This window comes from Bacillus sp. SD127 (assembly GCF_058566445.1).
Map to the genome: position 1 here is coordinate 1,441,075 of NZ_CP191226.1, position 57,671 is coordinate 1,498,745.

The 57,671-nt window shown below is 44.3% G+C and carries 56 protein-coding genes, 1 other RNA gene and 1 other annotated feature (2 of these 58 only partly in view); of the genes, 46 read left to right on the plus strand and 11 right to left on the minus strand.

Annotated elements, in window-relative coordinates:
* From comN to dtd, 8 genes are all read left to right on the plus strand, one after another.
* Positions 1-115: the 3' portion of a post-transcriptional regulator ComN gene (comN, locus tag ACQVGS_RS07370; RefSeq protein WP_010335127.1), read on the plus strand. Its footprint begins 182 nt before the window's first position; the window shows 115 of its 297 coding nt (coding positions 183-297); its start codon lies off the left edge, out of view; it ends in the stop codon at positions 113-115.
* 37 nt (positions 116-152) lie between these two features.
* Positions 153-2,366, plus strand: a complete 2,214-nt coding sequence (gene secDF / locus ACQVGS_RS07375) for a protein translocase subunit SecDF (protein WP_024122320.1) — start codon at positions 153-155, stop codon at positions 2,364-2,366.
* Positions 2,367-2,525: 159 nt separating this feature from the next.
* Positions 2,526-3,023 carry a cation:proton antiporter regulatory subunit gene (locus tag ACQVGS_RS07380; RefSeq protein ID WP_024122319.1) on the plus strand — a complete coding sequence of 166 codons (498 nt, stop codon included), beginning with the start codon at positions 2,526-2,528 and terminating at the stop codon, positions 3,021-3,023.
* Positions 3,024-3,098: 75 nt separating this feature from the next.
* Entirely contained in the window at positions 3,099-3,434 is a 336-nt protein-coding gene (locus ACQVGS_RS07385; RefSeq protein WP_024122318.1) for a LapA family protein, read from the plus strand.
* A gap of 66 nt (positions 3,435-3,500) precedes the next feature.
* Positions 3,501-5,861 (plus strand): single-stranded-DNA-specific exonuclease RecJ, encoded by a 2,361-nt coding sequence (recJ, locus tag ACQVGS_RS07390; protein ID WP_254517804.1) that lies wholly within the window; start codon positions 3,501-3,503, stop codon positions 5,859-5,861.
* A 5-nt stretch (positions 5,862-5,866) separates the two neighbouring features.
* Entirely contained in the window at positions 5,867-6,379 is a 513-nt protein-coding gene (locus ACQVGS_RS07395) for an adenine phosphoribosyltransferase (RefSeq protein ID WP_010335123.1), read from the plus strand.
* Between the two features lie 167 nt (positions 6,380-6,546).
* Positions 6,547-8,751: a GTP diphosphokinase gene (gene relA, locus ACQVGS_RS07400; RefSeq protein WP_010335122.1), complete on the plus strand. Its 2,205-nt coding sequence runs from the start codon at positions 6,547-6,549 to the stop codon at positions 8,749-8,751.
* 12 nt (positions 8,752-8,763) lie between these two features.
* Complete coding sequence (dtd, locus tag ACQVGS_RS07405; protein ID WP_106022203.1) at positions 8,764-9,204, plus strand: D-aminoacyl-tRNA deacylase; 441 nt, start codon at positions 8,764-8,766, stop codon at positions 9,202-9,204.
* 24 nt (positions 9,205-9,228) lie between these two features.
* On the opposite strand, the gene ACQVGS_RS07410 is transcribed toward dtd, so the two are convergent.
* Positions 9,229-10,770, minus strand: a complete 1,542-nt coding sequence (locus ACQVGS_RS07410; RefSeq protein ID WP_151174398.1) for an N-acetylmuramoyl-L-alanine amidase family protein — start codon at positions 10,768-10,770, stop codon at positions 9,229-9,231.
* Positions 10,771-10,903: 133 nt separating this feature from the next.
* Here ACQVGS_RS07410 and ACQVGS_RS07415 point away from each other — a divergent pair, with 133 nt between their 5' ends.
* From ACQVGS_RS07415 to ACQVGS_RS07435, 5 genes are all read left to right on the plus strand, one after another.
* The gene (locus tag ACQVGS_RS07415) at positions 10,904-11,074 is read left to right on the plus strand and encodes a YrzK family protein (RefSeq protein WP_010335119.1); all 171 of its coding nucleotides are present in this window, start codon (positions 10,904-10,906) and stop codon (positions 11,072-11,074) included.
* 59 nt (positions 11,075-11,133) lie between these two features.
* Positions 11,134-11,364, plus strand: a binding site (T-box leader).
* Positions 11,365-11,454: 90 nt separating this feature from the next.
* Positions 11,455-12,729: a histidine--tRNA ligase gene (hisS, locus tag ACQVGS_RS07420; RefSeq protein ID WP_024122316.1), complete on the plus strand. Its 1,275-nt coding sequence runs from the start codon at positions 11,455-11,457 to the stop codon at positions 12,727-12,729.
* Between the two features lie 13 nt (positions 12,730-12,742).
* A complete protein-coding gene (gene aspS, locus ACQVGS_RS07425; RefSeq protein WP_024122315.1) occupies positions 12,743-14,521 on the plus strand; it encodes an aspartate--tRNA ligase in 1,779 nt (592 codons plus the stop codon).
* 60 nt (positions 14,522-14,581) lie between these two features.
* Positions 14,582-14,774: non-coding RNA, 6S RNA (gene ssrS, locus ACQVGS_RS07430), on the plus strand.
* A gap of 83 nt (positions 14,775-14,857) precedes the next feature.
* Positions 14,858-15,622, plus strand: coding sequence for a tRNA threonylcarbamoyladenosine dehydratase (locus ACQVGS_RS07435; protein WP_059293512.1), 765 nt, complete (start codon positions 14,858-14,860; stop codon positions 15,620-15,622).
* A gap of 41 nt (positions 15,623-15,663) precedes the next feature.
* On the opposite strand, the gene ACQVGS_RS07440 is transcribed toward ACQVGS_RS07435, so the two are convergent.
* Positions 15,664-16,929, minus strand: coding sequence for a replication-associated recombination protein A (locus ACQVGS_RS07440; protein ID WP_103672583.1), 1,266 nt, complete (start codon positions 16,927-16,929; stop codon positions 15,664-15,666).
* Between the two features lie 201 nt (positions 16,930-17,130).
* Here ACQVGS_RS07440 and cymR point away from each other — a divergent pair, with 201 nt between their 5' ends.
* From cymR to ACQVGS_RS07480, 8 genes are all read left to right on the plus strand, one after another.
* Complete coding sequence (gene cymR, locus ACQVGS_RS07445; RefSeq protein ID WP_003225879.1) at positions 17,131-17,547, plus strand: cysteine metabolism transcriptional regulator CymR; 417 nt, start codon at positions 17,131-17,133, stop codon at positions 17,545-17,547.
* A gap of 19 nt (positions 17,548-17,566) precedes the next feature.
* Positions 17,567-18,709: a cysteine desulfurase family protein gene (locus ACQVGS_RS07450; protein ID WP_151174397.1), complete on the plus strand. Its 1,143-nt coding sequence runs from the start codon at positions 17,567-17,569 to the stop codon at positions 18,707-18,709.
* Between the two features lie 28 nt (positions 18,710-18,737).
* Entirely contained in the window at positions 18,738-19,853 is a 1,116-nt protein-coding gene (gene mnmA, locus ACQVGS_RS07455) for a tRNA 2-thiouridine(34) synthase MnmA (RefSeq protein WP_004398509.1), read from the plus strand.
* A gap of 84 nt (positions 19,854-19,937) precedes the next feature.
* Complete coding sequence (locus tag ACQVGS_RS07460) at positions 19,938-20,558, plus strand: tetratricopeptide repeat protein (RefSeq protein ID WP_106020347.1); 621 nt, start codon at positions 19,938-19,940, stop codon at positions 20,556-20,558.
* Between the two features lie 24 nt (positions 20,559-20,582).
* Positions 20,583-22,979, plus strand: coding sequence for an SF1B family DNA helicase RecD2 (gene recD2 / locus ACQVGS_RS07465; protein ID WP_059293517.1), 2,397 nt, complete (start codon positions 20,583-20,585; stop codon positions 22,977-22,979).
* A 58-nt stretch (positions 22,980-23,037) separates the two neighbouring features.
* Positions 23,038-23,562, plus strand: coding sequence for a PRC-barrel domain-containing protein (locus ACQVGS_RS07470; RefSeq protein WP_151174396.1), 525 nt, complete (start codon positions 23,038-23,040; stop codon positions 23,560-23,562).
* A gap of 11 nt (positions 23,563-23,573) precedes the next feature.
* Positions 23,574-23,765, plus strand: a complete 192-nt coding sequence (locus tag ACQVGS_RS07475) for a YrzR-like zinc ribbon domain (RefSeq protein ID WP_010335110.1) — start codon at positions 23,574-23,576, stop codon at positions 23,763-23,765.
* A gap of 21 nt (positions 23,766-23,786) precedes the next feature.
* Entirely contained in the window at positions 23,787-23,918 is a 132-nt protein-coding gene (locus ACQVGS_RS07480) for a YrzQ family protein (RefSeq protein ID WP_024122308.1), read from the plus strand.
* A gap of 33 nt (positions 23,919-23,951) precedes the next feature.
* Here ACQVGS_RS07480 and ACQVGS_RS07485 read toward each other — a convergent pair whose 3' ends face one another.
* The 4 genes from ACQVGS_RS07485 to ACQVGS_RS07500 form a co-directional block, all read right to left on the minus strand.
* Positions 23,952-24,608, minus strand: a complete 657-nt coding sequence (locus ACQVGS_RS07485; protein ID WP_106020184.1) for an amino acid ABC transporter permease — start codon at positions 24,606-24,608, stop codon at positions 23,952-23,954.
* 16 nt (positions 24,609-24,624) lie between these two features.
* Complete coding sequence (locus tag ACQVGS_RS07490) at positions 24,625-25,275, minus strand: amino acid ABC transporter permease (RefSeq protein WP_106020183.1); 651 nt, start codon at positions 25,273-25,275, stop codon at positions 24,625-24,627.
* A 63-nt stretch (positions 25,276-25,338) separates the two neighbouring features.
* Positions 25,339-26,160, minus strand: coding sequence for a transporter substrate-binding domain-containing protein (locus tag ACQVGS_RS07495; protein ID WP_024122305.1), 822 nt, complete (start codon positions 26,158-26,160; stop codon positions 25,339-25,341).
* Between the two features lie 22 nt (positions 26,161-26,182).
* On the minus strand, positions 26,183-26,911 hold the full coding sequence (locus ACQVGS_RS07500) for an amino acid ABC transporter ATP-binding protein (RefSeq protein ID WP_024122304.1): 729 nt from the start codon (positions 26,909-26,911) through the stop codon (positions 26,183-26,185).
* A gap of 223 nt (positions 26,912-27,134) precedes the next feature.
* Here ACQVGS_RS07500 and ACQVGS_RS07505 point away from each other — a divergent pair, with 223 nt between their 5' ends.
* From ACQVGS_RS07505 to ACQVGS_RS07565, 13 genes are all read left to right on the plus strand, one after another.
* Positions 27,135-28,196, plus strand: coding sequence for an AI-2E family transporter (locus ACQVGS_RS07505; protein ID WP_024122303.1), 1,062 nt, complete (start codon positions 27,135-27,137; stop codon positions 28,194-28,196).
* A gap of 332 nt (positions 28,197-28,528) precedes the next feature.
* Positions 28,529-31,165, plus strand: coding sequence for an alanine--tRNA ligase (alaS, locus tag ACQVGS_RS07510; RefSeq protein WP_151174395.1), 2,637 nt, complete (start codon positions 28,529-28,531; stop codon positions 31,163-31,165).
* Positions 31,166-31,249: 84 nt separating this feature from the next.
* Positions 31,250-31,516 carry an IreB family regulatory phosphoprotein gene (locus ACQVGS_RS07515; RefSeq protein WP_003225903.1) on the plus strand — a complete coding sequence of 89 codons (267 nt, stop codon included), beginning with the start codon at positions 31,250-31,252 and terminating at the stop codon, positions 31,514-31,516.
* A gap of 7 nt (positions 31,517-31,523) precedes the next feature.
* Complete coding sequence (gene ruvX, locus ACQVGS_RS07520; RefSeq protein WP_024122301.1) at positions 31,524-31,940, plus strand: Holliday junction resolvase RuvX; 417 nt, start codon at positions 31,524-31,526, stop codon at positions 31,938-31,940.
* 17 nt (positions 31,941-31,957) lie between these two features.
* Positions 31,958-32,239 carry a DUF1292 domain-containing protein gene (locus tag ACQVGS_RS07525; protein WP_010335105.1) on the plus strand — a complete coding sequence of 94 codons (282 nt, stop codon included), beginning with the start codon at positions 31,958-31,960 and terminating at the stop codon, positions 32,237-32,239.
* Positions 32,240-32,366: 127 nt separating this feature from the next.
* Positions 32,367-33,449: an endolytic transglycosylase MltG gene (gene mltG, locus ACQVGS_RS07530; RefSeq protein ID WP_151174394.1), complete on the plus strand. Its 1,083-nt coding sequence runs from the start codon at positions 32,367-32,369 to the stop codon at positions 33,447-33,449.
* Positions 33,450-33,600: 151 nt separating this feature from the next.
* A complete protein-coding gene (locus tag ACQVGS_RS07535) occupies positions 33,601-34,254 on the plus strand; it encodes an O-methyltransferase (protein WP_024122299.1) in 654 nt (217 codons plus the stop codon).
* A 5-nt stretch (positions 34,255-34,259) separates the two neighbouring features.
* Positions 34,260-35,189: a peptidase U32 family protein gene (locus ACQVGS_RS07540; protein ID WP_095714640.1), complete on the plus strand. Its 930-nt coding sequence runs from the start codon at positions 34,260-34,262 to the stop codon at positions 35,187-35,189.
* 18 nt (positions 35,190-35,207) lie between these two features.
* Entirely contained in the window at positions 35,208-36,476 is a 1,269-nt protein-coding gene (locus tag ACQVGS_RS07545) for a peptidase U32 family protein (RefSeq protein WP_044154332.1), read from the plus strand.
* A 6-nt stretch (positions 36,477-36,482) separates the two neighbouring features.
* On the plus strand, positions 36,483-37,118 hold the full coding sequence (udk, locus tag ACQVGS_RS07550) for a uridine kinase (RefSeq protein WP_010335100.1): 636 nt from the start codon (positions 36,483-36,485) through the stop codon (positions 37,116-37,118).
* A 248-nt stretch (positions 37,119-37,366) separates the two neighbouring features.
* Positions 37,367-37,840 (plus strand): transcription elongation factor GreA, encoded by a 474-nt coding sequence (greA, locus tag ACQVGS_RS07555; protein ID WP_491831311.1) that lies wholly within the window; start codon positions 37,367-37,369, stop codon positions 37,838-37,840.
* 53 nt (positions 37,841-37,893) lie between these two features.
* Positions 37,894-39,648 carry a peptidoglycan D,D-transpeptidase FtsI family protein gene (locus ACQVGS_RS07560; RefSeq protein ID WP_491831313.1) on the plus strand — a complete coding sequence of 585 codons (1,755 nt, stop codon included), beginning with the start codon at positions 37,894-37,896 and terminating at the stop codon, positions 39,646-39,648.
* 64 nt (positions 39,649-39,712) lie between these two features.
* Positions 39,713-40,414, plus strand: coding sequence for a YrrS family protein (locus tag ACQVGS_RS07565; protein ID WP_106020180.1), 702 nt, complete (start codon positions 39,713-39,715; stop codon positions 40,412-40,414).
* A 34-nt stretch (positions 40,415-40,448) separates the two neighbouring features.
* On the opposite strand, the gene ACQVGS_RS07570 is transcribed toward ACQVGS_RS07565, so the two are convergent.
* Complete coding sequence (locus tag ACQVGS_RS07570; RefSeq protein ID WP_024122294.1) at positions 40,449-40,652, minus strand: YrzA family protein; 204 nt, start codon at positions 40,650-40,652, stop codon at positions 40,449-40,451.
* A gap of 192 nt (positions 40,653-40,844) precedes the next feature.
* Between ACQVGS_RS07570 and ACQVGS_RS07575 the strand changes: the two genes are divergently transcribed.
* From ACQVGS_RS07575 to ACQVGS_RS07595, 5 genes are all read left to right on the plus strand, one after another.
* Positions 40,845-41,486 carry a class I SAM-dependent methyltransferase gene (locus ACQVGS_RS07575; RefSeq protein WP_024122293.1) on the plus strand — a complete coding sequence of 214 codons (642 nt, stop codon included), beginning with the start codon at positions 40,845-40,847 and terminating at the stop codon, positions 41,484-41,486.
* Between the two features lie 20 nt (positions 41,487-41,506).
* Entirely contained in the window at positions 41,507-42,202 is a 696-nt protein-coding gene (gene mtnN / locus ACQVGS_RS07580; RefSeq protein ID WP_024122292.1) for a 5'-methylthioadenosine/S-adenosylhomocysteine nucleosidase, read from the plus strand.
* A gap of 61 nt (positions 42,203-42,263) precedes the next feature.
* Positions 42,264-43,187, plus strand: coding sequence for an O-acetylserine dependent cystathionine beta-synthase (locus ACQVGS_RS07585; RefSeq protein WP_101864608.1), 924 nt, complete (start codon positions 42,264-42,266; stop codon positions 43,185-43,187).
* A gap of 1 nt (position 43,188) precedes the next feature.
* On the plus strand, positions 43,189-44,328 hold the full coding sequence (locus ACQVGS_RS07590) for a bifunctional cystathionine gamma-lyase/homocysteine desulfhydrase (protein WP_491831317.1): 1,140 nt from the start codon (positions 43,189-43,191) through the stop codon (positions 44,326-44,328).
* Positions 44,329-44,412: 84 nt separating this feature from the next.
* Positions 44,413-44,643, plus strand: coding sequence for a YrhC family protein (locus ACQVGS_RS07595; protein ID WP_010335091.1), 231 nt, complete (start codon positions 44,413-44,415; stop codon positions 44,641-44,643).
* Between the two features lie 33 nt (positions 44,644-44,676).
* Here ACQVGS_RS07595 and ACQVGS_RS07600 read toward each other — a convergent pair whose 3' ends face one another.
* Together ACQVGS_RS07600 and fdhF are read right to left on the minus strand one after the other, a co-directional pair.
* Entirely contained in the window at positions 44,677-45,159 is a 483-nt protein-coding gene (locus ACQVGS_RS07600) for a helical membrane plugin domain-containing protein (RefSeq protein ID WP_010335090.1), read from the minus strand.
* 19 nt (positions 45,160-45,178) lie between these two features.
* On the minus strand, positions 45,179-48,121 hold the full coding sequence (gene fdhF, locus ACQVGS_RS07605) for a formate dehydrogenase subunit alpha (protein WP_305934510.1): 2,943 nt from the start codon (positions 48,119-48,121) through the stop codon (positions 45,179-45,181).
* Positions 48,122-48,436: 315 nt separating this feature from the next.
* On the opposite strand from fdhF, the gene ACQVGS_RS07610 reads away from it, so the two are divergent.
* The 7 genes from ACQVGS_RS07610 to cypB all read left to right on the plus strand — a co-directional run bounded on the left by ACQVGS_RS07610 (position 48,437) and on the right by cypB (position 55,472).
* Complete coding sequence (locus ACQVGS_RS07610; protein WP_024122287.1) at positions 48,437-48,805, plus strand: Na-translocating system protein MpsC family protein; 369 nt, start codon at positions 48,437-48,439, stop codon at positions 48,803-48,805.
* Positions 48,806-49,069: 264 nt separating this feature from the next.
* Positions 49,070-49,870, plus strand: coding sequence for a formate/nitrite transporter family protein (locus tag ACQVGS_RS07615; protein WP_255003663.1), 801 nt, complete (start codon positions 49,070-49,072; stop codon positions 49,868-49,870).
* A 396-nt stretch (positions 49,871-50,266) separates the two neighbouring features.
* A complete protein-coding gene (locus ACQVGS_RS07620; RefSeq protein ID WP_003237348.1) occupies positions 50,267-50,416 on the plus strand; it encodes a YrzI family small protein in 150 nt (49 codons plus the stop codon).
* A gap of 166 nt (positions 50,417-50,582) precedes the next feature.
* Positions 50,583-50,741, plus strand: a complete 159-nt coding sequence (locus ACQVGS_RS07625; protein WP_125825436.1) for a hypothetical protein — start codon at positions 50,583-50,585, stop codon at positions 50,739-50,741.
* A gap of 188 nt (positions 50,742-50,929) precedes the next feature.
* Entirely contained in the window at positions 50,930-51,478 is a 549-nt protein-coding gene (locus tag ACQVGS_RS07630; protein WP_024122282.1) for a class I SAM-dependent methyltransferase, read from the plus strand.
* Positions 51,479-51,700: 222 nt separating this feature from the next.
* Positions 51,701-52,291 carry a transcriptional regulator FatR gene (fatR, locus tag ACQVGS_RS07635; RefSeq protein ID WP_024122281.1) on the plus strand — a complete coding sequence of 197 codons (591 nt, stop codon included), beginning with the start codon at positions 51,701-51,703 and terminating at the stop codon, positions 52,289-52,291.
* 16 nt (positions 52,292-52,307) lie between these two features.
* Positions 52,308-55,472 carry a bifunctional cytochrome P450/NADPH--P450 reductase CypB gene (gene cypB, locus ACQVGS_RS07640; RefSeq protein ID WP_283912473.1) on the plus strand — a complete coding sequence of 1,055 codons (3,165 nt, stop codon included), beginning with the start codon at positions 52,308-52,310 and terminating at the stop codon, positions 55,470-55,472.
* A 329-nt stretch (positions 55,473-55,801) separates the two neighbouring features.
* Here the strand turns inward: cypB and ACQVGS_RS07645 are convergent, their stop codons facing one another.
* Positions 55,802-56,065: a YrhK family protein gene (locus ACQVGS_RS07645; protein ID WP_373271173.1), complete on the minus strand. Its 264-nt coding sequence runs from the start codon at positions 56,063-56,065 to the stop codon at positions 55,802-55,804.
* Between the two features lie 466 nt (positions 56,066-56,531).
* Positions 56,532-57,671: the 3' portion of an acyltransferase family protein gene (locus ACQVGS_RS07650; RefSeq protein WP_491831323.1), read on the minus strand. The gene runs 759 nt beyond the window's last position; 1,140 of the gene's 1,899 nt are visible here — the last part of the coding sequence; its start codon lies beyond the right edge, outside the window — the gene reads right to left on this strand; the stop codon is at positions 56,532-56,534.

Consider the following 57,671-nt stretch of genomic DNA (forward strand, 5'->3'; position numbering starts at 1 on the left):
TTTATCAGTGAAAATTGGAGAATTTATGAACTATGCAACTGTTGAGTCATTTAAAACGTCTAATTGGCTGGGCAGTGAAGAAGGTCAGGAAGCATTGGAAGAACTACTGAGGTAGCAGTTGATCTGCATAGGTTTAAGGGAGGATATACATAATGAAAAAAGGACGCTTGATTGCGTTTTTCCTTTTCGTTCTATTGATTGGCACGGGGCTGGGCTACTTTACAAAGCCTGCTGCAAACAATATTACGTTAGGATTGGATTTGCAAGGCGGATTTGAGGTGCTGTATGACGTACAGCCCGTAAAAAAAGGTGACAAAATCACAAAAGACGTTCTGGTCAGCACAGTAGAGGCTTTGAACCGCAGGGCGAATGTCCTCGGTGTCAGTGAACCGAACATCCAAATTGAAGGAAATAACCGGATTCGTGTTCAGCTCGCTGGTGTGACAAACCAAAACAGAGCGCGGGAAATTTTGGCGACTGAGGCTCAGCTTTCTTTTAGAGATACAAATGACAAAGAATTGCTGAACGGTTCTGATCTCGTTGAAAACGGGGCAAAACAAACATACGACGCCAAAACAAATGAACCGATTGTCAGTATTAAACTGAAAGATGCTGATAAATTCGGTGAAGTGACGAAAAAGGTCATGAAAATGGCGCCAAACAACCAGCTTGTCATTTGGATGGATTACGAAAAAGGAGACTCTTTTAAGAAAGAAGTTCAAAAAGAGCACCCTAAGTATGTTTCCGCTCCGAATGTAAGCCAGGAATTAAACACAAAAGACGTTACAATTGAAGGGCATTTTAAAGTCCAGGAAGCGAAAGATTTAGCCAGCATTTTAAATGCCGGGGCGCTGCCTGTTAAACTGACTGAAAAATACTCAACATCAGTAGGCGCACAATTTGGACAGCAGGCGCTGCACGATACGGTGTTTGCAGGTATTGTCGGAATAGCTATTATTTTCCTATTCATGCTTTTCTATTACCGCCTGCCAGGATTGATTGCGGTGATTACGCTATCAGTTTATGTATACATTACGCTCCAGATTTTTGACTGGATGAACGCTGTTCTCACTCTTCCGGGAATAGCCGCACTCATTTTAGGGGTCGGGATGGCTGTAGATGCCAACATCATCACCTATGAGCGGATTAAGGAAGAGCTTAAGCTAGGAAAATCCGTCCGTTCTGCCTTCCGCTCAGGAAACAGACGGTCATTTGCGACGATTTTTGACGCGAATATTACAACCATTATTGCAGCGGTTGTGCTCTTTGTCTTTGGGACAAGCTCTGTTAAAGGGTTTGCGACAATGCTGATTCTGTCGATTCTGACAAGCTTTATTACCGCAGTCTTCTTATCAAGATTTCTGCTCTCGCTTCTTGTGGAAAGCAGATGGTTAGACCGGAAAAAAGGCTGGTTTGGCGTCAAAAAGAAACATATTGTGGACATCCAGGACACAGATGAAAATACAGAACCGTATACGCCGTTCCAAAAATGGGATTTTACGAGCAAGCGAAACTTTTTCTTTATTTTCTCAAGTGCAGTTACCGTTGCCGGGATTATTATTCTGCTTGTATTTAAACTGAATCTGGGCATTGACTTTGCGAGCGGCGCACGGATTGAAGTGCAAAGTGACCATAAGCTCACGACAGAGCAGGTGGAGAAGGACTTTGCATCACTTGGCATGGAACCTGACACGGTTGTCTTGTCAGGCGAAAAGAGCAATATTGGTGTTGCCCGCTTTGTAGGAGTGCCTGATAAAGAAACCATTGCAAAAGTGAAAGATTACTTTAAAGACAAGTACGGATCCGAGCCGAATGTCAGCACGGTGTCACCTACTGTTGGTAAAGAACTGGCGAGAAATGCATTGTACGCAGTAGCCATTGCTTCAATCGGAATCATTATTTACGTTTCCATCCGATTCGAGTACAAAATGGCGATTGCTGCGATTGTTTCACTGCTTTATGATGCTTTCTTTATCGTCACATTTTTCAGCATTACAAGGCTGGAGGTAGATGTTACCTTTATTGCGGCCGTCCTGACGATTGTCGGTTATTCGATTAACGATACAATCGTTACATTTGACAGGGTTCGCGAGCATATGAAAAAGCGCAAGCCGAAAACGTTTGCCGATTTGAGCCATATCGTAAACCTAAGCTTGCAGCAAACCTTTACAAGATCCATTAATACTGTATTAACTGTAGTGATTGTTGTCATAACACTGCTGATCTTTGGGGCATCTTCTATTACAAACTTCTCAATCGCTCTATTGGTTGGGCTGTTAACAGGTGTTTATTCATCTCTCTACATTGCCGCGCAAATTTGGCTTGTTTGGAAAGGGAAAGAATTAAAAAAAGGTACGGAACAATAGAGTAACTGTCAGGCTGTCCATTATGGGCAGCCTGATTTTTTGGCGTTTGATTGATCTTAAAATAGACATTTGCTATAATGACATACGCTTACAATTAAACATATAAATGGTGTGAAGAGGATTTGTGACAGGTTTTCATTTATGTGGGAGGGTTTGGGTATGAAGGTTCGCGAGTCGGAGCTGCCGGGTATCGGGCAAAAAGTTGAGATTGTCACCAGAAACCAAGATAAAATATCAATTATCATTCATGACGACGGCAGAAGAGAGCTGTATTATTTTGACGAAAATGATCATGAAGAATGTGTGACATCCGTACAGTTTGATGATGCGGAAGCGAGACAGATTTCTGCGATTCTGGGCGGGATGGCATATAAACCGAAAGCGTTAGAAACCGTGGAAGTGGCTCTTGACGATTTGATCATAGAATGGTTTAAAGCAGAAGCAGGAGCACCAGCCGTTCACAAGACAATCGGTGATTTGGACGTGCGGCAGGAATATCAAGCGACAGTCATCGCTATATTAAAGAAGAATCAGAAAAAGCAATTGAATCCAGGGTCTGAAACAGTGATAGAAGAAGGAGATACACTCGTCATCTCTGGAGAGAGAGACGGACTGAAGAGGCTGATCCGTGAAAAATTAACCGCACTGGGGGCTTGACTCGCGTCAAGCCATGTTTAAAACCAATGTGAATAGGGAAACTAACCTCAATAAGTGAAGTTTGGGGGTAATCGAATGAACAAACAATGGACGATTATATTTGCACTTATTTTTACGTTGCTTGTCGCTGTTTTCGCAGTCATTAATGTAAGATCCGTAGAAGTTGATTACCTGTTTGGCAGATCAGAGTGGCCGCTTATTCTAGTCATTTTAGGTTCAGTACTGATGGGGGCGCTGATCGTTTTTTCTGCCGGAATTTTTCAAGTCATGAAATTAAAGAGAGAAATAAAAGCGTTGCGGAAAGAAACCAAAACCGCACAGGATGTGATACATAACCAAGAGGATGCTCATTTGAATGATGTTCAAGCCGACACACAGGATGCATCCGCCATTATTGAGAAAAAAGACTAGTTTTCGAATTATATTTGAAACCCCTCAGCATGCTCTAGTATAATAGGGTGGTTGAGGGGTGAATTTATGTTAGCGTCAAAAATGCGATGGGAAATCCAGCGACCAGATCAGGAAAAGGTCAAATCACTCACAGAACAATTGGACATAACACCTCTTGTTGCGTCGCTGCTTGTAAAAAGAGGCTTTGATACGGCAGAAAACGCGAGGCTGTTTTTACATACAAAGGATACCGAATTCTATGATCCCTATGAGATGAAGGGGATGAAAGAAGCGGTAGAACGAATAAAACAGGCGATTTCACAACAAGAACAGATTATGATATATGGCGATTATGACGCCGATGGAGTTACCAGTACGTCAGTGATGCTGCACACTTTGCAAAAGCTGTCGGCGCAAGTTGATTTTTATATACCTGACCGGTTTAAAGAAGGCTACGGCCCTAATGAACAGGCATTTCGCTCGATTAAAGAACGAGGCTTCTCACTCATTATTACGGTTGATACGGGGATTGCCGCTGTCCATGAAGCGAAGGTAGCAAAGGAACTTGGCTTAGATGTCATCATTACCGACCACCATGAGCCTGGACCGGAGCTTCCGGATGTCCATGCGATCGTTCACCCGAAGCAGCCTGGCTGCACCTATCCTTTTAAGGAGCTTGCAGGAGTGGGCGTGGCGTTTAAGCTTGCCCACGCATTATTGGGCGAATTGCCAGATGAACTTCTTGACCTGGCGGCAATCGGCACCATTGCCGATCTAGTTCCGTTGCATGATGAAAACAGATTAATTGCAACATTAGGTCTCGAAAAGCTCCGGCGGACGAACCGGCTTGGCTTAAAAGAACTGATTAAGCTCTCAGGCGGAGAAATCGGAGAAGCGAACGAAGAAACCGTCGGATTTCAGCTCGCACCGAGACTGAATGCAGTCGGAAGAATTGAACAGGCCGATCCTGCTGTTCATTTGCTGATGTCAGAGGACCCATTTGAAGCGGAAGAGCTTGCCGCTGAAATCGATCAGCTTAATAAAGAACGGCAAAAGATGGTCAGCAAAATGACGGATGAAGCGATTGAAATGGTTGAACAAGAAGGGCTTAATCAAACTGCGATTGTCGTGGCAAAAGCAGGGTGGAATCCCGGAGTCGTCGGAATTGTAGCTTCAAAGCTTGTAGACCGTTTTTACCGCCCGGCCATTGTCCTTGGAATTGATGAAGAAAAAGGGATCGCCAAAGGTTCGGCACGAAGCATCAGGGAATTTAATTTGTTTGAAAGCCTTTCTGAATGCAGAGATATTCTTCCGCACTTTGGAGGCCATCCAATGGCGGCTGGCATGACGCTGAATGCCGAAGATGTGCCGGAATTGCGGAACAGGCTGAATGAGATAGCTGACAATACGCTTACAGAAGAAGATTTTATTCCTGTACAGGAAGTAGACCTCGTATGCAGCGTGGAGGACATTACGGTTGAAAGCATCACAGAGATGAATCTGCTTTCCCCCTTCGGCATGCTGAATCCGAAACCGCATGTGATGGTAGAAAACGCAGTGCTGGAAGATGTCCGCAAAATCGGGGCGAATAAAAATCATGTCAAAATGACGATTAGAAACGATTCCTCCCAGCTTGACTGCGTCGGTTTCAATAAAGGCGAGCTTGAGGAAAATATTGTGCCCGGTTCAAAAATTTCGATTGTTGGTGAAATGTCGATCAACGAATGGAATAACAGAAAAAAACCGCAGCTGATGATCAAGGATGCGGCTGTTGCTGAATGGCAGCTGTTTGACTTAAGAGGAAAACGCACGTGGAAAGATACGGTTTCCGCCCTTCCGTCTGATAAACGAGTCATTGTCTCCTTCAAAGAAGAAACCAAAGTGCTTCTTCAGTCTGAAGATTTTCGCCATGACGTGCACGTTATCAGTTCTGAAGACCAAGCGAAGGCATGTGAATTTGACAATGCATATATTGTATTACTGGATTCTCCGCCTTCGCTGGACATGCTCGCACGTTTGCTGGAAGGCAAAGCGCCTGAGCGGATTTACTTCATCTTTCTCAATCATGAGGAACACTTTTTATCATCTTTTCCGGCAAGAGACCACTTTAAATGGTATTATGCATTCTTGCTGAAAAGAGGCACTTTTGACTTGAATAAACACGGCTCAGAGCTTGCGAGGCATAAAGGCTGGTCCGTTGAAACAATCAATTTCATGACAAAGGTGTTTTTTGATCTCGGTTTTGTTAAAATAGAGAATGGTGTGCTGTCTGTAATAAGCGGAGCGAAAAAACGCGATTTAACAGACTCGCAAACATATCAAGCAAAACAGCAGCTGATGGAGCTGGATCAAAAGCTGAATTATTCTGCGGCTGAAGAGCTGAAGGAATGGCTGAATAAGCTGATGAAACAAGATTCAGAGGCTTATGAAAGTACGAGGAGGACATAAAACAGATGGATTTAAAACAATACGTAACAATTGTACCCGATTACCCGAAAGAGGGCGTGCAATTTAAAGATATTACGACACTGATGGATAAAGGCGATGTCTATCGCTATGCAACAGATCAAATTGTGGAATATGCGAAAGAAAAACAAATTGATTTGGTTGTCGGCCCAGAGGCGCGCGGCTTTATTATCGGCTGTCCGGTTGCCTACGCGCTTGGCGTCGGATTTGCACCGGTGCGCAAAGAAGGCAAATTGCCGCGCGAGGTCATCAAAGTGGATTACGGTTTGGAGTATGGCAAAGACGTATTAACGATCCACAAAGATGCAATTTTGCCAGGCCAGCGTGTGCTTATTACAGATGACCTGCTTGCAACAGGCGGCACAATTGAAGCAACAATCAAACTTGTTGAGGAGCTTGGCGGCATTGTAGCTGGTATCGCTTTCTTAATCGAGCTTTCTTACCTTGATGGCAGAAATAAACTTGATAATTATGACATCTTAACATTAATGAAATACTAAAGATAACCTCATAAAGGAAAAAGCACTCGATACAGGGTGCTTTTTTCCTATTGTTTTGCATTTATTTGATATATTATTTGGTGATTTGAACTTCTGCTCTTTACATCTATCGTTTTTTTCTTGATAATAAACTACAATACAGTTTACATTTTAAAAAAGGTGATTCCATGGCGAACGAACAAGTATTGACTGCCGAGCAAGTTATTGATAAAGCGCGCAGTTATCTATCCGATGAGCATATCGCATTTGTCGAAAAAGCATACCTGTACGCTGAAGATGCTCATCGCGAGCAATACCGCAAATCAGGTGAGCCTTACATCATTCATCCGATTCAGGTTGCGGGAATTCTCGTTGATCTTGAAATGGATCCATCCACAATCGCGGGCGGATTTCTGCATGATGTAGTGGAGGATACTGATGTGACGCTTGATGACCTGAAGGAAGCATTCTCCGAAGAAGTGGCAATGCTTGTGGACGGTGTAACGAAGCTCGGTAAAATTAAATATAAATCTCAAGAGGAACAGCAGGCGGAAAATCATCGCAAAATGTTTGTCGCTATGGCTCAAGATATCCGGGTCATACTGATCAAGCTGGCGGATCGTCTTCACAATATGCGGACGCTGAAACATCTTCCCCAAGAAAAACAGCGTAGAATTTCTAATGAAACGCTGGAAATTTTTGCTCCTTTGGCTCATCGCCTCGGGATTTCAAAGATTAAATGGGAACTGGAAGATACGGCGCTCCGTTATTTGAATCCTCAGCAATATTACAGAATTGTCAACCTCATGAAGAAAAAACGCGCAGAACGCGAGCTTTATGTCGACGAGGTTGTCAATGAGGTGAAAAAACGTGTCGAAGAAGTCAACATCAAGGCTGACTTCTCAGGCCGGCCGAAACATATTTACAGTATCTATAGAAAAATGGTGCTGCAAAATAAGCAATTCAATGAAATTTATGATCTGCTTGCTGTCCGGATTCTCGTGAACAGCATAAAGGACTGCTACGCGGTGCTCGGCATTATTCATACCTGCTGGAAGCCGATGCCCGGCAGGTTCAAAGATTATATCGCAATGCCGAAGCCGAACATGTATCAATCGCTTCATACAACAGTTATAGGGCCTAAAGGCGACCCGCTGGAAGTGCAGATCCGCACCTTCGAAATGCATGAAATCGCGGAATACGGGGTTGCGGCTCACTGGGCTTATAAAGAAGGAAAAGCAGCGAGTGAAAGCGCAACATTTGAGAAAAAGCTTTCATGGTTCCGCGAAATTTTGGAGTTCCAAAATGAATCAACAGATGCCGAAGAATTTATGGAATCGCTCAAAATCGATTTGTTCTCGGATATGGTGTACGTCTTTACGCCAAAAGGAGATGTCATCGAGCTTCCGTCCGGTTCTGTCCCGATTGATTTCTCTTACCGGATTCACTCTGAAATCGGCAATAAAACAATCGGTGCGAAGGTCAACGGAAAAATGGTGACCCTTGACCATAAGCTCCGGACAGGTGATATCGTTGAAATTCTCACCTCCAAGCATTCCTATGGTCCGAGTCAGGATTGGGTGAAGCTTGCTCAAACCTCTCAGGCGAAGCATAAGATCCGTCAATTCTTTAAGAAACAGCGGCGCGAAGAAAATGTCGAAAAAGGCCGTGAATTGGTTGAAAAAGAAATTAAAAATCTGGACTTTGAAGTGAAGGACGTCCTGACACCGGAGAACATCCAAAAAGTTGCAGATAAATTTAATTTCTCAAATGAAGAAGACATGTACGCAGCGGTCGGCTACAATGGCATCACAGCCCTGCAGGTGGCGAACCGGCTGACGGAAAAAGAAAGAAAACAGCGCGATCAGGAAGAACAAGAAAAAATTGTTCAGGATGTCACTGCGGAGCCTAAACCGTATCCGCAAGGAAGAAAGCGGGAAGCTGGCGTTCGCGTCAAGGGGATCGACAATCTCCTTGTGCGTTTATCGAAATGCTGCAATCCTGTGCCTGGTGACCATATTGTCGGTTTCATTACAAAAGGCAGAGGGGTTTCCGTCCATCGCGACGACTGCCCGAATGTCAAAACGAATGAAGCGCAGGAGCGGCTGATCCCCGTAGAATGGGAACATGAGTCACAGGTGCAAAAACGCAAGGAATACAATGTTGAGATCGAGATTCTTGGGTATGACCGCCGCGGATTGCTTAACGAGGTGCTTCAGGCAGTGAATGAAACGAAAACAAATATTTCTTCTGTCTCTGGCAAATCGGATCGCAACAAAGTGGCAACCATTCATATGGCTATTTTTATCCAGAACATCAATCATCTGCATAAAGTCGTCGAGCGCATTAAGCAAATAAGGGATATATATTCTGTGCGCCGCGTCATGAATTAAAGGAGTCAGAAAATGAAATTAGTCGTTCAGCGAGTAACAGAAGCAAGCGTAACCGTTGATGGAGATGTGATCGGCCAAATTGGACAAGGCATTATGGTCCTGGTCGGCATCACTCACGATGATACAGAAGAGGACGCCGCTTACTTAGCGGATAAAGTGGTGAATCTTCGCATTTTCGATGACAGCGATGGAAAAATGAATTTGTCGCTTCTGGACACAGGCGGAGAGATTTTGTCTGTTTCACAGTTTACGCTTTACGGAGATACGAGAAAAGGACGGCGCCCGAACTACATGAACGCCGCAAAACCTGATAAGGCTTTGGGGCTTTATGAAAAATGGAATGACCTGCTTCGTGAAAAAGGAATCAAAGTAGAAACCGGTAAATTCGGCGCCATGATGGATGTAAAGCTCACAAACTCCGGACCGGTCACATTGATTATGGATTCAAAATAAAAAGCTGCCAAAAGGCAGCTTTTTTTATTGAAAATATTTCTCCAATCCGCTCTCAATTCCGTCTGTTACTTTTTCTTGATATGAATTGCTATGTACAATGGCTTCTTCCTGCGGATGGCTTACATATCCTAGCTCGTACAGCATAGCGGGCTGTTTGTTTTCACGGAGCACATAATAATCTCCGAACAGTACGCCGCGGTCAGGAATTGAAGATCGCTTAACCACTTCAGAGTGTACATCTGATGCCAGTTCCTGATCCTTTGCAGGACTGTAGTAATAAGCTGTGCTTCCCCTTGTAGAAGTATCCGCAAAGCTGTCGTAATGAATGCTGATGAAGGCGTCTGCATTGCGGTAGTGAGACGTCGAGACTCGTGACTGTAAGCTGACAAATGTATCATCCTGCCGTGTCACATACACGTCTGCTCCTGCTGATCTAAGTTTGCTGGCCAGCAGTTTCGCCGTTTTGATCGTCAGTTTTTTCTCGAATTGGCCTGAATAGCCGATTGTTCCGCTGTCTTTTCCTCCATGCCCCGGATCGACAACAATCGCTTTGTTTTTCAGCGACCCGCTTCCGGAAGCGGAATCAGCGACAGGCGGCTCTCCGGATTCTTCAGCGCTTTTAGACGTCTGTACCACCCAGTTGGCGACATAAGCGGTCTGCCCATTGTCAAGTTTTACTTCATACCAGCTGCCCTTTGATCCGGTAATGGAGTACGCATCGCCTTTGGCTGCGCGTTTAACGATAGAAGCTGATGTTGAGGCATCGCTTCTTAAATTCGTTCCTCCGTATACGATATAGGCTTTTTTTGTACTGTCTGAACTGCTGACTTCAGCTGGGTCAGAACTGGTCACAATGTAATGGCTTGCGACCCAGCCTTTTAGCCCATTCACTTCAATATGGAGCCAGCCGTTTTTCTCTTCGAGGATTGTAAGTTTCGTTCCTCGCGAGAGTTTTGTTATAATCGCTGCATCATGTGAGGCGGACCCTCTGACATTCAGTGAAGAAACGCCAACCGTGCCCGTTGTTGAACCAGATGATTCTGTCTGATCATTTTCCTCAGACGCTGAACTGCCGCTGCCTGAAGTGACGTATTCGGAAGATACCCATCCGGTGGAATTTCGATATGATATTTTGATCCAGCCGGAATCCTTGTCAATCACTGAGGCTTGGCTGCCCTGCGGGAATTTGCCGATGACTTCGTATGAAGTACCAGGGCCTGTTCTCATCCGTAAATCGGGATCTGTTGATGTTACAGTTTCACTGCTGTCTGTAGAGCTTGTGCCTGACTGTTTTTCCTTAGTAATAAGCCAGGAGACAACCCACCCTTTATCTCCGGAACCAAGCTGTATTTGCACCCAGTCTCCGTCTTCTTTCAAGATGGGGTAGCGTTCTCCTTTTTTCACCTCCGCCATGATGCCGTAGCTAAGCCCCGGACCGCTTCTGACGTTCATTTCATCTGTTGCGATGACCGCTTCTCCCTGAGCGGCTGTAACGGCAGAAAAAGGCGGGAAAAGCGCCCCGGCGACGATAATACATACAATAAGGACAAAGTGTTTCTTGCTCATTGTGTCCTCCTTTCTAATGATCATAAAAAAAAGCATTCTTTCTTAATATCGTAAAGTCCTTTCTGATTTTTAAATAAAAATAAAATGATTTGTTTATACTAGGCATAAATCCAATGAAAAAGGTGTGCAAATCATGAAATATCATCCAAAAATGGGACGTGCATTTCACGACGGCGAAGGAAACCTGCATTTCAGTGATCATGCCGATCCTGATACAATCGGTTATCTCACTGAAACGGCAACGGAATTTGGTCTTATGTCCAAAGAAGCATCACAGCAGAAAAACAACCGGAATAAAGCTTGACAGAGTACAGCAATGCCATTATTATAATAGAAATCGAGTACATAATAAATAATAATTAAACTGAACCAATAATGGAGAAGAGTAGGTCAGATTGCATGGCTAGAGAGGAACCGCCCCAGGCTGAAAGCGGCTCCCATTGCGTCTTTCTCGAAACAACACTCCGGAGGTTTCCTGCTGAACGCGTGATACCGTCATTAGGCAGTGAACGTGAACCTGCGTTAAAGGATCGAGCGGGAATACGAAAATATTCCAACTAGGGTGGCACCACGGGTATAACTCTCGTCCCTACTATATGTGTATAGTAGGGGCGGGAGTTTTTTTATTTTTCATCATTGACGATAAATGTATATTTTATAAGGGATACATAAGGAGGTCTACACATGGGATATAACATTCCAAGAGGAACACAAGATATTCTGCCCGGAGAATCAGAGCGCTGGCAGTATGTTGAACAAATCATGAGAGACACTTGCCGAACTTATCAATATAAAGAAATCCGCACGCCGATTTTTGAGCATACAGAACTGTTCGCCAGAGGCGTCGGGGAGTCTACGGATATTGTACAAAAAGAAATGTACACCTTCCAGGACCGCAAAGGCAGAAGCCTGACGCTTCGCCCCGAGGGAACTGCTGCAGCAGTTCGCGCTTTTAATGAAAATAAATTATTTGCGAATCCTGTTCAGCCGACAAAGCTGTATTATGTCGGCCCTATGTTCCGTTACGAACGTCCGCAGACAGGCCGTTACCGCCAGTTTTATCAGTTTGGAATCGAAGCGATTGGTTCGAAAGACCCTGCAATAGATGCTGAAGTAATGGCGCTGGCAATGGGTATTTATCAGAAGGCCGGCTTGAAAAACGTCAAGCTTGTGATAAACAGTCTTGGCGATCGGGACAGCCGCAAAAGCTACAGAGAAGCGCTCGTGAAACACTTTGAGCCGCGCATCGAGGAATTTTGTTCAGACTGTCAGTCACGTCTGCACACCAATCCGCTCAGAATTTTGGATTGCAAAAAGGACCGGGATCATGAGCTGATGAAATCGGCACCTTCTATTCTTACCTACTTAAATGAAGAATCAGCCGCTTATTTTGAAAAAGTGAAGCAATATTTAAACGATCTCGGCATTTCTTATGAAATTGATCCTAACCTTGTGAGAGGGCTGGATTATTATAATCATACCGCATTCGAAATCATGAGCAATGCGGAAGGCTTTGGCGCGATTACAACGCTTGCCGGCGGCGGCCGCTATGACGGATTGGTCGAGCAAATCGGCGGACCAGAAGCGCCCGGCATCGGATTTGCGATGAGCATTGAACGCCTGCTTGCCGCAATTGATGCTGAAAAAAGAGAACTGCCTGTTGATCAGGGGATTGACTGCTATATCGTGACGCTTGGCGAGAAAGCGAAGGATTATTCCGTTTCGTTGGTGTACAAACTGAGAGAAGCCGGCATTTCCAGTGAAATTGATTACGAAAATAAGAAAATGAAAGGCCAGTTTAAAACAGCTGACCGCCTCAACGCCAGATTTATTGCGATTTTGGGAGAGGATGAGCTTGCTCAAAACAAAATCAATGTAAAGGATGCAAAAACAGGCGAACAGATTGAAGTGGCTCTTGATGAATTGATACATGTGATGAAAGCAAACCAAAAGGGATAAGGAGTGGAACGCATTGTTTGGAAGAACATATTATTGCGGCGAAATGACTGAAAAAGCAATTGGCGAATCTGTAACGCTGAAAGGCTGGGTCCAAAAAAGACGGGACCTCGGCGGATTGATTTTTATTGACTTGCGTGACCGTACGGGAATTGTTCAAGTCGTTTTTAACCCTGATGTATCAAAAGAAGCGCTTGCTATTGCGGAAGGCATAAGAAACGAATACGTACTTGATATTCAAGGAAAAGTGGTTGCGCGCGAAGAAGGTACAGTGAATAAGAATTTGAAAACAGGCGCGATTGAAATTCACGCTGATGCAGTGACTGTATTGAGTGCTGCGAAGACGCCTCCGTTTGCCATTTCTGATCAAGCGGATGATGTATCAGAGGACGTGCGTTTAAAATACCGTTACTTAGATTTGCGCAGACCGGCTATGTTTCAAACGATCCAGCTGCGCCATAACGTGACGAGAGCTGCTCGGGGCTTTTTAGATGAAAAAGGGTTTCTTGATATTGAAACGCCGATTTTAACAGGAAGCACACCTGAGGGCGCACGTGACTACTTGGTGCCGAGCCGTGTGCACGAAGGTGAATTCTATGCGCTCCCTCAATCTCCGCAGCTATTTAAACAGCTTCTGATGGTCTCAGGCGTTGAACGCTATTATCAGATTGCCCGCTGTTTCCGTGATGAGGACTTGCGTGCGGACCGCCAGCCTGAGTTTACGCAAATCGATATTGAAATGTCCTTTATGAGCCAGGAAGACATTATGTCATTGGCTGAGGATATGATGGCAAAGATTATGCGTGAAACGAAAGGTGTGGAACTCAAGCTTCCTCTGCCTCGAATGACGTATGACGAGGCGATGAACAAATACGGTTCTGATAAACCGGATACTCGCTTTGACATGCTTTTGACAGATGTATCTGACATTGTAAAAGATACTGAATTTAAGGTGTTCTCATCAGCTGTGGCAAACGGCGGTGTAGTCAAAGCCATCAACGTAAAAGGCGGGGCAGGCGATTACTCAAGAAAAGACATCGATGCTCTAGGCGCGTTTGCCGCAAATTACGGAGCGAAAGGACTTGCTTGGGTGAAGGTCGAAGCGGACGGAGTGAAAGGCCCGATCGCCAAATTCTTTGATGATGAAAAGCAGTCTAAGCTGATTGAAGCACTTAATGCCGCTGAGGGTGACTTGCTGCTGTTCGGAGCGGATAAATTCGAAGTTGTTGCCGCATCACTCGGAGCCCTGCGCTTAAAGCTTGGGAAAGAACGGGGACTCATTGATGAAAACCTCTTCAACTTCTTATGGGTTATTGACTGGCCGCTCTTAGAGCATGATGCGGAGGAAGGCCGTTTTTACGCAGCGCACCATCCGTTTACAATGCCTGTCCGTGAAGACCTTGAGCTGATTGAAACAGCGCCTGAGGACATGAAAGCGCAAGCCTATGACCTCGTCTTAAACGGCTATGAGCTTGGCGGCGGTTCGATCCGTATTTTCGAAAAGGATATTCAGGAAAAAATGTTTGCACTGCTTGGTTTCACAAAAGAAGAAGCAGCAGAACAGTTTGGATTCCTTCTTGAGGCATTTGAATACGGCGCTCCTCCGCACGGCGGAATCGCGCTTGGCTTAGACCGTCTCGTGATGCTTCTTGCCGGCCGTACGAATCTGAGAGATACGATCGCTTTCCCGAAAACGGCAAGTGCAAGCTGTCTGATGACAGATGCGCCGGGAGAAGTAAGCGACGCGCAGCTTGATGAACTTCACCTTTCTATTAAATCAAAAGTAAAGAACTGAATGTGCAGTTCGATTCTTGAAAATCAAAATCGTCTGTGATATGATTTTGACAAGTTAAATAAAGTCCTGATGTGTTAGTTGTACACCTAGTTTTGACCGAACATTTTTTTGATTTGGGAGCCCGCATTTTTAAATGGCGTACATGCCTCTTTTCATTCGGTAAAGAGGACTTACAAGATTTAAAAGAGGGCACCCACCTGCTGAGAGCGGGTTCAAAACAAAGGAAAGCTGCAACGGCACAATTGGGACTTTATTTTTTATGCGCAGAAAAAACGGCTGTTTCTGTAATAGCCATTTATCATATGAAAACCAGATTACGAATGTGGAGTGAGGTTCTTGTTACACCAGTTTTCACGCAATGAATTAGCTATCGGAAAAGAAGGCCTTGAAACGCTGAAAAACAGCACGGTTGCTGTGCTTGGAGTTGGAGGCGTCGGATCGTTCGCAGCGGAGGCGCTTGCACGTTCAGGCGTTGGACGCATCCTGCTTGTTGATAAGGATGATGTGGACATCACAAACGTAAACCGTCAGCTTCACGCTCTTCTTTCAACTGTCGGTCAGCCGAAAGTGGATTTAATGAAAGCGCGTATTGCAGACATTAACCCCGAGTGTGAAGTGATTTCGTTAAAAATGTTCTATACGGAAGAAACGTATGAGCAATTCTTTGAGTATAACCTTGACTATGTGATTGATGCGTCAGACACCATTCATTATAAAATCCATTTAATGAAAGAATGTCTGAAACGGGATATTCCGCTGATCTCCAGTATGGGTGCGGCGAATAAGACAGACCCGACACGTTTCCAAATTGCAGATATTTCTAAAACACATACTGACCCAATTGCAAAGGTAGTTCGTACGAGACTCCGTAAAGAAGGCATCAAAAAGGGCGTTCAAGTGATTTTCTCCGATGAAAGCCCGATTGTAATCCGGGAAGACGTCAGAAAAGAAGTCGGAAATGACGATGCGAAAATCCGCAAAGCCAAAATGCCGCCGTCCTCTAATGCTTTTGTGCCGTCAGTTGCGGGATTGATTATGGGCGGTCATGTTGTCATGGATCTTTTGAAAGATATTGAAATCAAACGCGTGAAGGATAAATAATGAATAAAAAACAGCCTTGAAGCATATTCAAGGCTGTTTTTTTATTTTCTTTTTATTAATTTATCGTACACTTGCTTTAACGCAGATTCAAATTTACCAGTTTGCTTCGGTTTGTAATATTGCTTGTTCTTTAAAGGATCAGGGAGGTACTGCTGTTCAACCCATCCATTTTCGTAATTATGAGGGTATTTATAGTCGATTCCTCTTCCAAGTTCCTGTGCTCCTTTATAATGCGCGTCTTTTAAATGTTTTGGGACATCGCCGATTTTTCCTGCTCTGATGTCCGCGAGCGCTTCATCGATTGCTAAAATAGCTGAATTGGATTTTGGCGAGAGACAGAGCTCAATGACCGCATTGGCCAGCGGTATGCGCGCTTCAGGGAAGCCGATACGTTCGGCGGTCTGAACTGCATGCAGCACTCTCGGCCCGGCCTGCGGGCTGGCTAAGCCGATATCCTCATAGGCGATAACCAACAGTCTTCTCGCGATGCTTTCCAAGTCACCCGCTTCAATTAATCTGCCCAAATAGTGAAGAGCGGCGTTGGCATCAGAGCCGCGGATCGATTTTTGAAAAGCGGACAAGACGTCATAATGCGCATCACCGTCTTTATCGTGAGAAAAACTCTTTTTCTGCAGGCATTCTTCCGCAGACTCTAACGTGATGTCAATCACGCCGTCCGCAGACTCCTTCGTTGACAATACGGCAAGCTCAAGCGCATTTAAAGCGGAACGGACATCTCCTCCGCATCCGTGGGCAAAATGCTCCATCGCCTGGTCATCAATTGAAACGGAATATGTGCCAAGCCCCCGGTGCTCATCATGAAGAGCTCGCTCTAATGCCTGTTTAATCAATTCAGGTGTTAATGGCTCTAGCTCAAAAATCTGCGTTCGGCTTCTGATGGCCGGATTTATGGCGTGATATGGGTTAGCTGTAGTGGCGCCGATTAAAATAATCATGCCATTTTCTAAATAAGGCAAAAGAAAATCCTGTTTTCCTTTATCGAGTCTGTGGACTTCATCCAAAATCAAAATGACCTGGCCGGACATTTTGGCTTCTTGGGCTACGATCTCCATATCCTTTTTATTGTTAATAACGGCATTCAGCTTGCGGAAAGCAATACTTGTTGAACCGGCGATTGCTGTTGCGATTGAGGTTTTTCCAATTCCGGGCGGCCCGTACAAAATCATGGATGACAAATGTTTTGCCTGAACCATTCTGCCGATAATTTTATCTTCAGCCACCAGATGCTGCTGGCCGATAATATCCTCTATTTTCGTCGGACGCATCCGATATGCCAATGGCTTCATCATCATCTCTCCTTACTTAATTACAGGGTAACGGAAAACCGGAAATTAGAAAAGGGGGAAGCCCCGTTTCCGCCAGCTTCCATGAAAATTCGCAGAAGGTATGCTATAATAGCAGTTGGTCTATTATTTAATAAACGGACGAATTATATAGAAATTACCATTATATATGTGGAAAATCATGAAATAACAGAGGTGTTCATGTTGAAAATATCAACTAAAGGAAGATACGGTCTCACCATTATGATCGAGCTCGCGAAAAAGCATGGTGAAGGCCCGACTTCATTAAAAAGCATCGCACAGACAAATAATTTGTCAGAGCATTATTTAGAGCAGCTGGTCTCACCGCTCAGAAATGCCGGCTTAGTCAAAAGCATCAGAGGCGCATACGGCGGATACGTATTAGGCAGTGAGCCGGATGCCATTACAGCTGGAGACATCATCCGCGTGCTTGAAGGTCCGATCAGCCCTGTGGAAGTGCTCGAAGACGAGGAGCCTGCCAAGCGGGAGCTGTGGATCCGCATACGGGATGCCGTCAAAGAAGTGTTAGACAGCACAACATTAGAGGACCTTGCCAGCTATACAGATGGGGAGCAAGAAGCTTATATGTTCTATATTTAAATCAGAGGTGTAAAACAAAATGGAACGGATTTATTTGGATCACGCCGCAACGTCTCCGATGGATGATCGCGTGCTGGAGAAAATGATACCGCATTTCTCCGGAAATTTCGGCAATCCATCCAGCATTCATTCATTTGGAAGAGAATCACGCAAATGGGTGGACGAAGCAAGAGCGCAGATTGCAGCTGAAATTGGTGCGGCAGAACAGGAAATTATTTTCACTAGCGGGGGAACGGAAGCCGACAACTTAGCGATAATGGGAACTGCGCTTGCCAGAAAAGATCAGGGAAAACATATCATCACGACAAAAATTGAGCATCACGCCGTGCTACACACTTGCGAAAAACTGGAGGAAGACGGATTTGAAGTGACGTATCTGGATGTTGATGAAAACGGCAGAGTCAGTGCAAATCAGGTGAAAGAAGCACTACGTGATGATACAATCCTTGTGACAGTGATGTATGGAAATAACGAAGTCGGAACTGTGCAGCCGATCGATGAAATCGGCGAGCTGCTGAAGGAACACACGGCTTATTTTCATACCGATGCTGTTCAGGCATTCGGGTTTTTTCCAATTGATGTGAAAAGCAGCCATATTGACCTTCTGTCTGTTTCTGGGCACAAGCTCAACGGGCCAAAAGGGACAGGCTTTTTATATGCAAGTAAGGATGTAAAGCTTTCTCCGCTGTTATTCGGAGGAGAGCAAGAAAGAAAACGCCGTGCCGGAACAGAAAATGTTCCGGGAATTGTCGGGCTGAAAGAAGCGGTCAAGCTGTCGGGCGAAGAACGGGACGAAAAAAACGAGAAGTATCAATCGTTTAAAACAATCATTGCCGGTACGCTTAAGGATGCCGATGTGGCATTCGAGATCAATGGAGATCAAGAGCATAGCCTTCCGCATGTCATGAACCTTTATTTTCCCGGTGCATCTGTGGAGGCACTGCTGGTAAATCTTGATATGGCGGGAGTTGCGGTCTCCAGCGGATCAGCGTGCACCGCTGGTTCAGTCCTGCCGTCACACGTTCTGACTGCCATGTTCGGTGAAGAGAGCGACCGGCTGACGTCCTCAATTCGAATCAGCTTCGGTCTCGGCAATACGGCTGAGCAAGTGAAAACCGCTGCCGAACATGTGGCTGCCGTTGTAAAGCGGCTGACACAATAAGGCGGACTTAATTATTGGAGTGAATGAAATGGAAAAACGGCCGGAGGATACAAGAGTCGTTGTCGGCATGTCCGGCGGAGTAGACTCATCTGTGGCGGCTCTGCTGTTAAAAGAACAGGGCTATGACGTGATCGGAATCTTTATGAAAAACTGGGATGATACGGACGAAAACGGTTTTTGCACGGCGACAGAGGATTATGAAGATGTGATCCGCGTCTGCAATCAAATCGGAATTCCGTACTATGCCGTTAATTTTGAAAAGCAATATTACGAGAAGGTATTTCAATACTTCCTCGATGAATATAAAGCAGGCAGAACACCAAACCCGGATGTGCTGTGCAACAAAGAAATTAAATTCAAGGCATTTTTGGAGCATGCACTGTCACTTGGCGCCGACTATTTAGCGACTGGCCACTATGCAAGGGTCGACAGAAGCGGCGGCAAAGTCAGAATGCTGCGCGGCATTGATGAAAACAAAGATCAAACGTACTTCTTGAATCAGCTGACAGAAGATACGCTAAGCAAAGTCATGTTCCCGATCGGCGAGCTTCAAAAAAGCCGTGTGCGTGAAATTGCCAAAGAAGCAGAACTTGCAACGGCAACGAAAAAAGACAGCACAGGCATCTGTTTTATCGGCGAACGCAACTTCAAAACGTTTCTTAGCCAATATCTCCCTGCACAGCCGGGCGATATGATGACGATGGACGGCGAAGTAAAAGGACGCCATGACGGGTTAATGTACTACACGATCGGACAGCGTCACGGCCTTGGCATCGGCGGAAGCGGCGAGCCGTGGTTTGCGGTCGGTAAAGATCTTGAAAAGAACATCCTTTACGTGGATCAAGGGTTCCACAACCCGCTCCTTTACTCCGATAAAATCACAGCAACCAATATCAGCTGGGTTCGTTCGGATATCATGAAGGGCGAAGAGATTTCCTGCACGGCTAAATTCCGTTACCGTCAAGAAGACCATAAAGTCACGGTTCGAATGACTGGGGAAGGCGAAGCGGAGGTTATCTTCGACGAACAGGTCCGTGCTGTCACACCGGGACAAGCCGTTGTCTTTTATGATGGCGAAGAATGCCTTGGCGGCGGAACCATCGATGACGTATATAAAGACGGAACAAAATTGTGGTATGTATAAAATGAAAAAAACCTCAACAGCGAGTTGGGGTTTTTTAGTGAAAGGAAGATGTCTGTGGACTACAATCAAGCCGGTATAGAGGCAATGCAGGAAGGCGATTACGAAAAAGCGGCAGAGGCTTTTACAAAAGCGATTGAAGAGAACAAAGAAGACGCAATTCCGTATATTAACTTTGCTAACCTGCTTTCATCAGTAAATGAACTGGAACGGGCGCTTGCGTTTTATGAAAAAGCGCTTGACTTAGACAGTGGGGCAGCCACTGCTTATTATGGAGCAGGAAATGTCTATGTTGTAAAAGAAATGTACAAAGAAGCGAAAGACATGTTTGAAAAAGCGCTGCGTGCCGGAATGGAGAACGGTGATCTTTTCTACATGCTTGGAACCGTTCTCGTAAAGCTTGAGCAGCCTAAGCTCGCTCTGCCATATTTACAAAGAGCCGTCGAGCTGAATGAAAACGATGCAGAAGCGCGTTTCCAATTCGGGATGTGCTTAGCGAACGAAGGCATGCTGGACGAAGCACTCAGCCAATTCGAAGCTGTAACAGAGCAAGACCCCGGGCATGCGGATGCGTTTTATAATTCTGGTGTCGCTTATGCTTATAAAGAAAATCGTGAAAAAGCGCTTGAAATGCTGGACAAGGCTATCGAAATCCAGTCCGATCATATGCTGGCGCTTCATGCAAAAAAACTGATCGACCCATCATAAAAAGCTCAGGAGGAGGGACGGCTCGTGCAGCAGCACCCGGATCAGCTGAAAATGGAGGAGGAGCCCTTTTTAAAAGGGACAGTAAACACCGTCATTTATCACAATGACGCCAATTTATATACGGTTCTGAAAGTGAAAGTCACAGAGACCTCCGAAGCTATTGAAGATAAAGTCGTATCCGTGACGGGCTACTTCCCTGCGCTTCAAGAAGAAGAGACCTACACGTTTTACGGAAAAACCGTTACTCACCCAAAGTTCGGACTGCAATTTCAAGCTGAGCATTTCAAAAAGGAGATCCCGACAACAAAAGAAGGCGTCATTCAGTATTTGTCGAGCGATCTGTTTGAAGGAATCGGTAAAAAAACCGCTGAAGAGATTGTGAAAAAACTGGGTGACAGTGCGATTAATAAAATTTTGGCTGATTCTTCAGTCCTTTATGATGTTCCGAGACTGTCAAAAAAGAAAGCTGACACCCTTGCCGGTGCTTTGCAGCGGCATCAGGGACTGGAGCAAATTATGATTTCGCTGAATCAATTTGGGTTCGGCCCTCAGCTGTCTATGAAAATCTATCAGGCCTATGAATCCGAGACGCTGGAGAAAATTCAGGAAAACCCTTATCAGCTTGTGAGAGACGTGGAAGGCATCGGCTTTGGAAAAGCAGATGAGCTTGGCGGAAGAATGGGGCTCTCAGGGAATCATCCTGAGCGGATAAAAGCGGCTATTTTGTACACGCTTGAAACGACATGCCTTTCAGAAGGGCATACGTACATAGAAACGAAGCAGCTGATTATCGAAACCCAAACGCTGTTAAATCAGTCAGCGGCAGATGGACAGCGCATTACAGAAATGGATGCCGCTAATGCAATGATTGCGCTTGGAGAGAATAAGGATATTGTCATTGAAGATGAACGATGTTACTTTCCGTCGCTGTTTTTCGCTGAACAAAATGTTGCAAAGCGTGTGAAACAGATCGCAAGCCAAACCGAATATGACGACCAGTTTCCTGAATCAGAATTCCTTCTGGCTTTAGGGGAATTGGAAGAGCGTATGAATGTTCAGTACGCGCCGAGTCAGAAGGAAGCGATACAAAAAGCGCTGTCGTCACCGATGCTTCTTTTAACGGGAGGACCGGGTACCGGTAAAACAACGGTCATCAGAGGCATTGTGGAATTGTATGGAGAACTCCACGGTGCTTCGCTTGATCCGTCGGATTATAAAAAAGATGAAGCCTTTCCGATTGTGCTGGCCGCGCCTACAGGTAGAGCGGCGAAACGAATGAGTGAGTCAACGGGTCTTCCGGCGGTTACGATACATCGGCTGCTCGGCTGGAACGGCGCGGAAGGATTTACTCATACAGAGGACCAGCCGATTGAAGGGAAGCTTTTGATTATCGATGAAGCGAGTATGCTCGATATATGGCTTGCGAATCATTTGTTCAAAGCGATCCCTGACCATATTCAAATCATCATTGTCGGAGACGAAGACCAGCTGCCTTCCGTCGGACCCGGTCAAGTGCTCAGAGACCTTTTGGCATCCCAGGTGATTCCGACCGTAAGACTGACAGACATCTACCGGCAAGCGGAAGGATCGTCGATTGTCGAGCTTGCCCACGAGATGAAAAACGGGCTGCTTCCGAACAACCTGACGGCCCCGACAAAGGATCGTTCCTTTATTCGCTGCGGTGGTTCGCAAATTAAAGAAGTGGTTGAGAAGGTTGTTGCGAATGCATTGAAAAAAGGATATACGGCAAAAGATATACAAGTCCTCGCCCCAATGTACAGAGGGAAAGCCGGAATCAATGAGCTGAATGTGATGCTGCAGGATATTTTAAACCCTCCAAAAGAAAAGCGGAGAGAAATTAAGTTCGGTGACGTTGTCTATAGAACCGGGGATAAAATTTTGCAGCTTGTCAATCAGCCGGAAAACAATGTGTTTAACGGCGATATTGGAGAAATCACTTCAATTTTCTACGCGAAGGAAAATACAGAAAAAGAAGACATGGCTGTTGTCTCTTTTGACGGCAATGAAATGACGTTTACGAAAAAAGACTTCAGTCAGTTTACTCATGCGTATTGCTGCTCTATTCATAAATCGCAGGGCAGTGAATTTCCGATCGTGGTTCTTCCTGTAGTGAAGGGCTACTATAGAATGCTCAGAAGAAACCTTCTATATACTGCCATCACGAGGGCGAAGAAATTTCTCATTTTATGCGGGGAAGAGGAAGCGCTGGAGTGGGGCGTGAAAAATAATGACGCGACTGTCAGACAGACCTCATTAAAAAACAGGCTGTCAGCGCAGGCGGCTGAAATGGATGCTGAGCTGGCGGCTTTGCAAAAAGAGCTCCCGTTCAGCGTGCACGACGCAAATATCGGAATGGAAGGCATTACGCCATTCGATTTTATGAAAGAAGAACAGCTGTAAAAAGGGCTCCCGTGTTTGCGGGAGCTTTTTTCATTGGGGGTGGAAGTGATTTCATCGTATGTGTCAAAGGCGAAAAGCAAAACCTAAGCCTGTTCAACAAAAGGTGGTTGATCACACTTTGAGAACATGCCATGAGGTAGAAGGTTTTCCTGTATATTCAGAACAAACTTCTTTTTATCTTGGGACGATTTCTGATATTTGTTTTTCTCTTGAAGGAAATTGTCTTGGATTTATTCTTGAACAAAAACGTCTTTTTCATAACCATCATGCGCTTTTACGAGCATGTGATATCAGTTGCATTCTTCATGACCGGATATTGGCCGCAGTCAATTCAGAACAGCTTTTGCCTCTTCCGAAATCATGCTTCACATATGAGCAGATGAAAATGAAGCTCGTGAAATCGCAAGAGGGTGATATTTTGGGGATGCTGGAAGATGTATACTTTTGTTTGGACAAGGGCATAATCGTAGCATATGAACTCTCGGACGGTTTCTTTTCTGACCTGGCGGGGTGCAAACGCCAGATCCAAAGAGCGGATTCGCTTGTAGAGGTGCGGAAAGACGAGATCGTTCTGAACGGATAGAGGTGTGAGATATGCTTATATGCCCGAACTGCAAAAGTAAGGATATCGGGAAAATCGGCGTGAACCAATATTATTGCTGGGGCTGTTTCATTGAGCTGACAGTGGTCAAAGGGAAGATTGAAACTCATCAAGTGGAAGAAGACGGAACGCTAAGCAGCCTGGATGATTTGTTTTCTGAGGATGAACGCAGCATCAATTTTTAATAACGAAAGGAGATGCGCAGGATGAATCGGACAATGACTTCTCTTTTGGCGCTGGGAGCCGGGGCTCTCGTGTACCGAATGGCAACTCAATCTGACATGCTGAATAATCGAAGCATGAAGCGGATGAGAAAAAGAATGATGAAGATGTTTTAAGGAATGAAGGATACTCTCTTTAGAGTATCCTTTTTATGTCTGCCGTGCCTCTAGGCGTCTGGCTGCAAGTGAAAGACTGTAATTGACTGCAAAATACATCAATGCCGCCAGCAGAAAAATCGGGAAAAAATAACTGCCGTCAGCGCTTTGCCCGTTTAAAATCTGCGCGTTATGAATAAGCTCAGGCAGGGCAATCACAACAGCTAGCGATGTATCCTTTAATAAAGAAATAAACTGGCTTACGATCGGCGGAACCATCCGGCGAAGCGCCTGAGGCATCACAATAGAGAAAAGTGTCTGTGTATAGCTAAGACCGGAGGAACGCGCCGCTTCAATCTGCCCTTTGTCAACTGAATTCAGGCCGCTCCGTATGATTTCAGAAAGCATGGCGGATTCAAAGATTGTTAAGGCTGTAATAGCGGCAGCTGTAATTTCAAGTTTGATCCCGATTTCCGGCAGGGCGAAAAACGTAAAGAAAATAATTAATAATAAGGGGAGATTTCTGATCGTTTCAACGAGAACGGCAATCAGTTGAGAAAGAATTGGGATTTTCGCATAACGGAGAGTACCTGCGATCAACCCGAAAAAAAAGCTCAGAAAGATAGAAATAAATGCAACGTACAGTGTGACGAGAAAGCCGTCCCATAAAAAAGCTAAATGTTCAGATGAATAAGCTCCGATGAAATCCAATGTTTTTCACTCCTTATCAATAGCTTCTTTCCAGCCGTTTTTCCAAATAGTTAACACCGATACTAAGCGGTATCGTCAGCACTAAGTAAAAGAGTGCCACAAAGATATAGACATCAAAAACGACGAGCGTGCTTGATGACACCAAATCCGCCTGATACATGAGATCCAATCCGGCAACAACCCCGAGAATAGACGAGTTTTTGACCAAGTTTAAAAATTGATTGCCCAAGGGGGGGATCACAATTTTGATCGCCTGGGGCAAAATGATATATATCATTGCCTGGCTGTAGGTAAAGCCTGACGATCTTGCTGTTTCCATTTGCCCTTTTGAAACAGACTGGATGCCGGCTCTGATGGCTTCTGCGATAAAAGCAGACGTATAAATTGTGAGCGCAACGGTACCCGCTTGGAATCCATCCAGCCTCAGACCCGCATTTGGAAGTCCAAAGTAAAAGACAAATGTAATCAAAAGCAATGGGATATTGCGGATAAATTCGACATAAGCCGTCCCGAGCCATTGCAAGGGCTTAAATACTGTTATTCTCATCACCGCGACAAGAACGCCAAGCGCAAAGCTGCCGGCCAGCGCGATCAGGCTTGCGAGCAGCGTGTGGTAAAAACCGTCCATATACATGTCGAAGTTATCGAATAGAATAGACACATTCATATGCTTTATTCACTCTCCTTATAAAATCGGGATGAGCATCGCCTGCTCACCCCGGGATGTTCGTTATTCAGCTGGTTCTTCTTTAATCCATTTTTTATAAATCTCGTCATATCTACCGTCCGATTTCATCTTTTCGAGAGAAGCGTTAATTTCTTTTGCGAGAGCCGATTGTCCTTTTTTTACGGCAATTCCATATGGCTCATCCGTGAATGGTTCTCCTGTTAATTGATAATTTTTATTCTCGTCAGCCATTCCGTATAAAATAGCATTATCCGTTGTGAGAGCATCGCCTTGACCGGATTTCAGCGCTGTAAAGGCTTCGGTGTAGTTTTCGAACTCTAATACACTCGCATCAGGCGCCTTTTCGCGTATGTTTTGAGAGGAAGTGGAGCCTTTTACAGCGAGAACTTTCGAGCCTTTGCCAAGGTCCTCAATACTTTTGATCTTGCTGCCTTTTTTCACGAGAAGTGATTGGCCTGCTTCAAAATAGACATCGGAAAAGTCAACTTCCTTTTTTCGTTCATCAGTGATCGTCATCGTTGCGACAATGGCGTCGATATCTCCGTTTTGAAGCATCGGAATCCTTGTTTTTGATGTGACTTCTTTAAATTCAGCTTTGTTTTCGTCGCCTAAAATATCTTTAGCGATTTGTTTGGCAATGTCGATGTCAAATCCCTCGATATCACCTGAGCTTGGGTTTTTCAGGCCGAACAGCCTGGTGTCGGTTTTAACACCGAAAACAATTTTGTCTTGATCTTTAATGGCAGCTAATGTATCTTTTTTGCTATCCTTTGCGCTTTCTCCGTTTGACCCCTTGCTTCCGCATGCAGCAAGCATGACAACAGCGATTAAAGAAATCAATGCTAACGATAAAATCTTTTTCATACAAACTCCCCCATTTCTCTTTTTAATGATTTAAAATACGGCTCAAGAATAGGCGTGCCCGTTCTTCCTTCGGGTTTGCGTAAAACTCAGCCGGTGCTGCTTCCTCCAGAATGTTTCCTTCATCAATAAAGACAATACGATCCGCCACTTCTCTCGCAAACCCCATTTCATGCGTCACGACAACCATTGTCATGCCTTCTTTGGCGAGGTTCTTCATCACATCAAGCACTTCACCGATCATTTCCGGATCGAGCGCCGATGTCGGCTCGTCAAACAGCATGACCTCCGGCTTCATCGCCAGTCCCCGGGCAATAGCCACACGCTGCTGCTGCCCGCCGGAAAGCTGGGAAGGGTAGGCGTTAGCTTTCTCAGGGATTCCGACTTTTTCAAGGTAATACAGCGCAGTTTCCTTCGCTTGTTCAGCGGATTGTCCGAGTACTTTTACGGGCGCCAGCATAATATTTTGCAGCACGGTTTTATGAGGATATAAATGAAAGTGCTGAAACACCATTCCGATATTTCGCCGTACGTTATTAATGTCAGTTTTTCTGTCATTAATAACTGTGCCGTTTACGGTAAGTGTTCCTTCGTTAATCGTCTCCAGCCTGTTGATGCATCTGAGCAAAGTGCTTTTTCCGGAACCTGATGGGCCGATAATGACGACGACTTCACCTTTTTCGATTTGCAGGTTAATCTGCTTTAGCACATGAAAATCTCCGTAATGCTTGTTTACATTTTGAAATGAGATCATCGCAATCCTCCTAACAGAAACTTCAATAGTTATGTGTAAATGTAACTAACTTACAAGGTTGAGGATAGTAACAACACGATATGATGCATACCTTAGTGCGAAAAGGGTCGAACTTTTCTGAAAATTAAGCGTGGGAAAATATCCATTCCATTTGTAGGTGTAAAGAAAACATAAGAGAATAATTCCCTATAATCCTCAAAAGATATAGAAGAGGTGAAAGCAGATGCTCCAGAAACCGGTGCAGCTTTTGTTATGGGTGGCCATTTGTTTATTGGTCCTGTTAACAGTCTATGTCTTTTGTATGCTAGATATGTTATGGTCTCCCCTGTGGCTCGTCATAAAATCGATCTTTATTCCCTTGATCATTTCTATTTTTATTTCTTATTTATTACTTCCGGTCACTGAGTGGCTTCATGACAAAGGTTTGCCAAGGACTTTAAGCATTTTGGTGATTTACGTCCTTTTTTTTGGCGGACTGGGCTGGGCATTATATAAAGGTGTGCCTGTTCTAATCGTGCAGCTGACGGATCTGTCAGAAAATATACCTATGTTTGCCGAGACGTACAATGGGCTCCTTCTCCATGTGCATAACCATACAGATGACTGGCCGGACGGCATGCATCAGCGCATAGACAAAATGATTAGGCAGACAGAGGCGTTTTTCGCCGGCACAATCGAAGGGGCAATTAGCGGAATCCGTAAAGTGCTCGACTATTTCTTAATTGCGGCAACGATTCCTTTTCTCGTATTTTATATGGTCAAGGACATCGAATTGATGAAAAAAACGGTGTGGTATTTGACGCCGAAGTCGTGGAGGAAGCGGGGCAGCGCTTTTTTGCTTGATGTAGATGATTCTCTCGGTGATTACATTCGCGGCCAGCTGCTCGTCTGCTTGATTCTCGGAGCCGTAGCCGGTATTACATTTTGGATATTTGGCCTTCCGTATCCGCTGATACTGGGTCTTATCTCGGGTATTACGAATGTCATCCCGTACTTCGGTCCCTTTATCGGCGCTGTTCCTGCGCTTTTGATTGCAATGACGATTTCTGTGAAGGCCGTTCTTGTCGTTGTCATTACGGTGTTTGTACTTCAATTTTTGGAAGGAAATGTCCTCAGTCCGTTTATTGTCGGCAGAAGTCTCAAGATGCACCCGGTAGTGATCATGCTTGCGCTTCTTGCCGGAGGTGAGCTGGCGGGGATTGTCGGCATGATACTGGCAGTGCCTGCTGCGGCTGTTTTAAAAGTAATGATGATCCATTTTCTGCGGATGCGGACGGAGCATTGACATTGGCGTGCCGCTTGTCTATAATTTCTCGTAGAATACATACGAATCTCGAGTGACGGATCTGAGTACGCCGAAGCCCTGTTAAAGAGAGAAGCTCCGTAAGCTGAAAGGAGCTTTATCAGAAGATCGGAGGAAGCTAATCCTGAGTGCAGTTAATCGCTGCCGCACATCCTGCGTTATTGGATGAAAGGTGACGGGCGAATCATAAGGCCCGTAATCAGGGTGGTACCGCGAGACAGCTCTCGTCCCTGTGTAAACGTGTGTTTGCATAGGGGGAGGGCTTTTTTGCTGTCACTAAAGAGAATTTCGATTTTTATAGAGGAGGAAATACAATGAAACACTTAACTTCTGCTGAAGTGCGTCAAATGTTTTTGGATTTCTTTAAAGAAAAAGGACATGCTGTAGAGCCGAGCGCGTCATTAGTGCCTCATGAAGATCCTTCACTGCTTTGGATTAACAGCGGTGTTGCGACGCTGAAAAAATATTTTGACGGCCGCGTTGTGCCGGAAAATCCAAGAATCGTAAACGCTCAAAAAGCAATCAGAACAAACGATATTGAAAATGTGGGTAAAACCGCGCGCCATCACACATTCTTTGAAATGCTCGGAAACTTTTCCATCGGTGATTATTTTAAAGAAGAAGCGATCACATGGGCTTGGGAATTTTTAACGAGTGACAAGTGGATTGGTTTTGACGAAGAGCTTCTTTCTGTTACAGTTCATCCGGAAGATGAAGAAGCGTATGAGTTTTGGGCGAAAAAAATCGGTGTTCCGGAAGAAAGAATTATTCGCCTAGAAGGGAACTTCTGGGACATCGGCGAAGGGCCGAGCGGACCAAACACAGAAATTTTCTACGACCGCGGTGAAGCGTACGGGAACGATCCTGACGATCCGGAGCTTTATCCTGGGGGAGAAAATGACCGCTATCTTGAAGTATGGAACCTTGTATTCTCTGAGTTCAACCATAATCCGGACGGCACGTATACGCCGCTTCCGAAGAAAAACATCGATACAGGGATGGGGCTTGAAAGAATGGTATCTGTCATTCAAAATGTCCCGACAAACTTTGATACTGATTTGTTTGTTCCAATCATCAAAGCGACAGAAACGATTTCCGGTGAAGCATACGGCCAAGATCATGTAAAAGACACTGCATTTAAAGTCATCGCCGACCACATCAGAACGGTTGCTTTTGCTGTCAGTGACGGGGCGCTTCCGTCAAATGAAGGACGCGGCTATGTATTAAGACGTTTATTGCGCCGCGCTGTGCGTTATGCCAAAACGATCAACATCAACCGTCCGTTCATGTACGATCTTGTGCCGGTTGTTGCTGAGATCATGGCTGCTTTCTACCCTGAAGTAAAAGAGAAGGAAGAATTCATCTCGAAGGTCATTAAAACGGAGGAAGAACGCTTCCACGAAACACTGAATGAAGGACTTGCCATCTTGTCAGAAATGATCAAAAAGGAAAAAGATAAGGGCAGCAGCGTCATTTCAGGTGCGGATGTCTTTAAACTTTACGACACGTACGGATTCCCGGTTGAACTGACTGAAGAATATGCGGAAGATGAGAACATGACAGTTGACCATAAAGGCTTTGAAGAAGAAATGAACCAGCAGCGCGAGCGGGCCAGAAATGCACGTCAGGATGTCGGCAGCATGCAGGTGCAGGGCGGCGCATTACGCGACGTAACAGAAGAAAGCACATTTGTCGGCTACTCCCAAACAAAGGCTGATGCCAATGTGATTGTGCTTCTGCAGGACGGCCAGTTAATTGAAGAAGCACATGAAGGCGAAACTGTACAGATCATTCTTGACGAAACACCTTTCTATGCGGAAAGCGGCGGTCAAATCGGCGACAAAGGCTTTTTGCGCAGCGAGCAGGCAGTGGTAAAAGTGAAAGATGTGCAAAAAGCGCCGAACGGCCAGCATGTGCATGAAGGTGTTGTCGAGAGCGGAACCGTTCAAAAAGGCATGCATGTAACAGCTGAGGTTGAAGATCATATGAGAAGCGGCGTGATTAAAAACCATACGGCAACGCACTTATTGCACCAGGCCTTGAAGGATGTTCTTGGAACGCACGTCAATCAGGCGGGCTCCCTTGTGAATGAAAACCGCCTTCGTTTTGACTTCTCACACTTCGGGCAAGTGACAAAAGAAGAACTCGAACGAATTGAAGTCATTGTAAACGAAAAGATTTGGGCAAGCATCCCGGTCAGCATTGATCTGAAACCGATCGCTGAAGCAAAAGAAATGGGAGCTATGGCTCTGTTCGGAGAAAAATACGGTGATATTGTAAGGGTTGTTCAAGTCGGAGATTACAGCCTTGAGCTTTGCGGCGGGTGCCATGTCAGCAACACAGCGGAAATCGGCTTATTTAAAATCGTATCTGAGTCTGGAATCGGAGCGGGCACTAGACGGATTGAAGCTGTAACAGGACAAGGCGCTTACGTGGAAATGAACAGCCAGATCTCAGTTTTGAAGCAGACTGCCGACGAACTGAAAACAAATATCAAAGAAGTGCCGAAGCGCGTTGCTGCGCTGCAGGCTGAGCTGAAGGAAGAACAAAGAGAAAATGAATCTCTTCTGGCGAAACTCGGCAACGTTGAAGCAGGCGCGATTCTATCAAAAGTAAAAGAAGTTGATGGTGTCAGCGTGCTTGCGGAAAAGGTAAACGCCAAAGACATGAACCATCTTCGCACAATGGTTGATGAACTGAAAGCAAAAATCGGCTCTGCGGTCATCGTGCTTGGCGCTGTGCAAAATGATAAAGTCAATATTTCTGCCGGTGTTACAAAGGATCTGATTGAGAAAGGCCTTCATGCCGGCAAGCTTGTCAAACAAGCCGCGGAAGTTTGCGGCGGAGGCGGCGGAGGCCGTCCGGACATGGCACAGGCGGGCGGCAAACAGCCGGAAAAATTAGAAGAAGCATTGGCTTCTGTAGAAGATTGGGTGAAATCCGTTTTATAATTTGCCCATGTAGTGTAGAATGATGGTAAGATTAGGACCCCAGGCTGAACTTTGCCTGCGAATTTGGGAAAGAGGTGCAAAACGGTGAGCTCGTTTGATAAAACGATGAAATTTAATTTCTCCGATGATTCTGCCGAGACTAACGTAAATGAGGTGCTGATTACCGTGTATGACGCGCTTCAGGAAAAGGGCTACAATCCAATCAATCAGATTGTCGGATACTTGCTGTCAGGTGATCCCGCTTATATTCCTAGGCATCGTGACGCTCGCAATTTAATTCGCAAACTTGAAAGAGACGAATTAATCGAGGAATTGGTGAAGTCTTATTTAGAACAGCATAAAGAGGCGTAAATAAACAATGAGAATATTAGGGCTCGATTTAGGAACCAAAACACTCGGTGTTGCTCTGAGCGATGAAATGGGCTGGACTGCTCAAGGCATTGAGACCATAAAGATAAATGAAGCAGAGGGCGATTACGGATTACCCCGTTTATCTGAACTGACAAAAGACTATACTATAGATAAGATCGTGCTCGGCTTTCCTAAAAACATGAATGGAACAGTCGGCCCGAGAGGTGAAGCCAGCCAAACATTTGCGAAAGTGCTTGAAACCACGTACAATGTTCCTGTTGTGCTGTGGGACGAGCGTCTTACCACAATGGCGGCTGAAAAAATGCTGATTGCCGCTGATGTCAGCAGGCAGAAACGAAAAAAAGTCATTGATAAAATGGCGGCTGTTATGATTCTGCAAGGATATCTTGACAGCTTAAATTAAAGCCAGAGGTGAATATAATGGAACACGGCGAAAAAAATATTACAATTGTTGACGATCAAGGAAATGAACAGCTTTGCGAAGTGCTGTTTACATTTGAAAACGAAGAGTTTGGCAAATCTTATGTGTTGTACTACCCAATTGAAACAAAGAATGACGAAGAAGTAGAAATTCTTGCTTCCAGCTTTACGCCAAACGAAGATGGTGAAGACGGCGAACTATTCCCGATCGAAACCGATGAAGAATGGGATATGATAGAAGAGACATTAAACACGTTTTTAGCGGAAGAAGACGAAGAGTAAAAACCGCGCCAAAAGCCGGAGCCTATACTGCTCCGGCTTTTTTTCTGCTTATAAAGAGACTTTTTTTGTAATAAATTGCCGAAACAGCATGAATCATGTAGTATAAAAGCTGATGGGAGGAGACCTTATGTATATTAATCAGCAAAAAAAATCATTTTTAAATAAAAAAAGAATTGTACTGTCTTCCATTATTGTGCTGCTTCTCATCATAGGCGGAGCATTTTTATATGGGAAATCACTGCTGGAACCTGTTGAAAAAAACAATAAAACGACAGTTAATATTAACATTCCGAGCGGATCGTCTGTATCTGCGATCGCATCGATTTTGAAGGAAAACAATGTCATAAAAAGTGAAAAGGCATTTCAGTACTATGTAAAATATAAAAAAGCTTCCGGATTCCAAGCCGGGTACTACCATCTGAACAAAGGAATGGATCTGGATGCCATTATCAAGAAGCTGACAAGCGGAGCAACAAGCTACGCCTTTCAAATCACGGTGCCTGAGGGGAAACAGCTGACACAGATCGCCACAGCCATTGCGGAGGAAACGAAATACTCAAAAAAACAGGTCATGGCAAAGCTGGACGATAAAACGTTTATCAATCAGCTGAAAAAGGAATTTCCGGACACCGTTACAAACGATGTTTTTCAGAAAAATATAAAGCATCCGCTGGAAGGATACCTATTCCCGGCTACATATCCATTCCACGATCCGGATACGTCGCTTGAGAATATCATAACTGAGATGATGAAACAGACAGATTCTTATGTGAAGACATACAAAACAGAAATGAAGAAAGAAAAGCTTTCTGTGCATAAGCTGCTGACGATGGCTTCTTTGATCGAAGAGGAAGCGACTGAAAAAGCCGATCGCCATAAAATTTCCAGCGTCTTTTATAACAGGCTGAAAAAGAAGATGCCGCTTCAGACCGATCCGACCGTCTTGTACGCGGCTGGCAAGCATAAAGACCGGGTGCTATATAAAGACCTTGAAATCGATTCGCCGTACAATACGTATAAAAACACCGGTCTGCCGCCAGGACCGATTGCCAATGCCGGAATGTCGTCATGGGAAGCGGCGCTTCATCCGGATAAAACGGACTATCTGTACTTTTTAGCAAAATCAAACGGTGAGGTCGTATTTACGAAAACATTAAAAGAACATAATAAAGCAAAAGAAAAATATATTTCGGCAAAAAATCAGAAATAAAAGGAGAGCAAAAGCTCTCCTTTTATTCGCATTCCGCAAGGTTTTATGATAAAATATATCGGGTTGTTTACTAACGTATACAAGTTGTGCTCAGAGAGTGTCCTGTGTCAAAGACTGGGGCACTCCTTTTTAGAACGGGAGGCTGTTTGTTGTGACAGACCGCTATGAACAAATAAATGACTATATAGAAGCATTATTGAAGCCTCAGCCGGATAACGTGAGGAAACTGGAAGCATATGCGGAAGAACATCATGTTCCGATTATGGAAAAAGCGGGCATAGAAGTGCTGCTCCAAATTTTGTCTGTCAAACAGGCGAAGAAAATACTGGAGATCGGAACGGCTATCGGTTACTCGGCCATTCGAATGGCGCTGGCACTGCCGTCTGCAGAAATATATACGATTGAACGCAATGAGACACGCCATGAGGAAGCTGTTAACAACATAAAGGATTTTCAGCTTGATGACCGAATCCATGTGTTTTACGGGGACGCGCTCGAATTAGCAGAAGCCGTTCATGTCACAGCGCCATATGATGTGATTTTCATTGATGCTGCTAAAGGTCAATATCAAAACTTTTTTCACTTATATGAACCGATGCTTTCGCCAGACGGGGTGATTTTAACAGACAACGTGCTGTTTAAAGGTCTGGTGGCAGAGGATTACAGCAAAATAGAACCAAAAAGAAGGCGCAGGCTGGTATCAAAAATCGATGAGTATAATCATTGGCTGATGAATCATCCGGATTATCAAACTGCGATTATCCCTGTTGGGGACGGGCTTGCGATCAGTAAAAAGAAGAGGTGAACGTCATGAAAAAGCCAGAGCTCTTAGTCACACCGACAAGTACGGCAGACATTTTGCCGCTGATTCAGGCGGGGGCAACTGCGTTTTTAGTTGGGGAACAGAGATACGGTCTGAGATTAGCGGGGGAATTTTCCCGTGAGGATGTAACGAAAGCGGTAGACATTGCCCATAACGAAGGAGCAAAAGTATACGTTGCCGTAAATGGAATTTTTCATAACGATAAAGTGGGAGAACTTGGCGATTATCTCGCTTTCTTAGCGGAAACGGGCGTTGATGCGGCTGTATTCGGCGATCCTGCCGTTCTTATGGCTGCACGTGAATCAGCGCCGGAGCTGAAGCTTCATTGGAGCACAGAAACGACAGGAACCAACTATTATACATGCAACTACTGGGGACGTAAAGGCGCAGCTCGATCTGTGCTTGCCAGAGAATTAAATATGGACAGCATTGTTGAGATCAAAGAAAACGCAGAAGTTGAAATTGAAGTCCAGGTGCATGGAATGACCTGCATGTTCCAGTCGAAGCGTTCCTTGATCGGAAACTATTTCGAATACCAAGGCAAAGTCATGGACATTGAAAGAAAGAAAAAAGAATCCGGCATGTTCCTGCATGATAAGGAACGCCATAATAAATATCCGATTTTCGAAGATGAGAACGGCACACATATCATGAGCCCGAACGATGTGTGCATTATTGATGAACTTGAAGAGCTGATAGATGCGGGAGTCGATTCTTTCAAAATCGACGGTGTTCTGAAATCATCTGAATACTTAGTGGAAGTCACCAGCATGTACAGAGAAGCGATTGATCTGTGTGCGGAAAACCGTGACGATTACGAAGCGAAAAAAGAAGACTGGATCGAACGTATTGAAAACATTCAGCCAGTAAACAGAAAAATAGATACCGGCTTCTTCTTTAAAGAAACGGTTTATTAATGAAAAGGAGGTTACGCTATGACTGCCGTAAATGATAAGATTTCTAAAATAGTTGATGGTAAGCGTGTGATTACGAAAAAGCCAGAGCTTCTCGCGCCTGCGGGGAATCTTGAAAAGCTGAAAATTGCTGTACATTACGGAGCGGATGCCGTCTTTATCGGAGGGCAGGAATACGGGCTTCGTTCGAATGCGGATAACTTTACGATTGAAGAAATCGCAGAGGGCGTGGAATTTGCGAAAAAATACGGCGCGAAAATTTACGTCACGACAAATATTTTTGCCCACAATGAGAATATTGACGGGCTTGAAGATTATTTAAAAGCTCTCGGTGACGCCAATGTTGCCGGCATCATTGTGGCAGATCCGCTTATTATCGAAACCTGCCGCAGAGTAGCGCCTCACGTTGAGGTTCATTTGAGCACGCAGCAATCTCTCTCCAACTGGAAGGCTGTTCAGTTCTGGAAGGAAGAAGGGCTTGACCGTGTGGTGCTGGCCCGTGAGACAAGCGCGCTCGAAATCAGAGAAATGAAAGAAAAAGTAGATATCGAAATTGAATCCTTTATTCACGGCGCGATGTGTATTGCATACTCCGGCCGCTGTGTCCTGAGCAATCACATGACAGCCCGCGATTCCAACCGCGGAGGCTGCTGCCAGTCATGCCGCTGGGATTATGATTTATATCAAACCGACGGGGCCAATGCCGTTGCTTTATACAGTGAAGAAGATGCTCCGTTTGCAATGAGTCCGAAAGACTTGAAGCTGATTGAGTCGATTCCGAAAATGATTGAAATGGGCATCGACAGCTTAAAGATTGAAGGACGGATGAAATCCATTCACTACGTAGCGACAGTTGTCAGCGTGTATCGTAAAGTGATTGACGCTTATTGCGCTGATCCCGATAACTTTGTGATTCAAAAAGAATGGCTGGAAGAGCTTGATAAATGCGCCAACCGTGACACTGCGACAGCTTTCTTCGAAGGAACACCAGGCTATGAAGAGCAAATGTTTGGCGAACACGGCAAAAAAACAACATTTGATTTTGTCGGCTTAGTGCTGAATTATGATGAGGATACACAAATGGTCACTCTTCAGCAGCGCAATTTCTTCAAAAAAGGCGACGAAGTAGAATTTTTCGGTCCGGAAATCGAAAACTTTACACATACGATTGAAACCATTTGGGACGAAGACGGAAATGAGCTAGACGCTGCCCGCCATCCCCTGCAAATTGTCAAATTCAAATTAGACAAAAAGATTTATCCGAGCAACATGATGAGAAAGGGGAAGTAATCACCCATGGGTAAGAGTCCAGTAGTCATTGGAATCGCAGGAGGTTCCGGTTCAGGAAAAACGAGTGTAACACGTTCAATTTATGAACAATTCAAAGGGCACTCGATTTTAATGATCCAGCAAGACCTCTATTATAAAGACCAAAGCCATCTTCCATTTGAAGAAAGGCTGAATACAAACTATGATCATCCGCTTGCGTTTGATAATGACTATTTAATCGAGCATATTCAAGACCTATTGAATTACCGTCCGATTGAAAAGCCGATTTACGATTATAAGCTTCACACACGGTCAGAAGAAACGGTTCACGTAGAGCCGAAAGACGTGATTATTCTTGAAGGCATTCTTGTTCTTGAAGATAAAAGGCTGCGCGACCTGATGGATATCAAGCTTTACGTTGACACAGACGCTGACTTGCGCATCATCAGACGGATTATGAGAGATATTAATGAGCGCGGGCGCTCTATTGATTCTGTCATTGAACAATATGTGTCTGTTGTCCGCCCGATGCACAATCAATTCGTTGAGCCGACAAAGCGATACGCTGATATTATTATCCCGGAAGGCGGACAAAATCACGTTGCAATTGATCTGATGGTCACAAAAATTCAAACCATTCTTGAACAAAACGCGATTTTGTAATACCATAGCATAGACATAAATAACTCTGACCATATTATGTATAGGCAGGAAGGGGATGTGTAAATTCCCTTCTTTCCCTGTTTATAAACGCGAAATATTTGCAGAACCACAAGATTCAGTTTAAGATAAACAGTACCAATATGGGAGAGAAGAACGAGGACTGCCCTGTGTTCTCATTCTTGTATTTTAGTTTATGCTCTCATACATAATCGAAGATGTTGAGGGACAACCAGAAGGAGTGAAGGGACATGGCACAAGAGAAAGTTTTTCCTATGACTGTAGAAGGAAAACAAAAACTTGAACAAGAATTAGAATATTTGAAAACGGTTAAACGAAAAGAAGTAGTAGAGCGCATCAAAATCGCGAGAAGTTTCGGGGATCTTTCCGAAAACTCTGAATACGACTCAGCGAAAGAAGAGCAGGCATTCGTAGAGGGCCGTGTAACGACTCTTGAGAATATGATCCGCAATGCGAAAATCATTGAAGATGACGGCGGCTCTAACGTTGTCGGTTTAGGTAAAACCGTCACTTTCGTCGAACTGCCTGATGGTGATGAAGAATCTTATACAATCGTCGGAAGCGCTGAAGCTGATCCGTTTGAAGGGAAAATTTCAAACGACTCGCCGATCGCTAAAAGCCTGCTTGGCAAAAAAGTAGATGATGAAGTCACAGTTCAGACACCGGGCGGAGAAATGCTCGTGAAAATTATGAAAATTTCATAATATCCGTTTAGCAAAGAAACACCTCGTCCACAATGTGGGTGAGGTGTTTTTTTATGAAGTTATCGAAACGAATGAAGCTGGCTGTTCTGGCTTTTTTAATCGTGTTTTTTCTGCTTTTGCTGAGGCTCGCGGAAATCCAGCTGTTTTTCACAGAATCATTTTCGAAAAAGAAAATTAATTTAATACAGGAAAGTGTTAATCAGCGGACGGAGGAAGTGCTCATTTCTGACGGCAGAGGATCGTTTTTAGATCGAAACGGCCAAGCGCTGACTGGGACAAGCGAGCCTGCGGTTGTCTTGTTCCCTTTTCTGTTAACGCAGGACTGGCCGATTAAAAAAGTCGCAGAGATTCTCGGCATGTCTGAAGATGATTTGCATCAGACTCTTGCAAAATCGAAAAAACCAGTTATTTTACATCAAAAGAAAATCAAAACACTTTCGAAGGAATCTATCACAAAAATCAATTCTTTGAAATATCCTGGCATTTACGGCGTATATATGGAGAATGAAGACAAGCCCAGTCTTGCCTCGCATACGATAGGCACAACCAATCAAGATCCGGCGCTTCTCCGCAATAAGTATCCTGAAAAGGAAAACCTGCCGATTAAAACGAAAATCGGCACAACTGGTTTAGAACGGACATTTGATGAGTTTTTGCTCCCGGAACAGGACACGAAGCTTTTGTATCATGTGGACGGAAAAGGAAACCCTTTGTTCGGCATGGACGTCAAATATACAGCTGAGGCCAACTCATTTTATCCGCTCCAAGTCAAAACAACGATTGATCAAAGCATTCAAAAAGCGATAGAAGGCATACTAGATGATCAGGGGCTGAAAAAAGGAGGAGCGGTGCTGCTGGACATCGAAAAGAGCAGTGTGTTGGGCATCGTAAGCAAACCGGATGCCGATGTGTCCAGACAAAACACGCTTCAAAATTATATGCTGACGCCAATCTATCCCGGCTCCGTTTTTAAAACTGTGATAGCGGCAGCTGCGATTGAGCATAACGCGGTAAAGCCGAGTCAAACCTTTAATTGTAATTTAAACCTGTACGGCGAACCGGGAGACGATAAAGGAACCCTGTCCTTTGAAGAAAGTTTCGCGCAAAGCTGCAATTACACGTTTACCAGTCTTGCCGAACAATTAATGAAGAAAGACCATTCCGTCATTGAAGACATGTCAGAAAAGCTGTCCCTTACAGATCGGGCAGGCTGGGAAGGAAAACTGTACCACGAGTCAGATTTCCGCCAATTCTATAATGAAAAAAGCGGCGTGATTTGGGGGGATGAAAAAGACAAATCAGTCAAAAAAGCAATTGCGCAAACAGCGATCGGGCAGAAAAATGTAAAGGTAACACCGCTTGAGGTAGCTAATATGATGGCGACAATCGCCCGCGGCGGTGAAAAGCGGCAGGTGAAAATCGCAGAGCAGATTGAATACAAAAACGGCACAACGCTCGTCAAGTTTAAAGATCAGAAGCTTAAAGGAGAAACAATAGACAAATATACGGCACAGCAGCTTCAAAAAATGCTGCGGCGGGTGGTGGAATCTCCTTCCGGAACGGGCAGAAGGTTTCAGGATCTCTCGTATACTGTAGCAGGGAAGTCAGGCACCGCCCAGACAGGCAAGCTTTCAAAAGATAAAGAAACGCTTTATGAAAAATGGTTTTCCGGGTATTTTCCCGCGGATAAGCCGAAATACGCGCTTGTCGTATTGCACATGGATACGCCGGGGGATAAGGCTCTGACAAATTCGGTGTTTTATGATATTGTTAAAAAAGTACACGAAATTGAAATCAATCAGAAATAGAACAACTTCTCAGCACATGGTAAAATATATGCTGAGCCAAGAGGGATAAAGGAGTGCAGAATTATTGAGCAATAATCAATCTCGTTATGAAAACCGTGATAAGCGCAGGAAAGCTAATTTAGTGCTTAACATCTTAATCGCAATCGTATCTATTCTAATTGTTGTAGTAGCAGCCAATCTCTTCATTAACAGTCCTTCTAGCAAAGATGTCAGCAAGGATTCTGAAACGGCGCAAAAACAGGAATCTCCGGCTTCAGGAAAGACGGAAAAGAAATCGGATGAGGATATAAAAGACAGTAAGAAAGATACATCTGACAGCGAAAAGGATTCTGAGAAATCTTCTGACGCAGATTCAGATTCCAAAAAAGATGATTCTTCTAAAAGTGATGACTCAGATTCAGATTCAGACTCAAATTCAGATGACCCGCTTAAAGACGCAAAAGTCACAGAAGGCGGCTCATCAAGTGATGTGGAAAAAACGTATGAAAATCCTGACTGGAAAGCAGTCGGAACTGAGCAGAAGGGCGAGCATGCCGCCACTTATGACTCAAGCTCACAAGACTGGGCTGAGATGCTGAAAGCCATATCATATGCAACCGGTGTTTCAACAGATAACATGACCGTGCTCTGGCTCGGAAATAACGGCAGCCCTCAGGATGCCAAAGGTAAGATTTTAGATAAAACGAGCGGAGAGAAATATCAAGTAACGATTACATGGGTTGATGAAAAAGGCTGGAAGCCGACAAAAGTAGAAAAATTAAAATAAACAAAAGCAGCCGAATCTTTCGGCTGCTTTTGTTTTACACCTCAGCCGCAAAATGAACAACGGCGCTGTAAAAAAATTTTCCGTCTGCCACAGCAGTTTGATGCGAGACAGATTTCACACGCAGCATGATTGCTTTATTGTTTTCAATTTGTGTGTTGATTTTCTTTTCAAGCTCCTGCAATGATGCCGCTTCGAAAAATTCTACTTTGTCTTTAATCAGATCCAATTGAAAATTCATCTTTCGACCCCTCCGCCTTTACAAGTCATATGAAGTATAAGCCTTTTTACGCTGTACGCGCAATATATGACTGGATAAAAAACACAAAGTGTTTTAGTACCTACTTTCAAGAAGATATGGTAAGATAGGAACTGTTCCATCATTAATTCATAGTATGCTTATAGGAATTATAAAATATGGAGTGTGACAACTATGGGACGTGAATTTATCCCTCTTTTTGAGGATTGGGCCGCAACTTACGATCAAACAGTTCAAGGTTTTGATATTCAGTATAAAGAGGCGTTCAGAGGCTATGATGATATTTTGAATGCCATTGTCAGCCGGTCAGGGATTCGTGTATTAGAATTTGGGCCAGGGACCGGCAACTTGACAGCGAAACTGCTTGAAGCGGGGAAATCTGTATTTGGAGTCGAGCCGTCTCCGGCGATGCGCAAGTTAGCATCTGACAAGCTTCGCGGCAGGGCGGAAATTGTTGACGGAGACTTCCTGACATTCCCTGAACCGCCATTTCAGGCTGACACGATTGTCAGTTCATATGCTTTTCATCATTTGACTGACGAAGAAAAACGAGCCGCAATAAAGCAATATGGCAAATACCTTCACATGCATGATAAAATAGTGTTTGCCGATACTGTCTTTGAACACGAGGAAGCGTATAATCAAGCCATTGATAAAGCACGTTCTCAGGGCTTCTATCAGCTGGCGAATGATTTAAAGACAGAGCATTATCCCACATTGGAAACGATGAAAGAGATGTTTACAGCTGAAGGTTTTGCAGTCCAATTCATTCAGCAAAACGACTTCGTGTGGATAATGGAGGCGATCAAACGGTAAAGTGAAGGGAATGTGTATAGATGAAACTAGCAGTCATCGGAGCAATGGAAGAGGAAGTAACCATCCTAAGAAACAAACTGGAAAATGCAAAAACAGAAACGATCGCGCACTGTGAATTTACAACAGGCCAATATGAAGGAACTGAAGTCATTCTTTTAAAATCAGGAATCGGAAAAGTGAATGCTGCGATCAGCACGACACTTCTGCTTGATCGCTACAAGCCTGATTATGTGATTAACACAGGCTCAGCGGGCGGATTTCATCATACACTGAATGTGGGAGACGTCGTCATTTCTACTGACGTTCGCCATCATGATGTAGATGTAACGGCCTTTGATTATGAATACGGACAGGTGCCAGGCCTTCCGGCTGCTTACGCCGCAGATGAAAAGCTGATCAGCATTACTGAAGAAGCGATTTCTGAGCTTGACGGCATTCAAGTTGCAAAAGGAACGATCGCAACAGGTGATTCTTTTATGAATGATCCGAAGCGGGTCGAAGAGGTGCGTGCGAGATTTTCTGATCTGTATGCGGTTGAAATGGAGGCAGCGGCAGTCGCTCAAGTGTGCCACCAGTTTAAAACGCCGTTTGTTGTGATCAGAGCATTATCTGATATCGCAGGAAAAGAATCACATGTATCATTTGACCAATTTTTAGAGCAGGCCGCTGTTCACTCAACAGAGCTTGTGTTAAAAGTGATCAAACGAATTCATTAAAACGGGGGAGTGTTCTCCTCCGTTTTCTCTAAAACAACCTCTATCAAGGAGGAGGACATATATGACAGTTATTACGGACATTACGGAGCTGATTGGGAATACACCGCTTCTCCGCTTGAAGAATTTTGATATTCCTGAAGGAGTGGCTGTATATGCCAAGCTGGAAATGATGAACCCTGGCGGAAGCATAAAAGACAGACTGGGAGATATGCTGATTCGTGACGCCCTGGATTCAGGCAAAGTGAAGCCCGGGGGAGTCATTATAGAGGCAACGGCCGGAAATACAGGTATCGGGCTTGCCCTTAACGCCAGAAAACATGGTTTAAAAGCCATTTTCTGTGTTCCGGAACATTTCAGCAAAGAAAAGCAGCAAATTATGCAGGCGCTAGGAGCGTCAATCGTGCATACGCCGCGTAAAGACGGAATGCAGGGAGCCATTCAAAAAGCGATACAGCTGGAGAGGGAAATTGATAATTCCTATTGTGTTTTGCAATTTAAAAACCGAGTAAATCCATCGACTTACTATAAGACTCTTGGGCCTGAAATATGGAAAGCGCTTGACGGCAATATTCATACGTTTGTCGCGGGGGCAGGATCAGGAGGCACATTCGCGGGAACAGCATCCTTCTTAAAAGAAAAACATCCCGCAGTCAAAACAGTGATTGTCGAACCGGAAGGCTCCATATTAAACGGCGGAGAGCCTTATGCTCATAAAACAGAAGGGATCGGCATGGAGTTTATCCCTGACTATATGGATCAAAGCCATTTTGATGAAATATATACGGTAACAGATGAGAATGCTTTTAGACTTGTGAAAGAAGCGGCTGAAAAAGAGGGCCTGCTGATCGGAAGCTCTTCTGGTGCAGCGCTTTATGCGGCATTGGAGGAAGCGAAAAAATCGTCTGCCGGAACAAATATTGTCACAGTATTCCCAGACAGCAGTGATCGGTATATCAGCAAACATATATACGAAGGAGGCATCTGATATGAAGAAAAAAACATTGATGGTACATGGCGGGATCACAGGTGATGAGAAAACAGGAGCTGTTTCCGTTCCGATATATCAAGTGAGCACGTACAAGCAGCCAAAAGCAGGGCAGCATACCGGCTATGAATATTCAAGAACGGCCAACCCGACAAGAACTGCACTGGAAACGCTTGTGACAGAGCTCGAAGCCGGGGAAGCAGGTTATGCGTTCAGCTCAGGAATGGCTGCAATTACAGCTGTTATGATGCTGTTTAACAGCGGAGACCATGTGGTTTTGACTGATGACGTGTACGGCGGGACATATCGAGTGATGACAAAAGTGCTTAACCGTCTCGGCATTGAATCAACTTTTGTGGATACAAGCAGCAGAGAAGAAGTCGAAAAAGCGATTCGTCCCAATACAAAGGCAATTTATATTGAGACACCGACAAATCCGCTTCTCAAAATCACCGATTTATCACTGATGGCAGATATTGCGAAAAAAGCGGGGGTTCTTCTAATCGTAGACAACACCTTTAATACACCATATTTTCAGCAGCCGCTTACTTTAGGCGCTGATATCGTACTTCACAGTGCGACTAAATATCTCGGCGGGCACAGTGATGTTGTCGGCGGTTTAGTTATTACAGCTTCGAAAGAGCTTGGAGAAGAGCTGCATTTTGTGCAAAATTCAACAGGCGGCGTGCTCGGCCCTCAGGATTCATGGCTGTTAATGAGAGGGATCAAAACACTGGGGCTCAGAATGGAAGCAATCGATCAAAACGCGCGGAAAATCGCAAGCTTTCTTGAGCAGCATCCTGCTGTTCAAACGTTATATTACCCTGGTTCTCCAAACCATCCGGGACATAAGCTTGCGAAATCTCAAGGATCAGGCTTTGGAGGCATGATCTCCTTTGATATTGGCAGTGAAGAGCGAGTGGATGCCTTTTTAGGCAAACTTAAGCTGTTTACAATTGCAGAAAGCCTGGGCGCTGCAGAAAGCTTAATTTCTGTTCCGGCTAGAATGACACATGCTTCTATTCCGAGAGAGCGCCGGCTTGAACTCGGCATTACGGACGGCTTGATCAGAATCTCTGTGGGAATAGAGGATGGGGAGGATTTGCTGGAAGATATCGAGCAGGCTCTTAACATTTTATAACAAATGGATAGATTTACTTTCTCTGTAAGCTGCCAGAGTATATTATAATAGTCGTATACTATGAATCTGGCAGGTGATTCTTTTATGAAGAAGAATAGAATGAAATCATTAAAAGAAGACTACAAGCATTTCGCTTTTACCTTGCTTGCAGTCAGCACTTTTTTATATATAGGCGCGGTTCTTCCTGATCAGGGCTTAACGTTAGGCCAGAAATCAGTTATGTTTATGACGGATTGCGTGTTTTTAGCCGGCGCTTTCTTTTGCGCCGACCGTTCACTTGTATATAAGAAGCGCTTGGAAGAAGCCGACGAATAAAAAAACAGCCATCAACTGATGGCTGTTTTTTTGTTATTCTTCCCGCAGCTCTTTTCCCATGCCTTTTAAAAACTGAAGGCCGAAGCCGACTGCTCTGTTAATATCAGGGTCGTTCATCGCTTTTAAAAGATCGAGAATGCCGACTTTCTTGTCTTCTTTTAAAAAGCTTTGCGCCTGTTCGGTTCCCGCCATTACGCTTTCTAAAAGCTTGCCTGTAAACGCAGGATCAGCCTTTGTCAAAGCGCCTCCAGCCGCCATCATCGTGTTGATGAGGTTTGTGACAGGCTCGCGAGATACCTGGCCAAGCGCGATTTTGGCGATGTCTTCTTTCGCCCTCAGCATGCTTGCTGCTGCATCAAAGATGCCAAGCTCATTAAGTTCACTCATTAACGTCATGGTTTTCGAGACGGCATCCTCATTTTCCGTCAGCAGCTCCTTCAGCTCCTCGATTTTCTCAAGCTTGATTTGCTCCGCTGTTTTTGTTTCTTTTTTGATCGTTGTAATCGGAGTGGCCATTTTCGTTTCCCCCTTTCATTTAATCAGTCAAATGGACATAACCCGGACGGTTCCATTTTCTTTCTGCCTCGACGCCGTTTTGCGGATTCCGTTTCTTGTTGCGCGGATTTGTTTTAGGAAGCGGTGCGCTTTCGCAGCCTCCAAGCACCTCCATGCGAACCTTCGTTTGTTTGTAAGCAGGCGTGTTCGTGCGTTTATCAGCCGCAGGCCCTGTCAGGAAGTTAATCGCTGAATCCTTGTCTGTCGAGTTCATCGGCAGGTAGAGTTCATTTTTTCGCACACGGTCAGTAATGAGCGCATTTAATTTAACAGCTCCGAACGGAGAAACGAGGCGAACCAGTGAACCGTCACAAATGCCGCGCTCCTGTGCAAGCTCCGGCGATACTTCGACGAATACATTCGGCACTTTGGATTGAATGCCTTTCGATTTATTTGTCATATTTCCTTCATGGAAATGCTCAAGCATCCGGCCGTTATTGATGTGAAGATCATATTCCTCAGGGAAAGCGGCAGGTTCAGTCCAATCAGACAGTGCAAAACGGGCTTTCTTGTCTGGGAAATTAAATCCGTCTTCATACAGAAGCGGCGTGCTTTCACCTGTGAAGCTGCCCCATAGGAAGGTGTTCCAGCCTTCAAGCACCTCATAGCTGGCTTTTCCAAATAGAGGAGAAAGACTCGCCATTTCAGAGAAAATGTCGCTTGGATGGCTGTAGCTCCATCCGGCTCCTAAGCGGTTTGCCACCTCTTGAATAATCCACCAATCCGGTTTCGCGTCTCCAAGTGTCGGAAGCGCTTGATACAATCGCTGCACACGGCGCTCTGTATTGGTAAACGTTCCATCTTTCTCAAGAGATGGAGTGGCAGGCAAGACGACATCGGCATATTGAGCCGTTCTCGACAGGAAAATGTCCTGAACCACGAAGAAATCAAGGCTTGATAAAATATCATGCACATGGTTCGCATTCGAATCGACCAGTGCCATATCTTCACCAACAAGGTACATGGCCTTCATCTTGCCTTCTTCAATGGAATGAAGCATTTGAATATTGTCTAAACCTGGTTTTCCTTCAATCTCCACACCATAAGCCTTTTCAAATTTGGCGCGTGCTTCGTCATCTGTAATATGCTGATATCCCGGAAGCCAGCCTGGCAATGTCCCCATGTCGCAAGCGCCTTGAACGTTATTGTGTCCGCGCAGAGGATAAGCGCCGGCACCCGGACGGCGGTAGTTGCCTGTTGCCAGAAGCAGGTTCGAAATCGCTGCTGACGTATCAGAGCCGCCCGTATTTTGAGTAACACCCATTCCCCAAAGAACACAAGTGCCGTCAGCGTCACGAATCATTTCGGCAATTCGAATGATGTTTTCTTTAGAAAGGCCTGTGATGCGTTCCGCATAATCAAGCGTATAGGTTTTAAGCGTTTCTTTATAATCTTCAAAGTAATTCACGTTCTCATCAATAAACGCTTGATCATGCCAGCCTTGGTCGATCATATATTTCGTAACGGCCATCAGCCATACTTGGTCTGTACCTTGTTTAGGACTGATGAACAGATCAGACCGCTCAGCCATCTCATTTTTCCGCAGGTCGGCAACGATTAATTTTTGTCCATGGAGCTTGTGTGCACGTTTGACCCGTGTTGCAAGCACCGGATGTCCTTCAGCCGGATTGGCGCCGACGATGATGACGAGTCCGGCCTTGGCAATATCTTTAATCGTGCCGGCGTCACCGCCCATGCCGACCGTACGGAACAACCCGTCTGTAGCAGGAGACTGACAGTAGCGAGAGCAGTTATCGACGTTATTTGTTTCAAATACCTGACGCGCTAATTTTTGGATGACATAGTTTTCTTCATTCGTAATTTTAGAAGAAGAAATGAATCCGACAGAGCCTTTGCCGTATGTCTCTTTAATTGCACCTAATCTGCTTGCGACTAGATCGAGGGCTTCTTCCCAAGATGATTCAACAAAAGCCCCGTTTTTACGGATTAAAGGCTTTGTAATCCGTTCTTCAGAGTTGACGAAATCCCAGCCGAATTTTCCTTTCACGCATGTAGAAATCGCGTTAACCGGAGCATCGGAAACAGGCTGGATCTTTAAGATATCCCGGCCTTTTGTCCATACTTCAAAGGAACAGCCGACGCCGCAGAACGTACATACCGTTTTGGTTTTTTTCGTTCTCGTTTCACGCATTGCCGCTTCAACTTCAGAAATGGCAAAAATGCTGCTGTACCCCGGTTCAACATTTTTGACAAGGTCAATCATTGGTTCCATGACATCCTGCTTGATGCCCGTCATAAAGCCAGCCTGGCCAAGCATTGATTTTTCCATCAGTGCATTACACGGACAAACCGTGACACATTGGCCGCAGCTGACACAAGAAGATTCATTGATTGAAACTCCTTCATCCCAAATAACCCGCGGACGTTCGCGTTCCCAGTCGATAGAGAGTGTTTCATTGACTTGAAGGTTCTGACACACCTCAACACACTGGCCGCAGGCGATGCATTGGTTTGGATCATATCGGTAAAACGGGTGAGACATATCAACCGCACAAGACGGATCTTCTTTTGGCGTATAAGGGTATTTTTGATGCTCGATCCCCATCATTTCCGCTGTATTATGCAGTGTACAGTTCCCATTGTTATTATCGCAAACTGTACAATACAGCAAATGATTTTCAAGAAGGCGGTCCATTGCTTCGGTTTGTGCCTCTTTCACCCGATTTCCCGAAAGATCAATTGACATTCCGTTTTCAGCGACCGTAGAGCATGAACGAACCAGCTTGCCGTCTGCCTCTACAATGCATGTATCGCATGTTTGAATCGGATCAACCTCTGGGACGTGGCAGATTTGCGGATACTCAATCCCATTTTCATTTAAAATATCTAAAATTGTGGCCCCTGCTCGTGCTTGAATTTCTGTTCCGTCAACGCGGACACTGATCGACTTATCGTCCATCATATTCATATTCCCCTCCATCTTTCTTTCAAGAAGTCAAAAAAGCCATGTATAGATACACCTGTCTTTCATTCACAGAAGGTGTAAACACACATGGCGGAATAGTTCACTAGCAAGTCTTACTAACAGACCAATCCTTGATTTTTATAAACCGATAGACTCATAACAAGATCCTATTACAAATCCATCAACACTGCTTTTATTATAAAGTGATATTTATTATAATACAATATGACAGGAAAATTTTAACCAAGTGAAATGTCCTGAGGGGAACCGGGAACGGCCTTTTTTAAGGCAAAATCGGAAGGGGTAATCAGCATGTCAAAGAAAATTCATGAGTTCAATGATATTATTCGAAAACTTCGCAAGGAATTGTTCGGCAAAGGACCTGAACGGATTCACACGGTATTTGTAGATAATATGGCTGTGTCGACGCTCTACGGCAACCTGAGCGCGAGCGAGCAGTTTATCGCCCGCACGCCTGAGGGAAGAGAAATGGTACATGCGGCCCGGACAAGCCTGATTCAAGACCTTTACTCTAAAAAAACGCCGGAAGGAATGGAGGAGCTGATCGGGGCTAAGCTTGTTCATTTGTTTTCTGATATCAAAATTGAAGAAAATATCGCCGTATCTGTTTTTGTCTTTGACCGAAAAATTGACGACCAAAAAGAAGTTCTTTTTAACTAGCATATTTGCCATTGACACAAAATTGTCACATTTGATATGATGTTTTTACTGCAGTTATAGAAGGACAAAAGCAATGGAATGTATGCACGAACTGTATATATTCTCTATCAATATCTTAATTCTGCTTGATGTTGTTGTATGGGTATGCACACAAGTTAGGCAGCATTCAAACACCTGATTGATACAGGTTATTTGAGTGCTGCCTTTTTTGATGCTTTTCTTTTATAACTGTAAAAATGGAGAAACAATGGGGGCGTATTTAGTATGGGTTTTCGGAAACCGGATGAAATAGCAGAAGCAGCAATTGAAGCAGGGATGAAAAAGGTAAAGCTTCCGCTGCTGTCTCTCTTGGTGCTGGGGTTTTTAGGCGGTGCCTTTATCGCACTCGGTTATTTGCTTGATATCAGGGTGATCGGCGATCTTCCGAAAGAATGGGGAAGCATGTCCAGTTTTATCGGGGCTGCGGTATTTCCTGTAGGACTGATACTTGTGGTTCTTGCAGGGGCTGAGCTGATTACAGGAAATATGATGTCAGTGGCAATGGCGTTATTTTCGAGAAAAATATCACTAAAGGAATTGGCGGTTAATTGGGTGATCGTCACCATTATGAATCTGATCGGCGCTTTGTTTGTTGCTTACTTTTTCGGTCATACTGTCGGGTTAACCGAAACGGGGCCATATTTGGAAAAGACGATTGCTGTCGCGCAAGGAAAGCTTGATATGAGCTTTGGCAAGGTTCTCGTTTCCGGCATTGGCTGTAACTGGCTGGTCTGTCTTGCAGTTTGGCTTTCATTCGGTGCTCAAGATGGGGCAGGGAAAATTTTTGGCATCTGGTTCCCTGTCATGGCCTTTGTTGCAATCGGATTTCAGCACGTTGTCGCCAACATGTTTGTGATTCCAGCTGCCATTTTTGCAGGCTCGTTTACGTGGGGGCAGTTTATCGGTAACCTCATACCGGCTTTTATCGGCAATGTTATTGGAGGAGCCGTGTTTGTCGGATTCATCTATTTTATTGCATATCACAAGAAAGACCGCTTAAGAAAAGAAATGAAGCAGGTTTCATAAACAAGGGACAAAGACAATCGATAAATCACACAATTTACGTCCAATTTTAGAAAAAGATGTTTACAAAATGGAATTTGGTGGATATACTTACAAAGTAAGAAAAAAAGCAAAGGAGGCTGAATCAAAATGACAATGCGACAACGACGCAGACCAGTTAGTGGCTCACGTAATGTACAAGGAATTTATAATGGTTTATTCAGCCTGTGGAAGAGTTCGTGTCCTTCCTTAACCGATGCTTATCGCACGCATTAAAATCGGAATCGTCGGACATACGCAACTCCCCGCAGGCAGTAGAAGATGGGTGTCTTCTTTTGTCTGCGGTTTTTTATGTGCCCGCAGCAGGGAGATGCCGCGGGTTATTTCGCTTGAAGCGGACTTTGAAAGGGGGTGAGCGATATGACGATTAACCTATTCTTTTTGACTTTAACGATCAACAAACGGTTTAAAAGCCCGGAAGAGTTCGAACGAGAACAGCAGATCGAGCAGATTTATGACGAAATGAAAGAATCTCAGCTGAAACATCTTTATTTGACAAACTGGCGCTAATAAAAGGAAACAAAATACAGAAGGGAGAGATGACAAATGCTTAAAATGGAACTATTGATGCATTATACGATGGAGAAGGACCAAGTGTAGCGAATGAAGCTGTCAAGGAAATGCCGTCCTGCATATCATAAAAAAAGCAGCACTTTATGTAAGGGCAGGTGATGGCATGATGAACTTTCAACAAAAAAGGCTGCCGTCGATAGGTCATGGTTATGCATCCATGCCGCATTCCTTCAAACACGGCTATGGCAATCCATTCCGTCAGCAGAGACTGGCGGCGATGCAGCAGCAAAGGCTGTATATGTTCCCATATCATTGGCATTAAAAAGCGGGCGGAAAACATTTTGTTTTCTGCCTTTTTTTGCGGGAAAAAATGAAAATGTTCAGTTCTGTTGAAACATTTCTAAACACATTGCCGTCTAGTTGATATCTTCATTCTGTATAAGAAATGAAGCGATGTTTATTTTTTCAATATAATAAATAAGCACAGGAAACCAAAAGCAGGTGTTTAAAATGCTAGAAAACAAACTTTATAAACGAGCGAACCTATTGAAATTATTTTCTGGGAAATATAAGCAAACTAAAATAATTGAGCATATGATGATTGATTCTATAGACATACAAGAAAATGACAGAATTTTAGAAATTGGAACCGGAAACGGCTCTGTCTTTAAGACAATAACGGGAAAACTTGAAAAGGGAAGCATAAAAAGCATCGACTCTTCTAAGCGAAAAGTAAGACAGGTATCTCGTGCAATCCAAAAGCAAAAGAAAACAGATCAAGGGGGCATTTTCCATGGTCATCCGGAAAGGATCCCCTTTGAAGACCGTACCTTCAATAAAGTATTTTCTTTACATACGGTTCAGGCTTGTACTGATGTCAGGCTCGCATTAAGAGAGATTTATCGAGTGCTTCAAATTGACGGCCGATTTTACATCAGTATTAATAACAATGCAGAAAAAAACGAGAAAAAATATATTCAATTGCTGCAAGATCAGCATTTTAGAGACATTTCTGTCATCAGACGCGATTCGTGCCTTTGTATTGTCGCTGTTAAATAAAAAATTTCTCGGGAAATATATCCAGACTTCTGACATTCAGGGATTTGGGTATATTTTCTTAATTTTATATTTTTTGCATAGCATTTATATTAAAAAAAGTTTTTTTCATATAAACTATAAACATAAGAATGGGTAAGAGGTGATTCGAGACAGAGTGGATATCATTTATGAACAACCGGAATGAATGTTCATTCCTAAATGAATCGGAGGTTTTAAGTTTACATGGCATCCGCACTTATCAGTAAATACGATTTGATCATGAAGGCATCGCTCTCGCTTTTTACGGAAAGAGGATTTGATGCCACCACCATCCCAATGATAGCAAAAAGAGCTGAAGTTGGTACAGGCACGATTTATCGCTACTTTGACAGCAAAGAAACACTCGTCAATGTTTTGTTTCAAGAAAGCATTCAGCGTTTTTCAGAAAAGGTAAAGCGAAATTATTCTGAAATGCCTGTCAGAGAGGGCTTTCGCCACATATTTTGCTGTCTCGTTCAATTTACGAAGGAGAGCGACTACGCGCTGTTTTTTCTTGAAACGAAAAAGGATGCTCACTATTTAAATGAAACAAGCAAAAAAATGATAGAAAACCTGACTCAAATGCTTGACGATTTCTTTAACAAGGGAAAAACAGAAGGAGTGATCCGCTCCTTGCCCTCCAATGTATTAATTGCGATTGTATTAGGCGCATTTCTCAAGTTGTATCAGCTTGTGCAACAAGGTGATATAGAGATGAATGCTGATTTGATTTCTGAATTGGAGCAGTGCTGCTGGGACGCGATTAAACTTCATTCATTGACTTCAGAAGAATAAAGAAAGGAAGATGTTTATGAAACAGGCAAGTGCAATACCTCAGCCGAAAACATACGGACCTTTAAAAAACCTCCCGCATTTGGAAAAGGAACAGCTTTCCCAATCCTTATGGCGGATTGCTGATGAGTTAGGGCCGATTTTCCGTTTCGATTTTCCTGGTGTATCCGGCGTTTTCGTATCAGGCCATGAACTCGTTGCTGAAGTGTGTGACGAGAGCCGATTTGACAAAAACCTTGGAAAAGGCTTGCTGAAAGTGCGTGAGTTCGGAGGAGACGGATTGTTTACAAGCTGGACGCACGAGCCGAATTGGCAGAAAGCCCATCGTATTCTGCTGCCGAGCTTCAGTCAAAAAGCAATGAAAGGCTATCATTCTATGATGCTGGATATCGCGACACAGCTGATTCAAAAATGGAGCCGGCTGAATCCGAATGAAGAAATTGACGTGGCGGACGATATGACCCGCCTGACGCTTGATACCATCGGGTTATGCGGATTTAACTATCGGTTTAACAGCTTTTACCGTGATACGCAGCATCCGTTTATCACCAGCATGCTCCGGGCTTTAAAAGAGGGAATGAACCAAACAAAAAGACTGGGCCTGCAGGATAAGATGATGGTCAAAACGAGACAGCAGTTCCAAAAGGATATCGAAGTGATGAATTCGCTGGTTGACAGAATTATAGCAGAGCGAAAAGCAAACCCGGACCAAAACATTAAGGATCTGTTATCGCTCATGCTTTATGCGAAAGATCCTGTAACGGGTGAGACACTGGATGATGAAAACATCAGATATCAAATCATCACGTTTTTAATCGCAGGCCATGAAACAACGAGCGGCTTGCTTTCCTTTGCGATTTACTGTCTGCTTAAACATCCGGAAAAACTTAAAAAAGCTCAAGAGGAAGCCGATCGCGTGTTAACGGAAGACCCGCCTGAATATAAACACATTCAGCAGCTGAAATATGTTCGGATGGTTCTCAATGAAACGCTTAGGCTGTATCCGACAGCGCCCGCTTTTTCTCTTTATGCCAAGGAGGATACAGTTTTAGGCGGCGAATACCCTATCAGTAAAGGACAGCCCGTCTCCGTCTTGATCCCAAAACTTCACAGAGATCAAAACGCTTGGGGTGAAGATGCAGAAGATTTTCGTCCGGAACGGTTTGAGAACCCTGAAAATATTCCTCACCATGCGTATAAACCGTTTGGAAACGGCCAGCGGGCGTGTATCGGGATGCAGTTTGCGCTTCAAGAAGCGACAATGGTTCTCGGACTTGTATTAAAGCACTTTGAATTGATGAATCACACTGGTTACGAGCTCAAAATCAAAGAGGCATTAACAATTAAACCGGATGATTTTAAAATTACAGTGAAACCAAGGAAAACGGTCCAAATGAATGTTCAGAAAAAAGAACAGACTGGCACCGCGCACGAAACGAAGGAAAACGAGACAAAACCTAAACACGGCACACCTTTACTCGTTCTTTACGGTTCAAACCTCGGCACCGCAGAAGGCATGGCAGGTGAATTGGCAGCTTACGGGCGCCGGCTCGGCTTTACAGCGGAAACTGCACCTCTTGATGATTACATTGGAAAACTCCCCGACCAAGGCGCTGTTGTCATTGTGACTGCCTCATATAACGGGGCGCCGCCTGATAATGCTTCTGGCTTTGTCGAGTGGCTGGGAGAGTTGGAGGAAGGTCAATTAAAGGGTGTTTCCTATGCGGTATTTGGCTGCGGAAACCGGAGCTGGGCCAGCACGTATCAGCGAATTCCTCGCCTTATCGATGACATGATGGCATCAAAAGGAGCATCACGATTGACATCCATTGGGGAAGGCGATGCGGCCGATGACTTTGAAAGCCATCGCGAGTCTTGGGAAAACCGCTTTTGGAAGGAAACAATGGAAGCCTTTCACGTGAATGAAATAACCGAGAAAGAAACGAAGCCGTCACTATCCATTACATTCCTCAGTGAAGCAACAGAGACACCGCTTGCTAAAGCGTATGGCGCGTTTGAAGGTATCGTTCTTGAAAACCATGAGCTTCAGACAGCAAGCAGTTTGCGTTCGACGCGTCATATAGAATTGGAGCTCCCTGACTCAAAAACGTATAAAGAAGGCGACCACATCGGAATATTGCCGAAAAACAGCCAAGAGCTGGTTCAACGGGTTCTCAACCGATTCGATTTGCAGCCGCAAGCTGTGATAAAAATGAACGGCAGCCCGCATATGGCTCACCTTCCGCTGGATCGGCCGATCAGAGTGATGGAGTTATTATCATCTTACGTAGAGCTGCAGGATTCTGCTTCAAGGCTTCAGCTTCGTGAGCTGGCTTCATATACAGTATGCCCGCCTCATAAAAAAGAGCTGGAATTACTTATATCGAGTGATGAAATGTACAAGGAACATGTTCTGACAAAACGTGTGACAATGCTGGATCTGTTAGAGGACTATCCGGCCTGTGAAATGCCGTTTGAACGGTTTTTAGAGCTTTTGCCATCACTAAAGCCAAGATATTATTCAATTTCAAGCTCACCGAAGGTCAAAGCAAATAGGGTCAGTATGACGGTCGGAGTTGTAAAGGCCTCAGCTTGGAGCGGACGCGGGGAATATAAGGGCGTTGCATCCAATTACTTAGCCGGACTCCGTCAAGGTGATACGGTTGCCTGTTTCATTCGGACACCGCAATCTGGATTCCAGCTGCCTGATGATCTCCAAACCCCGCTGATTATGGTGGGACCGGGTACAGGAATTGCGCCATTCAGAGGTTTCATCCAGGCCAGATCCGTTCTGAAGAAGGAAGGAAGTGCGCTTGGCGAAGCTCATTTATACTTCGGATGCCGGCGTCCTGATCATGACGATCTTTATAAAGAAGAGCTTGACCAGGCGGAAAAAGCCGGTTTGGTAACAGTCCATCGATGCTATTCACGAATGGAAGACGAACCAAAAGTATATGTTCAGCACTTACTAAAACAAGATGCACAGAAATTAATTTCACTGATTGAAAAAGGTGCGCACGTTTATATATGCGGCGATGGTGCACAAATGGCTCCTGAAGTAGAGAACACACTGCGTGCGGCTTATGAAGCTGACAAAGGAGCAAGTCAGGAAGCGTCAGCAGAATGGCTGAAGAAGCTGCAAGATCAAAAACGTTATGTAAAAGATGTATGGACTGGAATGTAAGTAAAAATAAATCCCGCCAGAGATGGCGGGATTGCTTTAGCATGTGAAAAAAACCGGCACGATATTGAAATCTACTGAAAAGGATGTTATAGGGAGTATCGCGCCGGCCTTGTTATTATTATCGTCCAAAAGATATAAAACTTTAGGTTTTTTCTGGTTTTTTATAAATGAATAGTTATAAAGTTATATATTTGTATCTTTGGGTTTAATTTTCTAGAAACTTAATCAAGCGTTCTTTTCTTTTTATTCTTGCATCTCATCATGCCGTTTGAGTTAGAATGTCCGATTTGAGACTATGCATTTGTCTGTTCGCTTCCTCACACTTCATGCTAGTCAGAGGATGTTCCATGATGATATAGACGCTCAAGATGTTTTCTGTAATGAAAATCATGAACCAAACGAATCGTCGGTCTGATTAAAAGCAGGAAGCTGCCAACCGCAAACAGCCATATCCCTGCAGACATTAATTCATCGTAAAAGAAGAAAAAGCTGCCGATGAAAAATAAAAAGCCAATGATAAAATCGTTTACTGTATAGAGAACTTTATATCGTTTTTTGAAAAAAAGCTCGTATCGATTTATTTGCTTTTTCATCTCTTTTTCTGCATTAGCTTCCACGATGATCCCTCCATTCTATATTTTCTTACCCTCACGTAAACGATAGGTAAACATAAGAGCTTCACAGCTAGAAATAAAAATGATGAGGACCATATATAGGTCAGCCATTTCTCAAGTTAGGAAGGGCGGTAGTTTGTGAGTTTTCTTATACCTATTTATTAACATAAATTGAAAAATGTTGTAATATAAATAGATCATAAACGAAGGGGGTGGCAATATGAATAAAGAATCGAAGGTTATTATCGTATTAGGTGAATTTGAGAACGAAGCGGAAGGAATAATTTTAGAATGCAGAATATAAATTTCCAATAGATTAGGTTTTATGCCTGGTCCATGTCATCAATGTGAACGGCAATTCTTTTTTAAAAGCAATTTGCTGCACGCAGCTGGAATTGATCCATCGCAAAAAAAGAGGTCTAAGCAGGACCTCTTTTTTGCTAATCTATTTTATTGCCCGAACGATAAGAGCGGTTAAAGCTTCAGCCCCTTGGGGAACCAAGTGTACGCCGTCAGGGGTGAAATACTCCGGATGCTGGAGAGCTTCTGTATGCCAGTCAACCAACGTAATATTGTTATGCGTGTTAGCCTGCTGCCGCAAAGTTTCATTCACCTTGCTTTCCCATTGCCGGGGAACCCGCGTATTGACAAGATAGATATGAGCTTTTGAGAAAGATGTAAGCAATTGATCGATTTGGCTGTTTGTAAAGTAGCCATTGGTTCCCAGCTCAATGATGACAGCTTTATTCGGCTGATTAAAAGACTTGTATTCCTGTGTCAGTTCTAAAGCTTGAGACATTTGTCTTCCCACCTTCCCATCAATTGTGACATGTGAAAGAGACTGACGGAGGCTGGAGGCGATATCAAGCATAACGGAATCCCCTATAGCTAATACTTCTTTATCAGCAGCTGCCGGTTCTTTCTGAGATTTTTCGTCCTTTTTTTTCTTAGTCTCCTGTCCTTTTGCGCTCGTTTCCTCTTGATCTTTAGTTGAGGCTGTTGTTTTTTGTTTGGATTTGTTTTCTCCGTCTTTATCGGATGCTGCCATCTTTCTATGCTCTGACGTCTGGTTTGTGTCAGCGCTTGTTTCTTGTGAGCTATACGTCCATTGCGGATGTTTTTTCTCTCCGGCTACCCCTGACAGTCCCCCTGCAAAAATAAGTATAGCGAGAATGACGAAGCCAATTGACATTTTGCTGATGACAGATGTCGTTTTCCATTCTCGAATTCTATGAATAAAAGCCCGGCGGAAAAATGACTTAAACCCCTCTGTCCGTATCGGCTTTTCAATGAAATGATAGGAAAGCTCGGCGAGTATAAATGTAACGAAGATCTTTAGCGCGATATGCCAAAAAACAGGGTTTCCGATTTCTTGAATCGGCGTGCTTAACACAATAACAGGGTAGTGCCAAAGATAAATACCGTAAGACCTCGTTCCAAGCCAACGAAGAGGCCTCCATGACAGCAGAATGCCCAAAAAGCTGCTCGGATGGGATACACATGCAATAAGGACCGCTGCGGTAATGCTTATTAAAAACATTCCGCCTCTGTAAAGAAAAGGTTCGTATTCATCTGTAAAATAGAC

Bases quoted from the DNA above. Each gene is read 5' to 3' on its own strand.
- secDF (WP_024122320.1), top strand. From the start codon at position 153: ATGAAAAAAGGACGCTTGATTGCGTTTTTCCTTTTCGTTCTATTGATT.
- ACQVGS_RS07380 (WP_024122319.1), top strand. From the start codon at position 2,526: ATGAAGGTTCGCGAGTCGGAGCTGCCGGGTATCGGGCAAAAAGTTGAG.
- ACQVGS_RS07385 (WP_024122318.1), top strand. From the start codon at position 3,099: ATGAACAAACAATGGACGATTATATTTGCACTTATTTTTACGTTGCTT.
- recJ (WP_254517804.1), top strand. From the start codon at position 3,501: ATGTTAGCGTCAAAAATGCGATGGGAAATCCAGCGACCAGATCAGGAA.
- ACQVGS_RS07395 (WP_010335123.1), top strand. From the start codon at position 5,867: ATGGATTTAAAACAATACGTAACAATTGTACCCGATTACCCGAAAGAG.
- relA (WP_010335122.1), top strand. From the start codon at position 6,547: ATGGCGAACGAACAAGTATTGACTGCCGAGCAAGTTATTGATAAAGCG.
- dtd (WP_106022203.1), top strand. From the start codon at position 8,764: ATGAAATTAGTCGTTCAGCGAGTAACAGAAGCAAGCGTAACCGTTGAT.
- ACQVGS_RS07410 (WP_151174398.1), bottom strand. From the start codon at position 10,770: ATGAGCAAGAAACACTTTGTCCTTATTGTATGTATTATCGTCGCCGGG.
- ACQVGS_RS07415 (WP_010335119.1), top strand. From the start codon at position 10,904: ATGAAATATCATCCAAAAATGGGACGTGCATTTCACGACGGCGAAGGA.
- hisS (WP_024122316.1), top strand. From the start codon at position 11,455: ATGGGATATAACATTCCAAGAGGAACACAAGATATTCTGCCCGGAGAA.
- ACQVGS_RS07440 (WP_103672583.1), bottom strand. From the start codon at position 16,929: ATGAAGCCATTGGCATATCGGATGCGTCCGACGAAAATAGAGGATATT.
- ACQVGS_RS07450 (WP_151174397.1), top strand. From the start codon at position 17,567: ATGGAACGGATTTATTTGGATCACGCCGCAACGTCTCCGATGGATGAT.
- mnmA (WP_004398509.1), top strand. From the start codon at position 18,738: ATGGAAAAACGGCCGGAGGATACAAGAGTCGTTGTCGGCATGTCCGGC.
- ACQVGS_RS07460 (WP_106020347.1), top strand. From the start codon at position 19,938: ATGCAGGAAGGCGATTACGAAAAAGCGGCAGAGGCTTTTACAAAAGCG.
- ACQVGS_RS07470 (WP_151174396.1), top strand. From the start codon at position 23,038: ATGTGTCAAAGGCGAAAAGCAAAACCTAAGCCTGTTCAACAAAAGGTG.
- ACQVGS_RS07475 (WP_010335110.1), top strand. From the start codon at position 23,574: ATGCTTATATGCCCGAACTGCAAAAGTAAGGATATCGGGAAAATCGGC.
- ACQVGS_RS07480 (WP_024122308.1), top strand. From the start codon at position 23,787: ATGAATCGGACAATGACTTCTCTTTTGGCGCTGGGAGCCGGGGCTCTC.
- ACQVGS_RS07490 (WP_106020183.1), bottom strand. From the start codon at position 25,275: ATGAATGTGTCTATTCTATTCGATAACTTCGACATGTATATGGACGGT.
- ACQVGS_RS07495 (WP_024122305.1), bottom strand. From the start codon at position 26,160: ATGAAAAAGATTTTATCGTTAGCATTGATTTCTTTAATCGCTGTTGTC.
- ACQVGS_RS07500 (WP_024122304.1), bottom strand. From the start codon at position 26,911: ATGATCTCATTTCAAAATGTAAACAAGCATTACGGAGATTTTCATGTG.
- ACQVGS_RS07505 (WP_024122303.1), top strand. From the start codon at position 27,135: ATGCTCCAGAAACCGGTGCAGCTTTTGTTATGGGTGGCCATTTGTTTA.
- alaS (WP_151174395.1), top strand. From the start codon at position 28,529: ATGAAACACTTAACTTCTGCTGAAGTGCGTCAAATGTTTTTGGATTTC.
- ruvX (WP_024122301.1), top strand. From the start codon at position 31,524: ATGAGAATATTAGGGCTCGATTTAGGAACCAAAACACTCGGTGTTGCT.
- ACQVGS_RS07525 (WP_010335105.1), top strand. From the start codon at position 31,958: ATGGAACACGGCGAAAAAAATATTACAATTGTTGACGATCAAGGAAAT.
- mltG (WP_151174394.1), top strand. From the start codon at position 32,367: ATGTATATTAATCAGCAAAAAAAATCATTTTTAAATAAAAAAAGAATT.
- ACQVGS_RS07540 (WP_095714640.1), top strand. From the start codon at position 34,260: ATGAAAAAGCCAGAGCTCTTAGTCACACCGACAAGTACGGCAGACATT.
- ACQVGS_RS07545 (WP_044154332.1), top strand. From the start codon at position 35,208: ATGACTGCCGTAAATGATAAGATTTCTAAAATAGTTGATGGTAAGCGT.
- udk (WP_010335100.1), top strand. From the start codon at position 36,483: ATGGGTAAGAGTCCAGTAGTCATTGGAATCGCAGGAGGTTCCGGTTCA.
- greA (WP_491831311.1), top strand. From the start codon at position 37,367: ATGGCACAAGAGAAAGTTTTTCCTATGACTGTAGAAGGAAAACAAAAA.
- ACQVGS_RS07560 (WP_491831313.1), top strand. From the start codon at position 37,894: ATGAAGTTATCGAAACGAATGAAGCTGGCTGTTCTGGCTTTTTTAATC.
- ACQVGS_RS07570 (WP_024122294.1), bottom strand. From the start codon at position 40,652: ATGAATTTTCAATTGGATCTGATTAAAGACAAAGTAGAATTTTTCGAA.
- ACQVGS_RS07575 (WP_024122293.1), top strand. From the start codon at position 40,845: ATGGGACGTGAATTTATCCCTCTTTTTGAGGATTGGGCCGCAACTTAC.
- mtnN (WP_024122292.1), top strand. From the start codon at position 41,507: ATGAAACTAGCAGTCATCGGAGCAATGGAAGAGGAAGTAACCATCCTA.
- ACQVGS_RS07585 (WP_101864608.1), top strand. From the start codon at position 42,264: ATGACAGTTATTACGGACATTACGGAGCTGATTGGGAATACACCGCTT.
- ACQVGS_RS07590 (WP_491831317.1), top strand. From the start codon at position 43,189: ATGAAGAAAAAAACATTGATGGTACATGGCGGGATCACAGGTGATGAG.
- ACQVGS_RS07595 (WP_010335091.1), top strand. From the start codon at position 44,413: ATGAAGAAGAATAGAATGAAATCATTAAAAGAAGACTACAAGCATTTC.
- ACQVGS_RS07600 (WP_010335090.1), bottom strand. From the start codon at position 45,159: ATGGCCACTCCGATTACAACGATCAAAAAAGAAACAAAAACAGCGGAG.
- fdhF (WP_305934510.1), bottom strand. From the start codon at position 48,121: ATGATGGACGATAAGTCGATCAGTGTCCGCGTTGACGGAACAGAAATT.
- ACQVGS_RS07610 (WP_024122287.1), top strand. From the start codon at position 48,437: ATGTCAAAGAAAATTCATGAGTTCAATGATATTATTCGAAAACTTCGC.
- ACQVGS_RS07615 (WP_255003663.1), top strand. From the start codon at position 49,070: ATGGGTTTTCGGAAACCGGATGAAATAGCAGAAGCAGCAATTGAAGCA.
- ACQVGS_RS07620 (WP_003237348.1), top strand. From the start codon at position 50,267: ATGACGATTAACCTATTCTTTTTGACTTTAACGATCAACAAACGGTTT.
- ACQVGS_RS07625 (WP_125825436.1), top strand. From the start codon at position 50,583: ATGATGAACTTTCAACAAAAAAGGCTGCCGTCGATAGGTCATGGTTAT.
- ACQVGS_RS07630 (WP_024122282.1), top strand. From the start codon at position 50,930: ATGCTAGAAAACAAACTTTATAAACGAGCGAACCTATTGAAATTATTT.
- fatR (WP_024122281.1), top strand. From the start codon at position 51,701: ATGGCATCCGCACTTATCAGTAAATACGATTTGATCATGAAGGCATCG.
- cypB (WP_283912473.1), top strand. From the start codon at position 52,308: ATGAAACAGGCAAGTGCAATACCTCAGCCGAAAACATACGGACCTTTA.
- ACQVGS_RS07645 (WP_373271173.1), bottom strand. From the start codon at position 56,065: ATGAAAAAGCAAATAAATCGATACGAGCTTTTTTTCAAAAAACGATAT.